Origin of the sequence: Flavobacterium buctense, assembly GCF_014486695.1 — a bacterium.
Taxonomy (GTDB): Bacteria; Bacteroidota; Bacteroidia; order Flavobacteriales; family Flavobacteriaceae; genus Flavobacterium; species Flavobacterium buctense.
The window spans coordinates 1-41,161 of record NZ_JACTAB010000011.1 but is presented as its reverse complement, the minus strand read 5'-3'; the positions used below and the strand labels follow the sequence as shown (position 1 = coordinate 41,161).

General features: G+C 36.6%; 30 protein-coding genes. 23 read left to right on the top strand and 7 right to left on the bottom strand.

Annotated elements, in window-relative coordinates:
* The 4 genes from ICG50_RS12540 to pafA form a co-directional block, all read left to right on the top strand.
* On the top strand, positions 1 to 2,989 hold a 2,989-nt coding region (locus ICG50_RS12540; RefSeq protein WP_187661249.1), incomplete at its 5' end, for a T9SS type B sorting domain-containing protein.
* A gap of 17 nt (positions 2,990 to 3,006) precedes the next feature.
* Positions 3,007 to 3,960, top strand: coding sequence for a PorP/SprF family type IX secretion system membrane protein (locus tag ICG50_RS12535; protein WP_187661248.1), 954 nt, complete (start codon positions 3,007 to 3,009; stop codon positions 3,958 to 3,960).
* 10 nt (positions 3,961 to 3,970) lie between these two features.
* Positions 3,971 to 5,851: an OmpA family protein gene (locus ICG50_RS12530; protein WP_187661247.1), complete on the top strand. Its 1,881-nt coding sequence runs from the start codon at positions 3,971 to 3,973 to the stop codon at positions 5,849 to 5,851.
* Between the two features lie 163 nt (positions 5,852 to 6,014).
* Positions 6,015 to 7,625 (top strand): alkaline phosphatase PafA, encoded by a 1,611-nt coding sequence (pafA, locus tag ICG50_RS12525; protein ID WP_187661246.1) that lies wholly within the window; start codon positions 6,015 to 6,017, stop codon positions 7,623 to 7,625.
* 1 nt (position 7,626) lies between these two features.
* Here the strand turns inward: pafA and ICG50_RS12520 are convergent, their stop codons facing one another.
* The 3 genes from ICG50_RS12520 to ICG50_RS12510 all read right to left on the bottom strand — a co-directional run bounded on the left by ICG50_RS12520 (position 7,627) and on the right by ICG50_RS12510 (position 9,959).
* Positions 7,627 to 8,130: a SixA phosphatase family protein gene (locus ICG50_RS12520; protein WP_187661245.1), complete on the bottom strand. Its 504-nt coding sequence runs from the start codon at positions 8,128 to 8,130 to the stop codon at positions 7,627 to 7,629.
* Positions 8,131 to 8,262: 132 nt separating this feature from the next.
* A complete protein-coding gene (gene lysA / locus ICG50_RS12515; protein ID WP_187661244.1) occupies positions 8,263 to 9,468 on the bottom strand; it encodes a diaminopimelate decarboxylase in 1,206 nt (401 codons plus the stop codon).
* 86 nt (positions 9,469 to 9,554) lie between these two features.
* A complete protein-coding gene (locus tag ICG50_RS12510) occupies positions 9,555 to 9,959 on the bottom strand; it encodes a hypothetical protein (RefSeq protein ID WP_187661243.1) in 405 nt (134 codons plus the stop codon).
* A 185-nt stretch (positions 9,960 to 10,144) separates the two neighbouring features.
* Here ICG50_RS12510 and sucC point away from each other — a divergent pair, with 185 nt between their 5' ends.
* The 10 genes from sucC to ctlX all read left to right on the top strand — a co-directional run bounded on the left by sucC (position 10,145) and on the right by ctlX (position 26,062).
* A complete protein-coding gene (sucC, locus tag ICG50_RS12505) occupies positions 10,145 to 11,338 on the top strand; it encodes an ADP-forming succinate--CoA ligase subunit beta (protein ID WP_187661242.1) in 1,194 nt (397 codons plus the stop codon).
* Between the two features lie 125 nt (positions 11,339 to 11,463).
* Positions 11,464 to 12,816: a glycosyltransferase family protein gene (locus ICG50_RS12500; protein ID WP_187661241.1), complete on the top strand. Its 1,353-nt coding sequence runs from the start codon at positions 11,464 to 11,466 to the stop codon at positions 12,814 to 12,816.
* Between the two features lie 109 nt (positions 12,817 to 12,925).
* A complete protein-coding gene (locus ICG50_RS12495) occupies positions 12,926 to 14,887 on the top strand; it encodes a tetratricopeptide repeat-containing sensor histidine kinase (RefSeq protein ID WP_187661240.1) in 1,962 nt (653 codons plus the stop codon).
* On the top strand, positions 14,884 to 15,642 hold the full coding sequence (locus ICG50_RS12490; protein ID WP_187661239.1) for a LytR/AlgR family response regulator transcription factor: 759 nt from the start codon (positions 14,884 to 14,886) through the stop codon (positions 15,640 to 15,642). The genes ICG50_RS12495 and ICG50_RS12490 overlap by 4 nt, the downstream gene beginning before the upstream one ends.
* Before the next feature lie 109 nt (positions 15,643 to 15,751).
* Complete coding sequence (locus ICG50_RS12485) at positions 15,752 to 18,097, top strand: DUF7619 domain-containing protein (RefSeq protein WP_187661238.1); 2,346 nt, start codon at positions 15,752 to 15,754, stop codon at positions 18,095 to 18,097.
* Positions 18,098 to 18,280: 183 nt separating this feature from the next.
* Entirely contained in the window at positions 18,281 to 19,564 is a 1,284-nt protein-coding gene (locus ICG50_RS12480; RefSeq protein ID WP_187661237.1) for a citrate synthase, read from the top strand.
* Between the two features lie 403 nt (positions 19,565 to 19,967).
* Positions 19,968 to 22,154 (top strand): beta strand repeat-containing protein, encoded by a 2,187-nt coding sequence (locus ICG50_RS12475; protein WP_187661236.1) that lies wholly within the window; start codon positions 19,968 to 19,970, stop codon positions 22,152 to 22,154.
* 1 nt (position 22,155) lies between these two features.
* Positions 22,156 to 24,129 (top strand): 3-coathanger stack domain-containing protein, encoded by a 1,974-nt coding sequence (locus ICG50_RS12470; protein WP_187661235.1) that lies wholly within the window; start codon positions 22,156 to 22,158, stop codon positions 24,127 to 24,129.
* 81 nt (positions 24,130 to 24,210) lie between these two features.
* The gene (locus ICG50_RS12465) at positions 24,211 to 25,125 is read left to right on the top strand and encodes a dimethylarginine dimethylaminohydrolase family protein (RefSeq protein ID WP_187661234.1); all 915 of its coding nucleotides are present in this window, start codon (positions 24,211 to 24,213) and stop codon (positions 25,123 to 25,125) included.
* 1 nt (position 25,126) lies between these two features.
* Positions 25,127 to 26,062: a citrulline utilization hydrolase CtlX gene (gene ctlX, locus ICG50_RS12460; protein WP_187661233.1), complete on the top strand. Its 936-nt coding sequence runs from the start codon at positions 25,127 to 25,129 to the stop codon at positions 26,060 to 26,062.
* A gap of 56 nt (positions 26,063 to 26,118) precedes the next feature.
* Here ctlX and ICG50_RS12455 read toward each other — a convergent pair whose 3' ends face one another.
* Together ICG50_RS12455 and ICG50_RS12450 are read right to left on the bottom strand one after the other, a co-directional pair.
* Entirely contained in the window at positions 26,119 to 26,754 is a 636-nt protein-coding gene (locus tag ICG50_RS12455; RefSeq protein WP_187661232.1) for a chromophore lyase CpcT/CpeT, read from the bottom strand.
* Between the two features lie 24 nt (positions 26,755 to 26,778).
* On the bottom strand, positions 26,779 to 27,414 hold the full coding sequence (locus ICG50_RS12450) for a MarC family NAAT transporter (protein ID WP_187661231.1): 636 nt from the start codon (positions 27,412 to 27,414) through the stop codon (positions 26,779 to 26,781).
* A gap of 87 nt (positions 27,415 to 27,501) precedes the next feature.
* On the opposite strand from ICG50_RS12450, the gene ICG50_RS12445 reads away from it, so the two are divergent.
* On the top strand, positions 27,502 to 27,867 hold the full coding sequence (locus tag ICG50_RS12445; RefSeq protein ID WP_187661230.1) for a CoA-binding protein: 366 nt from the start codon (positions 27,502 to 27,504) through the stop codon (positions 27,865 to 27,867).
* Between the two features lie 92 nt (positions 27,868 to 27,959).
* On the opposite strand, the gene ICG50_RS12440 is transcribed toward ICG50_RS12445, so the two are convergent.
* Positions 27,960 to 29,456, bottom strand: a complete 1,497-nt coding sequence (locus ICG50_RS12440) for a sodium:solute symporter (protein WP_187661229.1) — start codon at positions 29,454 to 29,456, stop codon at positions 27,960 to 27,962.
* Between the two features lie 166 nt (positions 29,457 to 29,622).
* On the opposite strand from ICG50_RS12440, the gene recR reads away from it, so the two are divergent.
* The 7 genes from recR (at position 29,623) to rfbB (ending at position 38,417) form a co-directional block, all read left to right on the top strand.
* Positions 29,623 to 30,243, top strand: coding sequence for a recombination mediator RecR (recR, locus tag ICG50_RS12435; RefSeq protein ID WP_187661228.1), 621 nt, complete (start codon positions 29,623 to 29,625; stop codon positions 30,241 to 30,243).
* A 99-nt stretch (positions 30,244 to 30,342) separates the two neighbouring features.
* Positions 30,343 to 31,131, top strand: a complete 789-nt coding sequence (locus ICG50_RS12430) for a polysaccharide biosynthesis/export family protein (protein ID WP_187661227.1) — start codon at positions 30,343 to 30,345, stop codon at positions 31,129 to 31,131.
* 12 nt (positions 31,132 to 31,143) lie between these two features.
* Entirely contained in the window at positions 31,144 to 33,612 is a 2,469-nt protein-coding gene (locus ICG50_RS12425) for a polysaccharide biosynthesis tyrosine autokinase (RefSeq protein ID WP_187661226.1), read from the top strand.
* Positions 33,612 to 34,598, top strand: a complete 987-nt coding sequence (locus ICG50_RS12420; protein ID WP_187661225.1) for an SDR family oxidoreductase — start codon at positions 33,612 to 33,614, stop codon at positions 34,596 to 34,598. Before ICG50_RS12425 ends, ICG50_RS12420 begins: the two co-directional genes overlap by 1 nt.
* Before the next feature lie 15 nt (positions 34,599 to 34,613).
* Complete coding sequence (locus ICG50_RS12415; protein WP_187661224.1) at positions 34,614 to 36,005, top strand: nucleotide sugar dehydrogenase; 1,392 nt, start codon at positions 34,614 to 34,616, stop codon at positions 36,003 to 36,005.
* A gap of 49 nt (positions 36,006 to 36,054) precedes the next feature.
* On the top strand, positions 36,055 to 37,332 hold the full coding sequence (locus ICG50_RS12410) for a nucleotide sugar dehydrogenase (RefSeq protein WP_187661223.1): 1,278 nt from the start codon (positions 36,055 to 36,057) through the stop codon (positions 37,330 to 37,332).
* A gap of 38 nt (positions 37,333 to 37,370) precedes the next feature.
* Positions 37,371 to 38,417 carry a dTDP-glucose 4,6-dehydratase gene (gene rfbB, locus ICG50_RS12405; protein WP_187661222.1) on the top strand — a complete coding sequence of 349 codons (1,047 nt, stop codon included), beginning with the start codon at positions 37,371 to 37,373 and terminating at the stop codon, positions 38,415 to 38,417.
* A 140-nt stretch (positions 38,418 to 38,557) separates the two neighbouring features.
* On the opposite strand, the gene ICG50_RS12400 is transcribed toward rfbB, so the two are convergent.
* Positions 38,558 to 39,310 carry a hypothetical protein gene (locus tag ICG50_RS12400; RefSeq protein WP_187661221.1) on the bottom strand — a complete coding sequence of 251 codons (753 nt, stop codon included), beginning with the start codon at positions 39,308 to 39,310 and terminating at the stop codon, positions 38,558 to 38,560.
* A 568-nt stretch (positions 39,311 to 39,878) separates the two neighbouring features.
* Here ICG50_RS12400 and ICG50_RS12395 point away from each other — a divergent pair.
* Positions 39,879 to 41,161, top strand: a 1,283-nt coding sequence (locus tag ICG50_RS12395) for a hypothetical protein (protein ID WP_222940208.1), incomplete at its 3' end; no start/stop codon positions are given.

Genomic DNA, 41,161 nt, shown 5'->3' with positions numbered 1-41,161 from the left:
TGTAAGTGTAGCCAATGCAGGTACACCAAGTTGTGTGAATCCGCAGACAAGTAGCGTTACTTTAACTACGGTTGAGCCACCGGTAGCCGGAACAAATACAAGTACAACAATTTGTATTTTAAATCCATCATTTGATTTATTTCCTTTGTTAGGTCCAACAGCACAATCTGGTGGGACATGGTTTCCGGCATTAGCCAGTGGAACCGGTATATTTAATCCCGCAGTTGATTCAGCTGGAACTTATACTTATTCCGTTACAGGAACAACACCATGTCCAACTTCCTCAGCTTCTGTTGAAGTAATTATTAATCCGGTTCCGGATGCAGGAATAGATGGAACTTTGGCTATTTGTTCAAATCAAAATTCAGTAGATTTATTTGCTTCTTTGACAGGAACACCACAACTTGGCGGAACATGGTCACCTTCTTTAGTGAGTGGTACAGGAATTTTTAATCCGGCTGTTGACACTTCAGGAGTTTATACTTATACGGTCACCGGTATTGCTCCTTGTATTGATGATACTGCAACCGTTAACGTAACTATAACACCCGGACCTGAAGCAGGAAATAACAATGCTGTTACCCTTTGTGTGAATAGTCCGATTCAAGATTTAGCCTTATTATTAGGTCCAAATTCACAACCTGGTGGAACATGGTCACCAACTATGGCAAGTGGAACAGGCGTTTTTAATCCGGCAGTTGATCCGCAAGGCGATTATACTTATAGTTTAACAGGAACACAACCTTGTGATAATGATTTTGCAGTAATAACAGTTACCGTGAATCCGGTTCCTAATGCAGGAAATAACAATTCGGTTACTTCATGTTCCAATGGTTCAACTCAAGATTTATTTTTATTGTTAGGTTCCAATGCCCAAGCAGGCGGAACATGGTCTCCGGTTCTAGCCAGTGGAACAGGATTTTTCAATCCCGTTGTTGATTTGGCAGGAACTTATACTTACAGTGTAGGTGGTGGGTTATGTGCTACAGATACCGCTGATGTGGTGGTTACTATTATTCAGGCAGCAAATTCAGGTGGAGTAGGTCAAACTTTAAATACCTGCGTTAGTACAACATCAGTAGATTTATTTACAGGATTGGACGGAACACAAGGAATAGGAACTTGGACTGATGATAATGCAACAGGTGCTTTAACTGGTAATATATTCAATCCATCAACAATAGGTGTGGGAACCTATAATTTTACTTATACCGTTTTTGGAACTTCGCCATGTGTTAATTCAAGCTCTACGGTAACCGTAATTGTTAATCCACAACCTAATGCAGGTACTTTTACCGGAATAGTTTCTTTATGTTCAAGTGTAGGTATTTTAGATTTAGCAACGTTACTAACGGGTCAGAATTCAGGTGGTATTTGGACAGATGGTAGTGCGCAAGTGGTAACTTCTCCAATTAACATCATCAATTTTACTCCAGGGACTTATAGCTATACTTATTCGGTTACCAATGCATGTACTACCGATACCGAAGTGGTTCAGTTTACCATTTTAGCCAATCCAATCATTTCTACCGTTAACATCACAATTTCTCCAGCTTGTTTAGGTTCGAATGTAATTGTGAATTTGAACGGAATGGTCGATGGAACTTATACCTTAAGTTACGATTTATCCGGTGCCAATACTTTGACAGGACAAACGGTAAATGTTACCATTGCTGCCGGAATTGGGAATTTTAGTATCCCAACTTCTTCACTTCCTAACATTGGGACAACTGTACTAACTTTTACGAATATTCAAAATACAGTTACCAATTGTTCAAGTAGTTTAACTAATGTAGCAACACAGATTCAAGTAAGACCATTATCCGATATTGATAGCGCAAATTTATCCGCAGCTAATGTGTGTTTCGGCAATAGTGTTGTAGTTAATATTGCCAATGCAGTAAACTTACCCGATGGTGTTTACCAATTCAATTATTCAATCCCAGGTGCAACGCCAACAACCGGTGTTACCGGAAATGTTACAGTTAGTGGAGGAATAGGTCAGTTTACTGTTCCGGCCTCGATTTTTACTGTCGCCGGAAATTATACTTTAACAATTATCGGAATCATAGCCACAACCGGTTGTACCAATGCGAATGAAAATGCAACAGTAAGTTTTACCATCAATCCAATTCCTAGTATAACAACCGCAACAATTACAGTTCAAGATACTTGTGCCAATTTTGCCAGTTTAGTTACGATTTCAGGAACAACAAATCTAACCGATGGAGATTATACCATCATCTATCAATTGAGCGGAGCCAATGCGGCATCGACTACTGTCACAGTAACATTCTCAGCCGGAACCGGATCATTCACCATTCCTGCGACAGATTTAATCAACAACGGTGTTACTACCTTAACTATTAGCCAATTAAATTCTGTTGCAACTAATTGTGGTGTAGGTGGAAATGTTGTTGATCCAATTGCTTTCAATGTAACCGAACTTGGAACACCGCAAATCATTCAAGACGGTAATCTTTTCTGTCAAGATGATAATCCAACGATTGAAACTTTGACTGCCAATTTGATTGGATTCCCAACCGTAATTTGGTACAATGCACCAACTGGTGGAACGGCTTATGCAACTACTGATTTGTTAGTTAATGGTGCAACTTATTATGCGGCTTTATTAGCAGCGAGTGGGTGTGAGGGTTCCATAAGATTAGAAGTAACTGTCGATACAACCGTTTGTGATGATATATTTATTCCGGATGGTTATTCGCCAAATAATGACGGCATCAACGATACTTTTGAAATTCCGAACCTGGCGTTATTGTATCCGAATTTCAAATTAGAAATCTATAACCGCTACGGAAATTTAATTTATACCGGAAACAGGAATGCTCCAAATTGGGACGGAACAACCACCGTTAGCGGATTGAATCTTGGAAGTAATTTATTGCCTGTTGGTGTTTATTTCTTCATATTGAATTTCAATGACGGAGCTAGAGAAACCATTCAAGGTAGAGTATATCTAAACAGATAAGGAAGATGAGTACAATTATGAAACATAGCCTCTTAAAATATCTTTCAGCGATACTTGTCGTAATGAGTACTACTGCTGCGCTAGCACAACAAGATCCTCAATTTACCCATTATATGTATAATATGAGTGTCATCAATCCGGCTTACGCAACTGAAAATAAAGATGTAATTAATATGGGTGGCATTTATCGTGCCCAATGGGTTGGTATCAAAGGTGCGCCAACAACGCAATCCTTTTTTGCCCACAAACCTTTGTCTAAGAATGTTGAGATGGGAATTTCAATCGTGCATGACGAAATCGGAGATGTAGTACAAGAGAGCAATATTTTTGCCGACTTCGCTTATGTATTGTCATTGTCAGAAAGAACAAGATTGTCCTTTGGATTAAAAGCCGGTGTAACCCTTTTTAGTGCCAATTTCAATGGATTTCAATACACCGACCCGGTTTTAGATCCGGCATTTCAGAATAACATCAACCAAACATTTCCCAATATCGGTGCCGGAACTTACTTGTTTGGTGATAACTATTATCTCGGATTGTCTGCTCCTAATTTGATGACCTCAAGACATTTAGAAACCAATAACGGTGTAGTGGGAAGCGGTGTTGAATCTGTCCATTTCTTTATGACCGGTGGCTATGTCTTTACTTTTAACGGAAATGATAATTTCAAATTGAAGCCGGCCTTTATGGCTAAAGGTGTTGAAGGCGCTCCGGTTTCCATAGATTTAACCACAAACGTTTTAATCAACAACCGATTCGAAGCCGGAGTAGGTTATCGGGTTGATGATTCGGTTAGCGGTTTGGTAGGTTTTTATGTTACACCAACACTAAGAATAGGTTATTCTTATGATTATACACTTTCGAATTTAAGAAGCTTTAACTCAGGTTCGCATGAAGTGTTTGTTTTGTTCGATCTAGATTTAGGCCGACTTTCGAAAAAAGGGTATGATAAATCACCAAGATTCTTTTAAAATGGATACGATGAAAAAAATCTTCTACATACTTTTTGTTTTTTGCAGTATCACCACTCTTTTTGCCCAAAAAAAAGTTAGTGTCAAGCAAGCCCATTCTTTGTTTGACAGAAAATCCTATGTCAAAGCTGCAGAAGCTTACGAGCAATGCGAACAATCACTAAAAGTGTTGCAAAATTTAGGCGATTGTTATTATTACAATTTCCAAATGAATAATGCGGTTCGCGCTTATGGACAGTTGTTTTTCACTTTTAAAGACAGTGTAAAGAAAGAAGTTTACTTCCGTTATGCTAATGCTTTAAAGGGCATCAAAGATTTCGATAAAGGGGATAAAATTATGTCTGAATATTTAGACTTTGACCAGAATACGCCAAAGTTTATGAAGAACGTAACTCGAAACACACCACACAGTTTCAAACTTGAAATGATGTCGAAAAACAAAACTAATGGTGATTTCGGAATTGCTTTCTTTGGCGAAAAAGTAACTTTTGCTTCGCTGAGAAATGCCGATGAAAAAGCTTATGGTTGGAACGACAGACCTTATTTAGATTTGTTTATGGCCTCCGTAAACGATAAAGGACAATTGGTTAAAGTAGAACCATTCCCGGACATCATCAACACCAAAAAACATGAAAGTAATGCCACTTTCAGTGCCGATGGTAAAACCATGTATTTCAACAGAACCGGTGACAAACAAGTAGAAGTAAACAACGAAAGAGTTGCCACGGTCAAAATTTATAAAGCGGAATATGTTGGAGACAAATGGACTAATGTTAAAATGTGTTCGTTTTCCAGCGATGAGTATTCTGTGCAACATCCCTTTTTAACCAAAGACGGAAAGAAGCTCTATTTCGCCAGCGATATGAAAGGGACAATTGGTTCGATGGATATTTTCGTAGTCGATATTTTGCAAGACGGTACTTTTAGTCAACCTAGAAATTTAGGAGAAACTATCAATACTATTCACCGCGAACAATTTCCTTTTCTTACTGAAGACGGAACACTTTATTTTGCTTCAGATGGTCATCAAGGCAATGGAAATCTCGATATTTTTATGAGTTTGAAATTAAGCGAAACGGAGATGGATAAACCCTTAAATTTAGGCTCAACCATCAATAGTGAAATGGACGATTTCAATTTTATTTTGGATGAAGCCAACGACAAAGGGTATTTTGCTTCTAACCGAACCGGTGATGACAACTTATACACATTCGTTCGCGAAGAAAATAAACTCCAATATTTAGTTGAAGGTGAAGTTCGCGATATGAAATCAACTGAACTTTTACCTGGTGCAACTGTGAAATTGTATAACGATAAAGGGGAATTACTCGAAGAGATTTTGGTTGGAAAAGATGGTGATTTTACGTTCAATACGGAGCCGAATAAGAAATACAAAATCATGGCTTTCAAAGATTTTTATATTCCGGCAGAAGCTGAATTTGATACCAGTCAAAAAGGGAAAGTGTACATTGATTTGCAAATGAAAGTTGAGTCCTATTATGATGCCGAAGATATCATCAACAAAAAAGAAGACGGAACAGTTTTAATCGAACTGGAAAATATTTATTTCGATTTAGACAAATGGAATATCAAACCGCAAGCAGCTCAAGTCTTAGATGTTTTGGTTGGTTTATTGAAGAAATACCCATACATGGAGATTCAAATCGGTTCACACACTGATACCAGAGCTTCCGAAATGTATAATTTGAGATTATCAAACCGAAGAGCGGCTTCGGCCTTAGAATATTTGGTACAAAACGGCATAGACAGAAAGCGCCTTAAATCGGTAGGTTATGGCGAAAGCAAACCGTTGATTATTTGTCCGAAAAACGATTGTACCGATAGCGAGCATGCTACCAACCGTAGGTGTACGTTTATGATTTTGAAATAAGTTAGTTGTTGAGTGTTGTTATAAATTGGATTTTTTGAACTCAGATGCATGCTTTCCCAAGCGTGCATTTGTTTTTTAGTCAAAGCGTAACTTTACATTAACATAAATATTCCGATGGGTTTCGGTTGTATTCCTTATTTTTGTTCTTCTATAATAAATTTCAATGAAAAAGATATTTTCTTTACTGTTATTAGTAATCTTAAACAACCTTTCGGCCCAAGAAAGACCAAAATTGGTTGTCGGCATAGTGATTGACCAAATGAAAATGGAATACTTATACCGTTTCCAAGGTGATTTCTCCGAAACCGGTTTTAAGCGATTGATGAATGATGGCTACACTTTTCACAATATGCATTACAACTTTATGCCAACGTATACAGCTCCGGGTCATGCCTCCATTTACACCGGAACAACACCGGCGATGCACGGAATCGTGAGCAACGAGTGGTTTCACCGAACTTTAAAAAAAGAAGTCTATTGTACAGACGATGAAAGTGTGACGACTTTGGTTCCCGGAACAGAGAAAGAAGGTAAAATGTCGCCTAAAAACCTTCAAGCGACAACCATTACCGACGAATTAAAACTGTCCACCAACTTCAAAGGAAAAGTTATCGGAATGAGCATCAAAGACAGAGGTGCTATTCTTCCGGCCGGACATTTTGCCGATTGGGCTTTTTGGTACACTAAAACAGGTGAATTTATCTCGAGTTCTTTTTATGGAAATACTTTGCCAAAATGGATGGATGACTTCAATAAAGAAAAACAATATTTACCGTATATCAATAGCGGTTGGTCTTTGTTAAAACCAATTGAAACCTACAACGAGAGTTTAACCGATGACAACAATTACGAAGGGAAGTTGTATAAAAAGGCTCCAATTTTCCCATACAATTTAAAAGAAATGTATGAAAGTAACGACGCCGGAGTTTTAAGAGTTACGCCATTCGGGAATGATGTTTTAGCCAATTTAGCCAAAAGAGCTATCGAAAAAGAAGCATTAGGTAAAGATGACATCACCGATTTTTTAGCGGTTAGTTTCTCTTCTACTGATTATATCGGACATACTTTTGGTCCGCGCTCCATAGAAATTCAGGATACTTATTTGCGTCTTGATTTGACCATAGCCGATTTTTTAAATTATTTGGATAAAACCGTAGGCAAAGGAAACTATTTGGTTTTTATGACCGCTGATCACGCTTGCTCCGAAAACCCAACGCACTTAAAAGATCACAAATACGAGGTAGACAATATTAGCAATAAAGAGGTTTCGAAGGATTTGGTAGCGTTTTCAGAACAAACTTTTGGGGCTAATTTATTGTTGAAATACGATAGCTATAATGTTCACTTCGATAAAGAATTAATCAAAACCAAAGGCCTGGATTTGGCCAAAGTAAAACAAAGTTTCAAAGATTTTTTATACACCAAAAGTTATGTAAAAAGAGTCTATGCCGAAGAAGATATACTCACTTCTACAAGCAATGATCAGTTGTTAGGTTTTGTTCAAAAAGGCTATGATCCAACGCAAAATGGAGATTTGTATTTTGTTTATAAACCGGGTTATATTGAGTATTCGGCTACCGGTGCTACTCATGGTTCACCTTACACTTATGATACTAATGTTCCCTTATTATTTTATGGCTGGAATATTAAAAAAGGCGAAACTCACGATAAAAAACTCATTACTCAAATCGCTCCCACATTGGCACAAAAATTAAAAATCACGTTGCCAAATGCTACGGATAGTGAAGTGCTTTTAGAAGTTTTGGATAAATAATTTAAGGCGTACTTTTTCCATATTTCATTGGGGCTACTTCCGGTTGTTTTCCATTGGTTAGCGTGACCACAAACAAATTGTCGAATTGGTTTTCGCTAATATTTATGTTAAAAGTATTGTTGCTGAGCACTTTTAAAAGCTCCGGAACGGTATTCGAATGTCCAACAATAACCACTGTCTTTCCACGATAGGTATCAAGTAGCTCATTGACCAACTCGGCATAAGGTTTATTCACCGGATATTCAGTAATGGCCATTTTTTTTTCAGTAGCCAATGGTGTAACCGTTTGTTTAGTGCGATTGAAAGGCGTAGCATAAATAGCCTCAACAGAAATTGGACTCAATGTTTTTCGCAGCTCCACTGCTCTTGTCAAGCCATCAGCACTAAGATTAGGGTCTTTAGTATTGTCTGCTTTTTCAGCATGGCGCAAAACGATGAAAGTTGTAGTTTGAGAAAAGGAAGCTAGGGAAAATAGTAAAATCAATGCTAAGCCAAAATTTTTCATAGTAGTTTATCCTTTAGGATTCTATTCAAAGATAAATCTTTTTATGAAATATAAGAGCGAATGTTGCGCAATCATTATCCATAAAAAAGCACCAATTAAGGTGCTTTAAATCTGAGAATCTGCGGGATATTATTATACTTCAACCATAATTTGATTCTGTAACAAATCTTCAAAAGTTTCTCTTTCTCTAATCAAATGACCTTTTCCGTCTTTCCACAAAACTTCGGCAGGTTTGAAACGCGAGTTGTAGTTAGAAGCCATCGAGAAACAATACGCTCCGGCATTTCGGAAACATAACGTATCACCTTCGTGGATTTCTGTAATTCTACGATTGCTGGCAAAAGTATCGGTTTCACAAATGTAGCCTACAACAGTATAGAAACGCTCTTTGCCTTTTGGATTCGAAATGTTTTCAATCGTATGTTGAGAACCGTAAAACATCGGACGAATCAAATGGTTGAATCCACTATCAATTCCCGCGAAAACAGTAGAAGTTGTTTGTTTGATAACGTTTACTTTAGCTAAAAAATATCCGGCTTCACTCACCAAGAATTTCCCGGGTTCGAAAGCCAAGGTCAATTCGCGACCGTATTCTTTTTCGAATGCCAAAAAGCGTTTGGTTAATTTTTTGCCCAATTCTTCAATGTTGGTTTCGATATCGCCTTTTTTATATGGTACTTTAAATCCGGAACCGAAATCCAAGAAATCTAAATTTTTAAATTGTTTGGCAGCATCGAATAAAATTTCGGCGGCATAAAGGAAAACTTCGATATCTAAAATATCGGAACCGGTATGCATGTGAATACCGTTGATGTGCATTTTAGTGTTTTCTACAATGCGTAAAATGTGCGGAATTTGATAAATAGAAATTCCGAATTTACTATCGATATGTCCAACGGAAATGTTCTCGTTTCCACCGGCCATTACGTGCGGATTGATACGAATACAAACCGGAACTTTCGGATGTTTAGTGCCAAAGTGTTCCAACACGGAAAGGTTGTCGATATTGATTTGCACACCCAATTTCGCCACTTCTTCGATTTCTTCAAAAGAAACGCCGTTGGGTGTAAAGATGATTTTGTCCGGAGTAAATCCGGCATGCAAACCCAATTGTACTTCCTGAATGGAAACGGTGTCCAGACCTGAACCCAAGTTCTTCAGTAGCTTCAGAATAGAAATGTTCGACAAGGCTTTCATCGCGTAGTTGATGCGAAGTTTCTCTACCTTGGCAAATGCATTGGTTAAACGATTGTACTGAAACTCAATTTTTTCAGCATCATACACATAAAGTGGATTCCCGAATTCACGGGCCAATTGTTCTAATTCTGTCGGTTGCATAATTGTAATTTAATTTAGCTGCAAAGCTAAGCCTCGAATGGCGCAATTCCAAAGAAAAAAATAGCAGAATTCGTCCTTTTTGAAAGCTATTCTACAAATTGAAGCCTAAATCCATCCGAAATAGATTGGTCAATAACTAATTCATTACCGCTAATGGAGAAACAACCCATTTCAATTCCGTCAATTTTGATAATCTCACCACAAGGGAATTCCGGGTTGTCAACGATTTGATAATTGTAGATGCCGGTTTCAAAAACATCCCATAGTGCTGTATTGTTATTATTGACTACAGTTACTGTTTGTGTAGTTGCATTAAAATCCCAAGTGATTAATCCGGGAGCAAAATCGTTGTCAATTCCGGCAAAAGTACCACTTACATTAATAAGTTTCCATTGTCCTTCTACAGTGTTTGAGTTGGTGCTTGAATCGTTACTGCAACTTGGCATTAAAACCAAAAGTAAGAGGGTTAAAGTTAGGATAGATTTCTTCATGTTTTTTTGATTTAAAACTTAGATACTTTAACTCAAAAACGGTTGCGTCATTTTTTGCAGTAAGTGGTTATTTTATAAATATACTAAATTGGTATACATTTCTTTTTGGTTTGATACTAATTAATTACTTTTGTGGCACATTTTGCTGAAATCTATTTCAGCACTTCACAAACTAACTATTTATTATGAACATACACGAATATCAAGGTAAGGAAATTTTAGCCAGTTACGGCGTTAGAATTCAACGTGGCATTGTAGCTAACAGTCCGGTAGAAGCAGTAGCAGCTGCAAAACAATTGACTGCTGAAACGGGAACCGGTTGGCACGTAATTAAAGCTCAAATTCACGCTGGAGGAAGAGGAAAAGGCGGCGGAGTGAAGTTGGCTAAGAACATACAACAAGTTGAAGAAATTGCAGAACAAATCATCGGGATGCAATTAATTACACCACAAACACCACCGGAAGGCAAAAAAGTACACAAAGTTTTAATCGCTGAGGATGTTTATTATCCTGGCGAAAGTGAAACTTCTGAGTTTTATATGTCGGTTTTATTAAACAGAGCCAAAGGGAGAAATATGATTATGTATTCTACTGAAGGTGGAATGGATATTGAAGAAGTGGCCGAACATACACCGCATTTAATCTTTACGGAAGAAATTGATCCGGCTGTTGGTTTGCAAGGTTTTCAAGCCAGAAGAATTGCTTTCAATTTAGGGCTTTCTGGAAATGCTTTCAAAGAAATGGTAAAATTTGTAGAAGCTTTATACAACGCTTACATCGGTTGTGATGCTTCTATGTTTGAAATCAATCCGGTTTTAAAAACTTCTGATAACAAAATTATGGCGGTGGATGCCAAAGTAAATATCGATGATAACGCTTTGTTCAGACAACCAAAATATGCTGACATGCGTGACATCCGTGAGGAGAATCCAATTGAAGTAGAAGCCAAAGAAGTAGGTTTGAACTACGTTGACCTAGACGGAACGGTTGGTTGTATGGTAAACGGAGCAGGTTTGGCTATGGCTACAATGGATTTAATTAAATATGCAGGTTTTGAACCGGCTAATTTCTTGGATGTTGGTGGAACAGCTGATGCCAAACGTGTGGAAACTGCCTTTAGAATTATCTTAAAAGATCCAAACGTAAAAGCGATTTTGATTAATATTTTTGGTGGAATTGTTCGTTGCGACAGAGTTGCGCAAGGTGTAGTAGATGCATATAAAAATATGGGTGATGCTATTAAAGTGCCAATCATTGTTCGTTTACAAGGAACCAACGCAGAAATTGCCAAAGAATTAATTGACAATTCAGGAATGCCTATTTTATCTGCAGTTCAATTCCAAGAAGCTGCTGACCAAGTAAAAGTTGCCTTATCTTAAAAATTTAATCCAAGGCATAGCTGAATTGAGTGAAGCTAAATTGAATATAGAATTACAAACCCGAGTTAAAGCTCGGGTTTTTTTATTATTTTCGGCTTTAATTTTCTCACCAAGCGAATTTATAAATGAATAGCAAGCTTTTTTTTACCCAAAGAATCAATCTGCTCATTATTTTGATTTCCTCGTTAATGATGGTTGTAGTGCTCAATTTGCCTTTTAAAGCAAAACCTTTTGGAGACATTACTTTTCATGAAGAAGCCAAAAATTTAGCTTTATGCCTCAAAGGCAATATCGGTTATGAAAAGGTGATGATTACCAAAGCACCCGGACCGGTTTTTTTCTACACGCCGGCTTATCTAGTGGCGCCTTCAGCTACTACTGACAATCAACTTTGGGTTTATGGTGTAGTGTTTACTTTTATCACCATTACCATCAGTTTGCTTCTGATTTTTAAAATTGGTTCCAATCTCTTCTCCAAAGAAGTTGGATTGCTGAGTGTCTTACTCTTCTTTATTTTTCCGATACATTGCTATTATTCTTTGGGAATACTGGCCGAAGTTCCGGCGTTTTTTTCGTTGACTTTGGCTCTGTACGGTTGGTCAAAAATTACTCAGGATGCCCATAAAAAAACAGGTTGGATAGTACTAACACTCGGGATATGGTTTTTGATATTGAACAGACCTAATACGATGTTATTGCTGATGATAGGGTTCGTTGTGATTGTGTATTCTTTCTTTAGAAAAAAGGAATTCTTCAAACTTTACGGGAAGAAATTGGCATTGGCTTTTACTTGTGTTGGATTCATGGGATTGGGAACACTTCAGTTGGCCAAAATGATAACAGGCGAAAAATCAGGCGATAATCAAGAAGGACTTTTGTACTATGTGGCTCACCAAGGCAGATTTCAATTTAGGGAAGAACCAACTGATTTTCGTTTTTGGGAAAGCGATATCCGATCGGACAGTAAAGATTATCAGAATTGGGGTAAAAGCGGGCAAGAATTAGAAAAAATAGCCAATGATACCCAACGTTCTTCAACAGAGGTTTACAAAGAATTTTTATTCAACGATATTCTTGAGCATCCTTTCTTGTTTGTCAGACAGTTTTTTGTCAAATGTTTTTATGGGCACATGTATTTCATCAATAGTGTAAAACCGGAGCAATTTCATCTCGGACCCATTCATGGGGTATTGGGATATTGGTTTGTTATTTTATTGATAAACTCCATTAATATCATCATCATTTTAGGAGCCACTTTGTTTTTGTGGAAGGAAAAAAACAGGGTCAATTACTGGCTTTTTTGGGGCGTAATTGTCGCATTATTAATCTTTCACGGATTAACTTATATGGAACCTCGATACATGTTTCCGGCACGCGTGGCTTTATATATAATGAGTGCAGTTGGTTTATACCGCATCAATTGGATTCAAAAGAAAGTCAACTTTATGTCAAAGTTTGTTTTCTTAGGTACTAAATAAGGGGTCAATTATTTTGCAAATTCTCATCCAAAACAGCCCAATGCTCATTTAATACCTTTCAACCAAATGGAAATGCTACTTTTGTTTTGAACATTATATAGATGTACGAATGAAGATAGAAAAATACTTTCCTTTATATTTTTTGTTGCTTTTTTCTATTGTGAGTTGGTCACAAAATCAAAAGATAGACAGCTTAGTTTTCGTTTTGAAAAAAACCAGAAACGATATTGATAAAGCACAATTATTCAATGCAATTGCCGATCAATACAAAACAAGAGATCCGAAGTTAATGTTGGATTATGCCCAAAGAGCCTATGATTTGGCGCAAAAAATTAACTACGAATTGGCTGAAGGTCATGCCTTATTAAATTTAGGGAATGCCAATATTATTAGCGGAAATTACCCAAAGTCATTACAGTATTTTACTGATGCCCAGCATCTTTTTGAGAATTTGGATGTTAAAAATGAGGTAGAGAAACAAAAAGGGTTGGCCAAAGCATTAGGCAGTATCGGTATCGTATTTTCGGAGCAAAGTAATTATGCCAAAGCGTTACAATATTATCTTAAAGCGGTTAAGATTTATGAGCAAATTAAAGAGGAAGAAAAGTGTGCCAAATTGTATAACAATATTGGTGTCGTTTACCAATCACAATCAGCTGATTTTAAAGCACTCGAATATTTCATTAAGACTCAAAAGATTCAAGAAAAACTCAAAGATGCCAACATTGGAATCACTTATACCAATATTGGAAACGGTTACTTAAAACAAAATAATTTACCCAAAGCTTTTGACTATTATACTAAAGCAAAAATGGCCTTAGAAAAGAACCCAAATCCAAGAGCATTGGGCGAATGGTACAATAATATAGGGTTGTATTACAAAACTGCCAAGCAAACGAATAAAGCCATCGAGCACTGGAATTCGGCTATTTCGACTTTTGAAATCATTGATGATAAATTCGGAGTAGGAGATAGTTATCTTCTGCTGGGTCAATTATTTTTGGAACAAAATAAACTTGATGAAGCTTCGCAAATGGCCGAGAAATCATTAGCATTAGCCAAAGAAATCAAAGTTTTAGAACAAGTAGTATTATCTGAAAAATTGCTCAGCGATATTTACCAAAAACAAAACAATTCAGCACTTGCGCTGCTGCATTTCAAGAACTATAGTCAGGCAAAAGACAGTTTGACTAATGAAGAAAATATCAGAAGAAGTGTTGAAGAAGAGATGAATTTTGATTTCGAAAAACGCGAAGCTATTCAGCAAAAAGAAATTGAAAAGAGAGATTTATTGCTTAAAGAAGAATCCAAAAGAAATACGTTACAACTCTTTTTTGCGGCCATTTTTGGATTGCTACTTTTCGGGATGGCGTTTTTAATTTACAATCGCATTCAGCTTAAAAAGAATCTCACTTTGCAAAAAGAATTAGCGGAATACGAACAAAAAGCCTTGCACTTGCAAATGAATCCCCATTTTGTATTCAATTGTTTGGGTTCTATATCGAGTTTTATTGTCCAAAACGGTACAGATTCGGCAATCAAATACTTATCTAAATTCTCCAAATTAATGCGATTGACACTCGAATATTCCAAAGAGTCATTAATCCCTATCGACAAGGAAATTGAAAGCTTACAAAACTATTTGGAACTCGAGCAACTGCGTTTCAACAACAAGTTTACGTTTTCTATTTACAAAAGTGAAGCCATTGAAGATGATATGGCGATTCCACCGTTACTGTTACAGCCTTTTGTTGAAAATGCTATCATACACGGTGTAATTCCAAAAAAAGAAATCGGCAGTATAGCGGTTCGTTTTGCCTTAGAAAAAGAAAGTTTGCTTTGTACCGTGGAAGATAATGGTGTTGGTTTCAACGAGTCAAAAGCGCAAAAACAGCATTCGGTTGTAGCCCACAAATCGATGGCATTGGATATAACCAAAAAACGTTTGGAAATGATTGAATCAACTACCAAACAAAAGACAGAGTTTACGATTGAAGAAGTCAAGAATAGTAACGGTGAAGCCATAGGAACGAAAGTAACTTTGCATTTGCCAATTCAATACATAAAATGATTACAGCCTTACTTATTGACGATGACAGCAATTTAAGAAACGGCATGAAAAGCTTGTTGGCTCGTTATGCACCTGAAATTCGCATCATTGGAGAAGCCGAAAGTGTCGAAACCGGTACGGCTTTGTTGTTGCAAAATCCACCGCAAGTATTGTTTTTAGACATTCATTTGGGCGATGGATCCGGTTTTGATTTATTGGAAGAAGTAAACAAAAAAGGGAAGTTGAATTCTCAAATTGTTTTCATTACAGCACATGAACAATATGCTATCAAAGCTTTTCGTTTTAGTGCGTTAGATTTCTTGCTCAAACCGGTTGATCCTGAGGAGCTAGAGAAAGTGATTGGAAAATTAAAGAACATTATTGATAAAAATGATAACGTTGCCCACATTGACTTGCTTTTGGAAAACATCCGAAAAAAAGTAGATAATTTTAAACGAATTGCTTTGTCAAATTCAGACGGAATTCATCTGTTTGAAGTGAGTGACATTATTAGATGCGAGAGCGAAGACAATTACACTAAGTTTTACATTAAGAACAGTAAACCGATATTGATTTCAAAGACATTAAAAGAATACGAAGAATTATTGACGGAGCACGGTTTCGAAAGAATTCACCAAAGTCATCTGATTAATTTGGTTTATCTGAAATCTTATATCAAAAAAGATGGGGGTTATGTAGTTATGGCAGACAATGCTCACTTGCCGATTTCACAGCGAAAAAAGGAGCGTTTGCAAGAATTATTGAAGATGTTATAGCAAATTCTAATTCAAATAAGGCACTTGCTCATTTACCAAAGATTAACCGAAAAACAGACAGTACTTTTATAAGGTCAAAATAAATCAATCATAACGAATACTCTATATTATGAAAAAATTATACTTTTTAATGTTCTTACTCTCCGGTTGGGCAAACGCTCAAATTGTAAATATTCCGGATGCGAATTTAAAAGCGCGATTGTTGGCAGCCAATCCAACCAACGAAATTGCCGAAGACAGTGCCGGAAATTACATCACCATAGATCAAAACAGCGATGGTGAGATTCAGGTTTCAGAAGCTTTGTTAGTGTATTCATTGAATAATTTGAATTACTCCAGTCAGTTCCCGATTTATGACATGACCGGAATTCAGAGTTTTCAAAACCTTACCCAATTGAATTGTGGTTTTGGAGCTTTGACGACTTTAGATGTTTCTAACATGACAAATTTAGCAATACTATCCTGCTATAACAGTAGTATGACAACCTTAAATGTTTCAGGTTGTACAGCTTTAACGCAAATAACATGTGAAAACAGTCAGTTGACGGCTTTAAATTTAAACGGATTATCAAGTTTAGAAAGAGTATATGCCAATAATAACCAAATCCAAACGGTTAATTTACAAGGCACAACAGCGCTTATCACCTTACAAATAGGGAATAATTTGCTTACAAGTTTAGATGTTACTCCATGTACTAGTTTAGTGTCACTTTATGCTACTTTAAATCAGCTTACTTCGATTAATTTGAGTGGATTAACTTTATTGGATGATGTGTATCTCAATTACAACGAATTGTCTTCTCTTGATGTGAGTACACTTATCGGTTTAAGGTATTTGCAATGTTCTTTCAATAATTTAACAACGCTAGATATTTCTAATTGTCACAGTTTTATTTCTTTAGCTTGTACCGATAACGATTTGGTTTCCTTGTTCTTAAAATTTGGAAATCCGGCAATGATTATCAATAATGGTTTTCCTTTAAGTAACAATCCTAATTTGCAATACGTTTGTGTGGATGATTACCGAATCACCGGTTTTTTACAATATTTCAATGATAACGGAATGCCGAATGTAGTGGTGAATTCTTATTGCTCATTCACACCAAGCGGCAATCACAATAGTATTTCCGGAACAGTTACTGTAGACAACAACAATAATGGCTGTGATGCTTCGGATGAAATTAATCCTTACATCCGATTAAACCTTACCAGTTTTAATGCCAATGGCGCCACGTTTACCAATGCTTTAGGACAATATGCATTTTATATGTTGTCAGGTAATTTTACTGTAAGTCCGAGTATCGAAAATCCCGCTTGGTTTACTGTATCGCCAAACAGCGCTAACTTTAATTTTGTAAATTTCAACAATAACAATATCACGCAAAATTTTTGTATAGCACCTAACGGAATTCATCCCGATTTAGAAATAGTGGTAGCGCCGGTAATTCCCGCTCGTCCGGGGTTTGAGGCCGTGTACAAAATTGTGTACCGCAATAAAGGAAACCAAACTTTGTCCCAAGCCTACGGAATCAACTTTTTCTACGATGATAATTTAATGGATTTAGTGTCGACCAGTGTGGTGCCTTCTTCAACAGTTACTGGTGGGCTTTCTTGGGATTACGCCAATTTAAGACCGTTTGACAGTCGAGAAATTCTGGTGACTTTCAGTATTAATGCGCCAACGGATACCAATCCGGTGAATATTGATGATATGTTGACGTTTACGGCTTCGATTTTGCCGCAATCCGGTGACGAAAATACTGCAGATAATTTGTTTGTTTGTAACGACTTGGTTTCAGGTTCTTATGATCCGAATGATATTACTTGTTTGGAAGGGAATGTGGTTGCGCCAAGTGAAATAGGTGATTATCTGCATTATAGAATTAGATTTGAAAATACCGGTACAGCTGAGGCCGAGAATATTGTGGTTCAAACAACAATTAATCCGGCAGATTTTAACATCAGTTCATTACAATTGTTGAATGCATCACATCCGGTGTATACCAGGATTAATGGTAGTGTTGTAGAATTTATTTTTCAGAATATTTTGTTGGAATCCGGAGGGCATGGTAACGTATTACTGAAAGTGCAATCGCTAAACACTTTACAACAAGGCGACATGGTTAACAAACAAGCCAATATTTATTTTGATTATAATTTTCCGGTTGCAACAAACGAAACAGAAACCGTTTTCCAATCTTTAAGCAATCCTGATTTTGAAAATGATTATTCTTTAACTATTTATCCTAATCCAAGCAGCGGATTAATAACTATTAAAGGAGATTTCAATATTAAATCAATTCAATTGTTTGATGCGCAAGGAAGATTGTTGCAGAGCAATGTAGCAAACAATATGGAAGCACAAATAGACCTATCCTCAAAATCTAATGGTGTCTATTTTATAAAAATCATTACCGATAAAGGCATGAAAGTTGAAAAATTAGTTAAGCAATAAATTTGGGTTGAATTAATTGTGGTAAAGGCACACCTTGGTGTGCCTTTTTTTGTTTGTATACTAATTTTGCAAAATTTATCAAATAATTAACGAAAACGTTGTTGTAATTCTTTTTTATTTCATTTCGAATTCCCTAATTTTGTTAAATTATTAATTTATTAAGATTTATTTCCAATTTATATCATGTCTAAAACAGCTATACTAGAATTTGATGGTAAGAAGTATGAGTTTCCTGTAATTGTAGGAAGCGAAAACGAAGCCGCCATTGATATTGAAAAACTTCGTGCATTAACAGGCGCTATAACCTTAGATCCGGGTTACAAAAACTCAGGTTCTTGTAAAAGTGATATCACTTTCCTGGATGGTGAAGAAGGAATTCTTCGTTACCGAGGTTATGCTATCGAAGATTTAGCAGAGAAAGCCGATTTTCTTGAGGTTTCTTATTTAGTGATTTTTGGTGAACTGCCTACCAAAGCACAATTACAGCAGTTTGAAAATGATATCCGAAAATATACATTAGTAAATGAAGAAATGAAAAACATCATCGATGGTTTTCCTAAAACAGCTCACCCTATGGGCGTTTTGTCTTCCTTAACTAGTGCGTTAACCGCATTCAATCCAAAAGTAGTTGATGTCGAAAACGAAAAAGAAATGTATGAAGCGGTATGCAAAACCATGGGTAAATTCTTGGTGATTGCTACTTGGACCTACAGAAAAATGATGGGTTATCCTTTAAACTATTACGACAATACTAAAGGATACGTTGAAAACTTCTTGCATTTAATGTTTGAATTGCCAACCGGACCATACAAAGTGAATCCTGTTGTGGTTGATGCCTTAGATAAGTTGTTTATACTTCATGCAGACCATGAGCAAAATTGTTCAACTTCTACGGTAAGAATCGTAGGATCTTCACATGCTGGTTTATTTGCTTCAATATCTGCAGGTGTTTCTGCACTTTGGGGACCATTACATGGTGGAGCTAATCAAGCCGTATTGGAAATGCTGGAAGCCATACAAAAAGATGGAGGTGATGCCGATAAATATCTGGCAAAAGCCAAAGACAAAGATGATCCGTTCCGTTTGATGGGATTCGGACACAGAGTTTACAAAAACTTTGATCCAAGAGCTAAAATCATCAAAAAAGCTGCCGATGAGGTATTAAATACTTTAGGGGTTGATGATCCTATTTTGGATATTGCCAAAAAATTAGAAGCTTCTGCTTTGGTTGACGATTATTTCGTGTCCAGAAAATTATATCCAAACGTTGATTTCTATTCCGGAATTATTTATCGTGCTTTAGGTATTCCAACAGAAATGTTTACTGTAATGTTCGCTATCGGACGTTTACCGGGATGGATTGCGCAGTGGAAAGAAATGCGTATCAATAAAGAACCAATAGGAAGACCAAGACAAGTTTATACTGGATATCCGTTAAGGGATTTTCAACCTATGGAAAAAAGATAAATTTAAAAATTACTATTTTTTACTAAAAACTCCTTGCGAAAGCTAGGGGTTTTTTTGTTTACAACAACTTCAAGTATAGCAAATTACAGTTAATTTTTTTCAAAATGAAATGGATTTATATTATGAGTTATTTCAACGGTATAGCATTATAAATATGTAAGAATATATAATTAATAATTATAAAAATTATGTATTTCATCGATTAAATATGTATTTTGTGGATTTTTCAAAAACATTAATATAAATTTGATTCAACTAAAATATGAGTAACTAAACTGTTTTGATGCCCAACCTACAAATCGCATCTAACCAGTTTCAAAAGAATGAGTATTTAAGCTAAACCTAAACAATCCTGATGTAACGAGTTTTTAAATGATTTTTTAATGCCCCAAATTTTTTAGTTATGAAAAAAAAATACTTTTTATTTACAACGTTAGCACTTTTAGCCTCAGTTTCTACAGCTATTGCTCAAACTGACAACACTTTTTCAGGAATAGGATCTGGTGTGAACAACACCGGCGATTTTAATACCGGTTTTGGTAAAGATGCACTACTCAATAACACTAGTAACAGTAATAATGCATTTGGCGTTAGAGCCTTGAGTGTTGCAAGCGCAGGTTTTAATAGCGCTTTTGGAAACGAGTCAATGCGATACAATACTTTTGGCACTTTAAATAGTGCTTTTGGCACAAGAAGTTTGATGTATAACGTTACCGGTGCCAGCAATATTGCTATTGGTCACCGAAGTATGGAAGCGAATACAACCGGTAGTAACAACACAGCTGTCGGATATGCAGCTTTGTTAACTGCAAACGGAAACAACAATATTGCTTTAGGTGTAAACACTCCAAGGCACTTACGAACCGGGAATTACAATATATTTATTGGAAGCCAAACCGGACAACATTTAATCAACGGTAATTATAATGTTTTCCTAGGAACTGTTTCATTAAATCCGGCTGCTTCAACCGCTAAATTAGCCGGAAATAACACTAACAATACAATGATTTTTGCTGATGGTGCCGGAAATCAAAGAATTTTTATCAATCAAAACGGACATACCGGTATCGGTTTAGGAAATAATGTAATACCTGCCAATAGATTGGATGTAAATGGAGGAGTTGTTATTGGAAGAAATTATGTTCCCAACGCAGCTACTACAAACGCAACAACAATCTTAGCACCTTCTAACGGATTATTGGTAGAAGGTAAAGTCGGAATTGGAAATAAAGTACCTAATAACAAATTAGAAATTACTCACGGGGTTCCAGGAAATTCCGGACTTCGATTTACTAATTTAACCAGCCAATTTAATCCCACAGCCTCGCAAACATCAACCAAATTCTTGACAGTAAATGCTAATGGAGATGTTGTTTTGCAAAGAATGGCAGGTCTAACAAATACTAATTTAATGTCATCTAACGCAAATTTGATGACAACTAATGTAAACAATATAACCGCTTCAGCTCCGATTGTAAATTCTATTTCGAATACTATTAATACCAACAATCAATTAATTACTACAGTAAATGGTGTGGCTAGTGCACCGGTGAATCTTCCACAACCAAACCAAATACAGACCCTTAACCAAGTGGGAAACACTATTACGCTTTCTAACGGTGGAGGTTCTTTTACGCTTCCGACTTTTGTGGATACCAATACAGATCAACAATCGTTAGCCTTAGCAGGAAATGTACTTTCCATTTCTAATGGAAACAGTGTAACACTTCCCGGTCAAGCTCCTCAAACTATTTCTCAATCAGGAAATACCATCACACTCTCAGATGGTGGTGGTTCCGTTACGATTCCTACTATGGTTGATACCGACCAACAAACACTGACTTTAAACGGTCAAGTACTGTCTATTTCTAATGGAAACAGTGTGGTTTTGCCTACTCATGGACCACAAACCATTACTCAAAATGGCGCTATAGTAACTTTATCTAATGGTGGTGGCTCAATTACGCTCCAATCCACTACAGTTACTGCAGGTAATAATGTAACTGTACTTGGTAACGGTTCTTCCGGTACACCTTATGTTGTAAGTGCTATTGACACCAGTCTTTACGCCGACAATGGAGCAATCAATCCTGCAACAACGATTAGTGGTAACAGAATTGTTGATATGAATAACAGCAACATTTGGTTCAATACCGCTAACAGTAATACCAACGGAAAAATGTATTTAGGTTCCACTTCAGTATATCCAAACACAACCGGAAATTACAGACTATTTGTGGAAGGCGGAATCATGACTGAAAAAGTGAAAGTTGCGCTAAGAAGTTCAGCCAATTGGGCCGATTATGTTTTTGCCGATGATTATAAATTAATGCCCTTAAAAGAGGTAGAGCAATTTGTTACAACTAACAAGCATCTGCCAGGCGTAGATTCAGCGGAAACTTTAGCCAAAAATGGTCTTGACGTGGCAGAAATGCAGTCTAAACAAATGGAGAAAATCGAAGAGTTGACCCTTTACATCATTGACCAAGACAAAAAATTGGAAGCGCAAAGCAAAGCTATAGAAAAAAACAACAAAGAAATTGAAGAGCTTAAAGCGCAATTACAAGCTATAATAGCCAAAACCAAATAGTATGTACAAGATAGTTAAAATAGTTTTATTGAGCTGTTTTGTATTCAATTCGGCTACGGTTTCGGCCCAGCTTGATCAATATCTGGCCGCTGAAAACCAAAGGATTTCTATTTCGCAACAAACCGAAATTGAAATTCAACGCTTTGTCAATGATAATTTTAAGAACTACAAATTATCTAAAGAGGTTACCGAAGAGGTTATAAAACACTTAAAAGAAGAAGAAGAATTTACCGAAGAAGAATTCCAGAAAGCTTTAATCAATACCAAAGTTTACGAGTTGAGAAAACTGTTCTTTTTGGAAAATCCGGGTAAGAGAGACGGTTATGTAGCCAAACCACCACCGCCAACTGCTATGCAAACTTGTACCAACGGTGATTTTGAAAGCAATACGGCAGGATATTCCTTTTGGTCAGACGCTTATCCGCAGCCGGCTACCGGAACAGGGTTTTTTCAATCTTGTTCAATGCCAACAACCGCAACAGCAACCAACTTGGTTACACCTGGCATCAATAACTTTGCTTCAACAATCACATTGATTGATAGCGGCAGTCCGGGTTACCAACAATTTGACCCAACGTTAGCCGGTTTAGGGGTAAACATACCCACGATTAATTCTAATGGCGGAAACAAATCTATTAAACTTAATAATTCTAACGGATTTGGCTCATCGGATGTGACAACCATGTCAAGGTATTTTCCGGTGATTAATCAGTCTACTATAGATTTTAATTTTTCCCTAATCATGGACAACAAACCTGCGCACGGTCAGCCTATTCAACCGTTCTTCAGAGTGAGGGTTTATGATCAATTCAATAATATAGTCGATGAAATTTGTATCATTGCCAATCCGGATAACTGTTTATTCAACACTTTAGTGATAGGAAGCAACAGAAGGGTTTTATACACTAATTGGATTTGTGCGCGTTTAAATGTGCAAGACATTTTAAACCAACCCGGAACTATCGAATTTACAGTGAGTGATTGCGAACCTTCTGCTCACTTTGGTACAGTTTACATTGATAATATTTGTGGATTTACTTGTGCTGTTCCTCAATTAGGAGCGTTAAGCACTGACCCAACCAATATCAATTGTCCGGATATGACCGGTACTACGCCGATACAAGTTTGTGGAACCTACCAACCACCGGTAAATGCTGTGGTCAATAGCATCTCACTAAATGTTCTTCAAAATAATATCGTGATTGGAACTATAGCCGTACCAACAACCTTAACCGCTACTACTTATTGTTTTAACGTTAACCCAAGTTTGTTTGGCGCCAACCCAACAGGTGATTTTGAGTTTCAGGTGAATGGTAGTTTCAATGTCAATTGTCCGGCCGGAACTTTTGTTTATGATATCTCTGATAATTCGGCTAATGTTGGCCCCGATTTAACTTTCGACAATTGTTGTGAACCAATATTAACCCTAACCTCGCCTGTAGATGATCTCAATAATTTGGCCGCAGTCAATTTAACCAAAAAAGAACGCTCCGATTGGATTAAAGCGGCTAATATAGTGTCAGTTGGTGATAATGCTATAGGTAATGGTGTAGTGTATCACGCCGCCAACTATGTAGAGTTAAATCCCGGATTTGAAGCTGTTTTAGGTTCTCAATTTGCAGCTTATCCCGAAGGTTGTACCACTAATTTTGTTTACAGAACACCAAGTGAAACTCATCCGGAAATAAGAACAATAGCGTCTTCGGATGATACTGTAATCAACTTGATTAAGTTGGCCAATGGTTTCGCAATTATTCCAAATCCTTCAAGCAGTACGATAGAAATTGTAATGAAAAATGCTCAATTCAATAAGGTGAATGTTACTTCTATAGACGGTAAAACAGTTTTAGAAAGAACTATAGAAATGACCGATAAAACCCAATTAGACGTTAGCAGATATGCTAATGGGGTTTATATCATCAACATAACTTCCGATGATGGGAGAATACACACGGAGAAATTAGTAAAGAATTAAATTTACTCCAAAATACTTATAAACAAAGCTTCTCCTAACCGAGAAGCTTTTTTATATTTGTCAAAAGCCAAAAGCTAATTTATGCTACAATTAAATGTAAAAAACGAAACGTCAAGACTACGAGCTGTTGTACTCGGTTCAGCCGTAAATAATGGTCCGACACCTACTGCTGAAGAAGCTTACGATCCAAAATCACTAGAACATATCATTGCCGGAACGTATCCCGTTGAAGCCGATATGGTCAAAGAAATGGAAGCGTTCAATCAAGTATTTCAGAAATACAATGTACAAGTTTTCCGTCCGAAAATGATCGAAAACTACAATCAGATTTTCACCCGAGATATCGGTTTTGTGATTGATGACATTTTTATCAAAGCCAATATTTTGCCCGATAGAGAACGAGAATTAGATGCCATTCAATACGTTATCGATCAAATTGACCCGAAAAAAGTAGTGCGTCCGCCCGAAGAAGTTCATATCGAAGGTGGCGATGTAATGCTTTGGAATGACTATGTTTTTATTGGAACTTACAAAGGTTCCGATTATAAAGATTACATCACCGCCCGAACTAATATGCAAGGCGTGAATTATATCAAGGAATTATTTCCACACAAAAAAGTAAAAGAATTCGATTTGGTCAAATCCAAGTTGGAAGCTCGTGATAATGCCCTACATTTAGACTGTTGTTTTCAACCCGTTGGCAAAAACAAAGGCATCATATACAAAAGCGGTTTCCGCGAAGAATCGGATTATGTTTTTTTGGTGAAATTATTCGGCAAAGAAAATTTATTTCACATAACTCGAGACGAAATGTACCACATGAATTCCAACGTGTTTTCTCTAGATGACAATGTAGTCGTTTCGGAAAAAAACTTTACCCGATTAAACCATTGGCTTCGAGATAACGGATTTATCGTTGAAGAAATACCATACGCAGAAATTGCCAAACAAGAAGGACTTTTACGTTGTTCGACCTTACCTTTAATAAGAGACTAAAATGAAACAAACTACCAATGCCATACTAATGATTCGTCCGGTGGCGTTTCGTATGAACGAACAAACAGCCGTGAATAATTATTACCAAAAAGTCCTCGACGGATTGTCGCCGGAAACCGTAAACGCTAAAGCCCAAGCCGAGTTTGATGCTTTTGTAAACAAGCTAAGAAAAGTAGACGTGAACGTGGTCGTAGTCGAAGATACATTGGAACCCAATACACCCGATAGTATTTTTCCAAACAATTGGATTTCATTTCACGAAAACGGTGATGTGGTTTTATACCCAATGTTTGCCGAAAACCGCCGAGCCGAAAGAAGAGAAGACATCCTCGATATTTTAGAAGACGAAGGTTTCGAAATCAACGAAATCATGGATTATACTTTGGCCGAAGAAGACAATGTTTTCTTAGAAGGTACAGGAAGTTTATTACTAGACCGCGAAAACGGGAAAGCTTATTGTGCGCTTTCTCCAAGAGCCGATGAAGAATTGATGATTGAATTTTGTGAAGATTTCGAATTCACTCCGGTTATTTTTGAGGCGTTCCAGACGGTTAACGGCGAAAGAAAACTGATTTACCATACCAATGTCATGATGACTTTAGGCGATACGTTTGCCGTAGTTTGTGCCGATTGCATCGACGATAAAAAAGAACGCAAAATGGTTTTAGACAGTCTGCGTGGCGATGACAAAGAAGTAATTTTAATCACCGAAGAACAAGTCAATAACTTTGCCGGAAACATGCTCGAAGTTAAAGGAAAAGACGATAAAAGATACCTAGTGATGAGCGAGTCGGCTTTTAAAAGTTTGACCAAAAAACAAATCGCCCAACTCGAAGCTCACGTGGAAATCATCCACTCCAGTTTAGATACTATCGAAGCTTGTGGTGGTGGAAGTGCGCGTTGCATGATGGCGGAAATTTTTCTGCCTAAGGCATAGTTTTAAGTAACACTCTAAAAAAATCCCAAAGGCTGAATTTAGTCTTTGGGATTTTTTTATGGGTTTACTAATGATTTAATTTTAATAAACTCATATCCGCCTTTTGTAGCACCCCAAACTTGTTTGCCGTCTTTGTCAAAACCTTGATCCCAAGACAGAATTGAGTTCACGGTTACGGTGACTTTAGAGTTGGCCCAACTCGCACCACGCAATTCACTCGGACAAGTTTTATCGCCTGTGGCACCTTCAAATTTGTTTTTTCCGATGCGTTTGAGCGTAACTTCACAACCTTGTTTTAGTTCGATATCGGCTTCGGTGAGTTGGTCATAAGCTTCCGGAGTTACCCATTTGCCAATCCAAGTTTTTTCGTCTTTTAGAGTGTAAATCTCGCTGATGAATGCATCGCCTCTTTGCGAAACTTTATAAATTCTAACACGATATGGTTTGTCTTGTTTGTCAAAAATGGCTTGTTCTACAAAAAGGTAGTTGCCTTTGGCTTTCCAAATCGGCGTCATTCGGAGAGAAATGTTATAATAGTCTTTGTCTGCAATTGATTGCTGCTCTGAAGAATAATGACCTTGCATCACTGTAACTAATTCTTGCAATTCCTTGCTGTTTTTGGATTGATTCTGCCCTGATTTGCAGCCAATCAACAAAGCTATACTGGCTAAAATAAATAACGTTTTTTTCATGAAATATATAAAATAGATAACAAACTATATGCCGCGGATAATACTCAAAACCGCACTAATAATGTACTGAATTCCAATAGCAACCGTAAGGAAACCAACAATTCTGGAAATCGCCACAATGCCCGAGGCGCCAAGGTATTTAGCCAAATAATGAGCGCTTCTCAAAATTAAAAAAATCAATAACGATACTATGATTATGGAAATAACAGAAGATAAAATTTCCGGAGTAGAATGGTGGTCTTGGTTAAACGCAATTAAAAGCGAAATCGAACCCGGACCGGCCAACATGGGCATCGCCAAAGGCGTTAACGCAATCGAATTTCTGTTTTGCAAATCTTCTTCCACTTCTTTGCTGATCCCTTTTCGTTTTTTCGGATTGGCATTGAGCAAACCAAATCCGGAACTCGCAATCAAAATACCACCGGCAATACGAAGAGCCGAAATGGTAATCCCAAAAAAGCTCAATACAAATTCACCAATAAAAAAAGAGATTAATAAAATAATACAAACATTGATGGCGGTCAAAAGCGATACCCGAGAGCGTTCTGCTTTGTCATAATCTTGGGTTAAACCAACAAAGAAAGGAATAACACCAATGGGATTTAAAACCGAAAACAAAGCCCCCAAAAGGACAAAAAAAGTATTCAAAAAGAGTTCCATTTTTATAAAAATTCAAATCGGTAACAAAGATAAGTAAAGAATAAAAGTAAGTGTTAATTTAAAAACATTATTAGTTAAATTTGCCCCATGAAAAATAAGAAAACACTAGTACTCGGCGCTACGACCAAACCGGAAAGATACGCTTTCAAAGCCATCACTATGTTAGTCGAAAAGGGGCATTCGGTACTGGCCATTGGTCAGAATCAAGGCGAAGTAGCAGGAGTTACCATCAGAACCAAAAATATTCCGCTTAAAAACATCGATACGGTTACTTTGTACCTAAATCCGATAAGACAAAGAGAGTATTACAACTACATCATCGAAACCAAACCGAAGCGTGTGATATTCAATCCGGGCACTGAGAATCCTGAATTTTACCAATTGTTACAAAGCAACGGTATCAAAGTAGAAGTGGCTTGTACGTTGGTTTTATTAGCTACAAATCAGTATTAGGAGCGAAAGGTTCGGGCAACTTTGTTATCCATTTTCCTGCTTTCCACTTTTGCACGGCAACCGTTACAATCAGGGCTAGAAAGGAATCCTTTTTAATATCGGGTATTTTCTGTCGCCGGTTTGCTAATCAAAAGCAATCCGATAAAAGTGATGAAACCGTTTACTATAATCAATTCGTTATCTAATACATAATTCCCTAATAACTCCGCGGAATACTTGCTGATAAAAAAACAAATCGCCGGAGAAATCACGCAAACCAAAGGCACAAATTTATCGTGAACCGTTTTCGATTTTATAAATAAACCAAAAGCATACAACCCTAAAAGCGGTCCGTAAGTATATGAAGCAATCTTAAAAATCATCTTCACCACCGAAGCGTCATTCACTGCGTTGAACAATACAATCACCAAAAACATCAAGAACGAAAATCCAACATGAACCAAGTGGCGAGTTCTGACAATATTGGGTTTGTTTTGGTTTTCGACTTTGTCCATGCCTAAAAAATCCACGCAGAAAGAAGTCGTTAATGCGGTCAAAGCACTATCTGTAGTAGCAAAAGTCGCAGCGGTTAATCCCAATAAAAAAACTACAGCCGGCACTATCGTTAAATGGTTAAAAGCAATTTCAGGAAACAATAAATCGGTGCGCGCCACTCCGTCAACCATAGGAATAGCAATACCGTTTTTCTCAGCATAGAGGTATAATAAGGCACCAACACTCAAAAAGAAAATATTGATCAGCACAAAAATTCCGGTAAAAGTGTACATGTTTTTTTGGGCTTCCCCTATGTTTTTACAACTCAAATTTTTCTGCATTAAATCTTGGTCTAAACCAACCATGGCAATCGTCACGAAGATGCCGCCAAGTATTTGCTTCCAAAAATAATGGCCTTTCAAATAATCTTCAAAAAAGAAAACTTTAGAATAGTTACTGTTTTTTACCGCTTCAAAAGCTTGAAATGCGCCAAAATCCAGACTGTCACAAATAAAATAAATGGTCAAAAACACCGAAGAAACCAAGAAGAATGTCTGCAAAGTATCGGTGATGATAATTGTTTTCAATCCGCCGCGATAAGTGTAGGCAAAGATCAATCCCAATGAAATTAAAACAGTTAATGCAAACGGAATAGTAAAGGCATCAAACACATAGCGTTGCAATACAATCACCACTAAATACAATCGGAAAGCCGAACCAATGGTGCGACTGATTAAGAAAATAGAAGCAGCAGTTTTATAACTTATAGTACCTAAACGCTGTTCAATATAACTGTATATCGACGTCAGGTTCATGCGGTAATACAATGGGAGTAAGACTTTGGCAATAATTAAAAAACCAATGGCGTTTCCTAAAACAAACTGAAAATATTTAAACTGCAAATCAGGATTGCCCACTTCGCCTGGAACCGAAATAAAAGTCACACCTGACAGCGCTGTTCCTATCATTCCAAAAGCCACCAAATACCATTTAGAGTTTTTATTGGCCTTAAAAAAAGTGTCGTTGTCCGATCCTTTTTTGCTTACAATATTGGAAATCAAAATCAATAAGCCAAAGTAGATAACTATAATAATTAAGATTGTAGTTGGTGACATAAGTTAGGTTTTATAATGAGCCAAAATACAAAAAGAAAATAGAATACAGAAAATAGAGAATAGACAAAATGAATGAATAGCAATTTAATTTTTAGAAATAGGATGCTTAAAAGTTTCTATATTCTTTTCTCTATATTCTATACTCTTTTTACATTATTTTTGTCTCATGGAATTTTCATCAAAAATTTTAGAAAAAGCGGTTAACGAAGTGTCTCAATTGCCCGGAATCGGTAAGCGAACGGCTTTGCGTTTAGTATTGCATTTGCTGAAGCAACCGGTAGAGCAAACCCGTTTTCTGTCTGAAGCGCTTACCACCATGCGTGAAGAAATTAAGTTTTGTAAAAATTGTCACAATATTTCTGATGTTGAGGTATGTGAAATTTGCCATAATCCTGCGAGAAATCACAAAATTATTTGTGTGGTGGAAGATGTTCGCGATGTTATGGCGATTGAAAACACCAATCAGTTCAAAGGGATTTACCATGTTCTAGGCGGAAAAATTTCCCCCATCGATGGTGTCGGTCCAAGTCAGCTAAACATTACTTCTTTAGTTGAAAAAGTAAAATTAGGCCAAACAGAAGAATTGATATTTGCTTTGAGCTCAACTATGGAAGGCGATACAACGAATTTTTATATCTTCAAGCAAATCAAAGATTTCGATATTAAAACTTCTACTATTGCCAGAGGAATTGCCGTTGGCGACGAATTAGAATATGCAGATGAAGTGACTTTAGGCAGAAGTATTTTGAATCGTGTTCCTTTTGAAAATTCTTTAAAAAGTTCATAGCAAATTAACAGTTAAAGACATTTTTGTATTTAGATTTGAAAAATTTGTATTTAGATTTGAAAAATCTATCTTTGTTTGCTAATTTTTTTTTTAAAACTAATGAATAAACCCAATATATATTTATTTTTCCTACTCAGTATTTTATTGACCTCATGCGTTCCTACCAAGGATTTGATTTATCTTCAAAACAATAATGATGGCACAAATGCGGTGGTAACACCTTCAAATCAAAAGCCGTATCGTCTTCAGACTAATGATTTATTGAATATTGCTATTAGGGCAATAGACCCAAAATTGGTCGAAATTTTTAATCCAACCGGCGGACAAAATGTTGGTTCAGTTGGAGAACAAAATAATTATTTGAATGGGTATTCTGTTGATGATCACGGAAATATCAGGTTGCCTGCTTTGGGTGAAGTAAATGTTTTAGGATATACAACAGAGGAAGTTAGGGTTAAGATTGAAAAACTGCTTTTCGAAAAGTATTTTAAAAACGAAGCCGGGATTTTTGTAATAGTAAAATTAGCCGGTTTCAGATACACTATAAATGGTGAAGTTGGGAGTATGGGTACTAAAACTTTATACCAAGACAAAGTAAATATCATGGAAGCCATTGCTAATGCGGGTGATATAACCATTACTGGAGACAGAAAAGATGTAAAAGTAATTAGAAGTTTTCCGCAAGGAAGTGAAACTTTCAGCCTCGATTTGACCGATAGTAAAGCAGTAAATTCTCCTGGTTTTTTTCTCCAACCTAACGATTACATTTATGTAAAACCTTTGAAACAAAAGACATGGGGAACGGGTAAAACCGGAATAGAATCCTTGACTACAATAGTAACTTTATTGTCATTAGCTACAACCACTTATTTGTTACTCAGTAATTAATACCTACTTTCCATGTTAGACGTAAAAGATTTTACTTTTTTTGATAAACAAAATAGTTTTGATTTTAAGGGTTTTTTGATCAAAACCATCAGCTATTGGAAATGGTTTGTTATTGGATTAATCATAGCTTTTTCTATTGCGCATCAAGTAAATGTGAGAAAGCAAAAGATATACGGAATTGAGACAACGATTGCTGTGCAAGAAGAAAACAATCCCTTTTTTACCGCTAATACGAGTTTGGTATTCAATTGGGGTGGTACTTCCGATAAAGTGCAAATGATTTCCACTACATTAAAATCCAGATCACACAATGAATTAGTTGTAGATAGATTGGGTTTCTACATTGATTATTTCAAGCAAACGGAGTACTTTTTACAAGACGTATACGGAGACGTTCCTTTTGAAGTGGTTATTGATAAAAGTAAAAATCAATTATACGAACAGTTCATTAAAGTAAAAATGCTGTCCAAAGATACTTATCAGATAACCATTCCTTTTCAGGCTAGTAGTGCCGGAGTTATTTGTTATAAAAACAATACTAAATCGGTAGTTCCTGTTCCTAATACAGAATTTAAACAGACCTATAAAATTGGACAAGAAGTTAACCTGTCTTTTTTGCATTGGACACTAAGATTGTCTAAAGCGCCCCAAAAAAAGTTTGGGGAAGAAGTTTTAATTCGTTTCAATTCCTATGATAATACGGTTTCTGCTTTCAAAGGAGTTAGGGTAGATTTAGATGAAAGAGCCGGTTCTATACTTAGGTTAAGTATGGAAGGTACCAACAAAGCCAGAATGGTTGATTATCTAAACGCAACGGTAGACGTTTTAATCAAAAGACAGCTTGACAACAAAAACAAATTTGCTGAGAATACTATCAATTTTATTGATGAAACCTTAGTAAAAATGGAAGAGCAATTAAAAGATTCCGGTGACGACTTGAAAGTTTTCAGCAAAACCAATAATGTGCTTGATATCGAAGAAGGTGGAGTTACTTACAAAAGTCAATTATTAGATTATGATCAACAAAAGGATGAGGTTGAACGCAAAATTGCTTATCTGAATTTATTAAAAAATTACCTCAAAAACAGTGTCGACTTTTCGAAATTACCGGCTCCAACTGTAGCAGGAATAGAAGAACCCAATATCGCTAATAACGTTGGTAAGCTGATTGATTTATCCATCCAAAGGTCGGAGTTAGGATACTCTATCAAAGGTGATGTTTACTATGAAAGAATAGATAACGAAATCCAATCGGTTAAAAAAGTATTGTTGGAAAATGGGAATTCATTGCGAAGCGCATTAGAATATGATTTGAGATTGGTCAATCAAAAAATTCAAAAGGTTGAAAGTGAAATCAGTATGCTTCCTGAAAATAAGCAAGAATGGTTAAAACTGTCCAGAAAATACAACTTAAGCGATAATATTTACAATACCTTTTTGCAAAAAAGAAGTGAAGCTTCTATCGTTAAAGCAGCCAATTTATCCGATATAAAATTTATTGATCCGGCCAAAGACGTTGGAGGTGGTTTATTAGGGCCAAAAACCGGGGTAAATTATGTTTTGGCTTTTTTTATGGGATTGTTGATTCCATTGGTATTGGTATTCTTCATTTTCTTTATTAGCAATTCGATTCAGAATATTGAAGATATCTCAAGTTTAACACAATTACCATTAATTGGAATAGTGGGAATAAAACATTCTGAAACCAATTTGTCAGTATTTGAAAGGCCAAAATCAGCCCTTTCGGAATCCTTTAGAGCGATACGTTCTTCATTACAATTTTTATACAAAAAACAAAGTATTGAAGGTACTAAAACTTTGATGTTAACTTCTTCTGTCAGTGGTGAAGGAAAAACATTTTGCTCCATTAATATTGCAACCGTTTTTGCATTGAGTGAGAAAAAAACGATTATACTTGGACTCGACTTAAGAAAACCGAAAATCTTTGATGATTTTAATATTCAAAATGATATCGGTGCGGTGAATTATTTAATCGGTCAAAAAACTTTAGACGAAGTTATACAACATACTCACATTCCTTATCTTGATGTTATTACTTCCGGACCAATTCCGCCAAATCCTTCCGAATTGATTCTGGGAGATTCTATGAAAGAAATGATAATGCGTTTAAAGGAGAATTACGATTATATCATTCTAGATACACCGCCTGTAGGTTTGGTTTCTGATGCATTAGAATTAGCACAGTTTTGTGATGTTACCCTATACATTGTTAGACAAAACTTCACCAAAAAAGAAATGTTAACACTTTTAAACAACAGAACTAAACGTGGTGAGTTGAATAATGTGAGCATTATCTTTAACGGATATGAGAATAAAGCCAAGTATGGTGTTGGTTACGGCTACGGTTACGGCTATGGTTACAGTTACGGTTATGGCTACGGCAGTGGTTATCATGAAGATGATGAACCAACTGGATTCTTTGCCAAATGGAAATACAGATTATTAAAAAGGTTTAAGTAATGACAAATAAAGCAAAAGCTATTCTTATAACCGGAGGAGCAGGATTTATTGGTTCAAACCTTTGTGACTATTTTTTGGGCAAAGGGTATTTGGTAACATGTTTGGATAATTTTGCTACAGGTCACCGACACAATATTGCAGGGTTTTTAAACCATGAAAATTTTCAGTTGATAGAAGGTGATATTAGAAACATTGAAACTTGTCAATTGGCAGTTAAGAATATTGATTTTGTTTTGCACCAAGCAGCTTTGGGTTCGGTGCCACGTTCTATTAATGATCCTATTACCAGCAATGAGGTAAATGTTTCCGGGTTTTTGAATATGTTGGTGGCGTCAAGAGATGCCGGAGTAAAAAGATTTGTTTATGCAGCGAGTTCTTCAACTTATGGAGATTCTGAAAGTTTGCCTAAAGTTGAGGATAAAATTGGGAAGCCACTGTCTCCTTATGCGATTACGAAATATGTAAACGAATTATATGCAGAGATTTTCGGTAAAACTTATGGTTTAGAAACCATTGGATTGCGTTATTTTAATGTATACGGCAGAAGGCAAGATCCGAATGGGGCTTATGCCGCAGTAATTCCTAAGTTTGTGATGCAATTAATGGCACATGAAAGCCCAGTGATTAATGGCGATGGGAATTATTCCAGAGACTTTACTTATATAGATAATGTGATTCAAATGAATGAGTTGGCTATGTTGACTCAGCATCCTGAAGCAGTGAATACGGTTTATAATACCGCTTTTGGAGACAGAACGACTTTGAATGATATGGTGAAATACCTCAAATTATACTTATCGGAATTTGACCAAAAAATTGCTGAGGTTGCCGTTATTTATGGGCCGAATAGGGTAGGCGATATTCCTCACTCTTTGGCTAGTATTGATAAGGCAAAAGAATTACTAAAATACAACCCGAAATTCTCTTTTCAAGCAGGTTTAAAAGAAGCAGTTGCGTGGTATTGGAAACATTTAAAAAAAGATTAAAAATTACTATTGATAATGAAAATAACTAATATTTGTTGTATTGGAGCAGGTTATGTAGGTGGTCCAACCATGGCAGTTATAGCCGAAAAATGTCCGCATATTAAAGTGACTGTAGTCGATTTGAACGAAGCCAGAATTGCGGCTTGGAATGATGAAGATGTTAACAACATTCCCATCTATGAACCGGGATTGAACGAAATTGTTGCCAATACCAGAAATAAAAACTTATTCTTCTCTACAGCGGTTGATCAAGCGATTGATGAAGCCCAACTGATTTTTATTTCTGTCAATACGCCCACCAAAACGTATGGGACAGGAAAAGGTATGGCGGCCGATTTAAAACACATTGAATTGTGCGCACGTCAAATTGCCAAAGTAGCTAAAAACGATAAGATTATTGTCGAGAAATCTACTTTGCCGGTTAGAACCGCTGAAGCTTTGAAAAGCATTTTAGACAATACCGGGAATGGCGTTCAATTCCAAATATTATCTAATCCTGAGTTTCTTGCAGAAGGAACGGCGGTACAAGATTTATTGCACCCTGATAGGGTTTTAATTGGTGGTGAAACTACACCGGAAGGGCAACAAGCCATTGAATCTTTGGTAGATGTTTATGCTAATTGGGTTCCCAAAGAACGTATTTTAAAAACCAATGTTTGGTCTTCGGAATTGTCTAAATTAACGGCAAATGCTTTCTTGGCACAACGAGTTTCTTCGATTAATGCGATGTCTGAATTGTGTGAAAAAACAGAAGCCAACGTCAATGAAGTGGCAAAAGCAATCGGAATGGATAGCAGAATTGGTTCCAAATTTTTAAAAGCCTCCGTTGGCTTTGGCGGTTCTTGTTTTCAAAAAGACATTTTGAATTTGGTTTATATTTCCAAAGCATTCGGATTAAACGAAGTAGCTGATTATTGGGAACAGGTAATCATCATGAATGACCATCAAAAAAGACGTTTCTCCAGAAATATAGTACAAACGTTATACAATACTGTTTCTGGGAAGAAGATTGCTTTCTTGGGTTGGGCCTTTAAAAAAGACACGAATGATACCAGAGAATCTGCTGCGATTTATGTAGCCGATGATTTAATTAATGAGCAAGCCAATATTGCACTATATGATCCAAAAGTGGGACACCAACAAGTATTGGCCGATTTAGATTATTTGGATACCAGAAAACCAGCTGATAATGAAAAACACATCCATACTTTTGATAATCCTTATATGGCTTGTGAAAATGCGCATGCGGTAGCAATACTGACGGAATGGGATGAGTTTAAAGACTACGATTGGAAGAAAATTTATGACAGTATGTTGAAACCGGCTTTTATTTTTGACGGTAGAAATCTGTTGGATGCTGAGAAAATGAGAGCCATTGGGTTTGTTTATCAATCGATAGGAAGTTAGTACTCGGTTGTAGATTTTTGAAAATTGAAAATATCAGAAAATAAAAAAGATGAATATTAAAATTGCAGTTATAGGTTTAGGATATGTGGGTTTACCATTAGCAAGATTGTTTGCAACAAAATATCCTGTGGTGGGTTTTGACATCAATCAACATAGGATTAAGGAATTAAACTCCGGAATCGATTCAACATTAGAAATTGATGAGGCTACCCTAAATGCAGTGCTTGTTACTTCGAATAGTCATTCCAATGGTCTTTTTTGCAGTAATGATATTGCTGAAATTCAAGATTGCAATTATTACATCGTTACCGTTCCAACACCGGTTGATAAAAATAATCGCCCCGATTTAACACCGCTTTATAAGTCGAGTGAAACCGTTGGGAAAGTATTAAAAAAAGGTGATATCGTGATTTATGAGTCTACTGTTTATCCGGGTGTGACTGAGGAAGAATGTATTCCGGTTTTAGAAAGAGTAAGCGGTTTGAAATTCAATGTTGATTTCTTTGCAGGCTATTCTCCGGAACGAATTAACCCAGGTGATAAGGAACATACCGTTGAGAAAATCCTAAAAGTGACTTCAGGTTCAACGCCTGAAGTAGGTCAAAAAGTCAATAGTCTATACCAATCGGTGATTACTGCCGGTACGCATTTAGCACCTTCTATAAAAGTGGCAGAAGCGGCAAAAGTGATTGAGAATTCGCAACGTGATATTAATATCGCTTTTGTAAACGAATTGGCGAAAATTTTTAATTTATTGGAAATTGATACCCATGCCGTTTTAGAAGCCGCCGGTACTAAGTGGAACTTTTTACCGTTCAAACCGGGATTGGTTGGTGGTCATTGCATCGGAGTTGATCCTTATTATTTGGCCCAAAAAGCCCAAGAGAAAGGCTATCATCCTGAAATTATTTTGGCCGGAAGGCGTTTGAATGACAGCATGGGTGAATATGTGGCTTCTCAGGTTGTCAAATTGATGATTAAAAAAGGAGTGGCTATTAACGGGGCTAAATTGTTGATGCTAGGTATCACTTTTAAAGAAAATTGTCCCGATGTGCGCAACACTAAAATTGTTGACGTGGTGCATGCTTTGGAAGATTATGGTATTGCAGTAACTATTTTTGATCCTTGGGCCAAACCTGCAGAGGTGAAGCATGAATACCAATTAGAGACGACGAATAGTTTGCCAACTACTACTTTTGATGCGATTGTTTTGGGTGTTGCACACAACGAATTTGTGTCGATTGATTTGTCGCAATTGAAAAAACCCAATGGAGTATTGTTTGATGTAAAGGGTGTTTTGAATGAAAAGGCGGATGGGAGATTGTAAAGAATTGCGAATTATAAATTACGAATTACGAATAAGAAATGAAAAAGATTTTAATAACGGGTGGTGCAGGGTTTATAGGTTCGCATGTGGTGCGTCGTTTTGTGACTAAGTATCCGGCGTATCAAATTTTTAATTTAGATGCCTTGACTTATGCCGGAAATTTGGAGAATATTGCAGATATTGAACAATCTCTTAATTATACCTTTATTAAAGGCGATATAGTAGATGCTGATTTTGTAAATCAATTGTTTCAAAAGCATCAGTTTGATGGGGTTATCCATTTGGCTGCAGAATCGCATGTTGATCGCTCGATTACCGATCCTTTGGCGTTTGTTAAGACGAATGTTATTGGTACAATGAATTTGCTGAATGCGGCTAAAACCATTTGGGCAGCCAGTTTTGAAGGTAAAAGATTTTACCATGTCAGTACCGATGAAGTCTATGGCAGTTTGGGTACAACAGGTTTGTTTACAGAAACTACCCCATATGACCCGAATTCCCCTTATTCGGCTTCAAAGGCGAGTTCCGATCATTTTGTTAGGGCTTATGGCGAGACTTATGGTTTGCCTTATGTGATTACGAATTGCTCGAATAATTATGGCCCGAATCATTTTCCGGAAAAGTTAATACCACTTTTTATTAATAATATTATAACTAACAAGTCTTTGCCGGTTTATGGTGATGGCAATTACACCCGAGATTGGTTGTATGTTATTGACCATGCGATAGCCATTGATTTGGTTTTTCATAAAGGACACAATCACGAAACTTATAATATTGGCGGGTTTAATGAATGGCGAAATATCGATTTGGTTAAATTGCTTTGCCAGAAAATGGATGCCAAACTTGGCAGGGCTTCAGGGACTTCCGAGCAGTTGATTACTTATGTAAAAGACCGACCTGGGCACGATTTACGCTATGCTATTGATGCTTCTAAAATCAACACAACATTGGGTTGGAAACCTTCCGTAACTTTTGAAGAAGGTTTGGAACAAACCATTGATTGGTTTTTGGCCAATGAGGAATGGTTGAAGAATGTTACTTCGGGTGAGTATTCGAAGTATTATGAGAAGCAGTATTCTTAGTGATCAGTGGTCAGTGGTCAGTTTTTAGTGGTCAGTGGTTTTGGTTTGAATGATAGGAAGTCTTGTTTTGCAGGGCTTTTTTTGTTTTTAACCATATAAGGCATTTAAGTTTTTTACTTTTGTCTAATGTCTAATGTGTTTTATTTTGACCATATGATTGAGATGGTGTTGTTGCTTCTTTTTAATTCTTTTATCTTTTTTCTTTCTTGGATGGAGAAGGCTATGAATAGGTAGGCTAATTGCAGGTGATTTCCCTCGGGGATTTCTGTTTGTAGGGTTATGGTTGTTGTTGGTTCTTCTTTTTGGAGGATTATTTCTTGGCTGTATTCGGTGGTGAATTTATTTTCTTCATAATTCCAGTTGGCTCTCGCTATTGCCAAGTGTACTTGCTCCGCTTTTTCAGGCCAATCGATGTCTGTTTTAGGGTTGAAGTTTTCTATGGTAAGTTGGCTGCTTTCTTCATTCCACTGCCAGTTTGTTTTTAGCACTTTATTTAGCGGTCTTAGTTTGTTGCCTTCAAAGCCAATGGGATAAGTTCTGACCTCCTTAGTTTGTATGCCGTTTTCAAAAATTCTTTCTCCGTGTGGATTTATAGTATCTTCCTCTATTATTTCGAACATTAATTTATTGGCTCGACCGGCAAAGCTTCCGTCTTTGGCTCTGTTGAAAAAGGCGTATGCCAATGCTCTGAAACTTTGTGCTTTTTTTGAGGCTCTACCGAATTCTTTGGCGTGGTTTTTTGCTTTGGTGAAGATAGGGTTTCTTGCAAATTCTTCTTTGCTAACGCCGGTTTTTCCTTTTTCGCGGGCAATATTATTGTTGTTTTGGTCGATGTAGAAGTTGATGTCGTTTAAGGTTCCTACGATTTTGAATGAGGCTGTTACTTTTGCCATGGTTTTTTTGTTTGGTTATACTTACAAAGTTAGGAAAAAAGTGGTCAGTATTCAGTGGTCAGTGGTCAGTGTTCAGTGGTCAGTGTTCAGTGTTCAGTAATCAGTATTGATTAATCAGTGCTCAGTGTTTAGTGTTCAGATTTGGTTTGGAAATTGAAGGCGAAGGTATTTCAATTATTATTAATTGGTAGGAGAGTTTTTAATATTAAGAAGTTAAAGTAATTAAGGGTTACATAAAGATGGCTTGAAAGAGGTTGATTTTTAGTCAACCTACTTTTGAAGGGCACAATTTTTTTTGGGATGTTTGTGAATATGATAATTGTTAAGTTGGTAATTTTGGTAGTTGTTTTTTCTAAAATTTATAGATTATTAACTAAAAATCAATAATTTATTAACACGCAAACGTTTTCGTTTGTTCGGTAGTTTTTTGTTTTGTAATTTGGATTGGTTAATTTTATAGTTTTATTGACCCTTATTCTACTATTATCGCTTAATCTGTCTTGGCTTTATTAAAGTCGGGTGAATGTTATTGTTGTTTTTTATTTTAACTAATTAAAAAATTAATTTTATGAAAAGAATTTTACTCGCGATGAGTTTGTTACTATGCTCATTTATTACCTCAACTGTTTATTCGCAATGTCCTTCCGACAATGCCGGAAATGTTCCTTATAATGATGGATGGGGTGCCTCAGATAATGGAGGAAATGGATTTAATACCTGGACTCGTAATTTGACTTCGGGCGATGGTTCACGTAATGGTTTTTTTATTGGTAACTCCAATAGTAATGGGGATGGTGGTCCATCTAGTATTGGTTCCTCTTGTTGGGCTCTTTATGCTAATAATAGTCAAACGGCTTCTGCTACCAGAGCTTTTTCTAATACTTTGAATATCGGCGGAACCCTTTCTTTTGGAATGGATAACGGTTGGATTGACAATGGAGCAGTTGTTGGATTTGGTATACAAAATGCAGCAGGTGAAAATTTAGTTGAGTTCTACTACATTGGTGGACAAAATAAATACAAAATCAATGATAATAGTAATCAAACTGATACTGCTTTTGACTTTACAGATGATGGCTTGACTTTCGTATTCAGCAGAACTGATGCTAACAACTATTCTTTGGTAGTTACCAGATTAGCCAACAATCAAGTAGTTACTCTTAACGGTGCCTTAAAGAGTCCAAGTGGCGGAAAAGTTCCTGCTCAAGTGAGGTTTTTTAATTTTAATGCCGGTGGCGGTAATACAAGAAATGCTTTTTTCAATAATCTTTCTATTACGGATAATCCGACAGCTACTGCTTCCAACGTTACCGGTTGTGCCGGTAGTGCTATCACTTTAGTAGGTTCAGGATTACCAGCGGGAGGAACCGGTATTTATAGTATTGCAAACCCATACACCGGTCCATCTACTACTTATACTTATACATATACTGCTCCAAATGGATGTAGTACTACAAGCGCTGAGGCCACTGTAACAATTATTCCTTTAGTTACCCCAACAGTTTCTTTAACTAGCAGTGATTTAGATAATACTTTTGCTTATGGTACGAGTGTAACTTTCACGGCTAGTGCGGGTAATTTAGGTGGTGGCACAGCGAGTTATGATTTTAAAGTCAATGGTACTTCGGTTCAAAACGGTGCTTCTAACAGTTATGTAGTTAATAATTTGGCCAATGGTAATCAGGTTAGTGTGAGTATCACCGTAACGGGAGGTACTTGTTTGTCTACTGCTACTGCTGACAGTAATGTTATTACCAATACTGTGACGGGTGCTTATTTGAGTAGCATTACAAATTATTGTGGTCAAACTTTACCGGTTATAGGGACAAGGATAAAATGTTCAGTTCCGGC

What these genes read in the sequence shown, in the direction of transcription:
- ICG50_RS12445 (WP_187661230.1), top strand. Translation starts at nt 27,502, where the DNA reads ATGAAAAATAAGAAAACACTAGTACTCGGCGCTACGACCAAACCGGAA.
- ICG50_RS12500 (WP_187661241.1), top strand. Translation starts at nt 11,464, where the DNA reads ATGAATAGCAAGCTTTTTTTTACCCAAAGAATCAATCTGCTCATTATT.
- ICG50_RS12465 (WP_187661234.1), top strand. Translation starts at nt 24,211, where the DNA reads ATGCTACAATTAAATGTAAAAAACGAAACGTCAAGACTACGAGCTGTT.
- ICG50_RS12420 (WP_187661225.1), top strand. Translation starts at nt 33,612, where the DNA reads ATGACAAATAAAGCAAAAGCTATTCTTATAACCGGAGGAGCAGGATTT.
- ICG50_RS12490 (WP_187661239.1), top strand. Translation starts at nt 14,884, where the DNA reads ATGATTACAGCCTTACTTATTGACGATGACAGCAATTTAAGAAACGGC.
- ICG50_RS12440 (WP_187661229.1), bottom strand. Translation starts at nt 29,456, where the DNA reads ATGTCACCAACTACAATCTTAATTATTATAGTTATCTACTTTGGCTTA.
- sucC (WP_187661242.1), top strand. Translation starts at nt 10,145, where the DNA reads ATGAACATACACGAATATCAAGGTAAGGAAATTTTAGCCAGTTACGGC.
- ICG50_RS12510 (WP_187661243.1), bottom strand. Translation starts at nt 9,959, where the DNA reads ATGAAGAAATCTATCCTAACTTTAACCCTCTTACTTTTGGTTTTAATG.
- ICG50_RS12455 (WP_187661232.1), bottom strand. Translation starts at nt 26,754, where the DNA reads ATGAAAAAAACGTTATTTATTTTAGCCAGTATAGCTTTGTTGATTGGC.
- ICG50_RS12475 (WP_187661236.1), top strand. Translation starts at nt 19,968, where the DNA reads ATGAAAAAAAAATACTTTTTATTTACAACGTTAGCACTTTTAGCCTCA.
- ICG50_RS12495 (WP_187661240.1), top strand. Translation starts at nt 12,926, where the DNA reads ATGAAGATAGAAAAATACTTTCCTTTATATTTTTTGTTGCTTTTTTCT.
- ICG50_RS12480 (WP_187661237.1), top strand. Translation starts at nt 18,281, where the DNA reads ATGTCTAAAACAGCTATACTAGAATTTGATGGTAAGAAGTATGAGTTT.
- ICG50_RS12530 (WP_187661247.1), top strand. Translation starts at nt 3,971, where the DNA reads ATGAAAAAAATCTTCTACATACTTTTTGTTTTTTGCAGTATCACCACT.
- ICG50_RS12425 (WP_187661226.1), top strand. Translation starts at nt 31,144, where the DNA reads ATGTTAGACGTAAAAGATTTTACTTTTTTTGATAAACAAAATAGTTTT.
- ICG50_RS12520 (WP_187661245.1), bottom strand. Translation starts at nt 8,130, where the DNA reads ATGAAAAATTTTGGCTTAGCATTGATTTTACTATTTTCCCTAGCTTCC.
- recR (WP_187661228.1), top strand. Translation starts at nt 29,623, where the DNA reads ATGGAATTTTCATCAAAAATTTTAGAAAAAGCGGTTAACGAAGTGTCT.
- ICG50_RS12485 (WP_187661238.1), top strand. Translation starts at nt 15,752, where the DNA reads ATGAAAAAATTATACTTTTTAATGTTCTTACTCTCCGGTTGGGCAAAC.
- ICG50_RS12470 (WP_187661235.1), top strand. Translation starts at nt 22,156, where the DNA reads ATGTACAAGATAGTTAAAATAGTTTTATTGAGCTGTTTTGTATTCAAT.
- ctlX (WP_187661233.1), top strand. Translation starts at nt 25,127, where the DNA reads ATGAAACAAACTACCAATGCCATACTAATGATTCGTCCGGTGGCGTTT.
- ICG50_RS12415 (WP_187661224.1), top strand. Translation starts at nt 34,614, where the DNA reads ATGAAAATAACTAATATTTGTTGTATTGGAGCAGGTTATGTAGGTGGT.
- lysA (WP_187661244.1), bottom strand. Translation starts at nt 9,468, where the DNA reads ATGCAACCGACAGAATTAGAACAATTGGCCCGTGAATTCGGGAATCCA.
- rfbB (WP_187661222.1), top strand. Translation starts at nt 37,371, where the DNA reads ATGAAAAAGATTTTAATAACGGGTGGTGCAGGGTTTATAGGTTCGCAT.
- ICG50_RS12400 (WP_187661221.1), bottom strand. Translation starts at nt 39,310, where the DNA reads ATGGCAAAAGTAACAGCCTCATTCAAAATCGTAGGAACCTTAAACGAC.
- pafA (WP_187661246.1), top strand. Translation starts at nt 6,015, where the DNA reads ATGAAAAAGATATTTTCTTTACTGTTATTAGTAATCTTAAACAACCTT.
- ICG50_RS12410 (WP_187661223.1), top strand. Translation starts at nt 36,055, where the DNA reads ATGAATATTAAAATTGCAGTTATAGGTTTAGGATATGTGGGTTTACCA.
- ICG50_RS12535 (WP_187661248.1), top strand. Translation starts at nt 3,007, where the DNA reads ATGAAACATAGCCTCTTAAAATATCTTTCAGCGATACTTGTCGTAATG.
- ICG50_RS12450 (WP_187661231.1), bottom strand. Translation starts at nt 27,414, where the DNA reads ATGGAACTCTTTTTGAATACTTTTTTTGTCCTTTTGGGGGCTTTGTTT.
- ICG50_RS12430 (WP_187661227.1), top strand. Translation starts at nt 30,343, where the DNA reads ATGAATAAACCCAATATATATTTATTTTTCCTACTCAGTATTTTATTG.